The sequence below is a fragment of the Nocardia sp. NPDC051463 genome, from assembly GCF_040681975.1.
Classification (GTDB): domain Bacteria; phylum Actinomycetota; class Actinomycetes; order Mycobacteriales; family Mycobacteriaceae; genus Nocardia.
In genome coordinates, this window is sequence record NZ_JBFBAB010000025.1 from 57,354 (window position 1) to 112,995 (window position 55,642).

Consider the following 55,642-nt stretch of genomic DNA (forward strand, 5'->3'; position numbering starts at 1 on the left):
ATCTATGTTTCCGATGACGATCTAGCGCTGTTCCAGCGAGCGCAGGAGTTGGTCGGCGGCAATCTTTCGGGGGCGGTGACCACGGCGCTGCGCCGGTTCATCGAGCTGGAAGAGGGCAGGCTGGAGGGCTACGACGAAGTGGTTCTGCGGGTCGGCCACAACGGTGTACGCCAGGTCCGATTCGCCGGCGCGCTGCTGGGCGAATGGCGCGATGTCAACGAGCAGCGCATCGAGCACGTCCAGGTCTTTCGCAGCAGGAAGGGCAAGTTCGTCATGCATGCCCAGTATTCGAACTGGGATGAGTATCCGGAGGCTCACAAGAACTGGCTCAAGGATCTGACGAACTGGCGTCGCATGCTCGGCGTCGGCGATCAGGATTGGGGTGATTTCATCTTGGAGATCGTCGACACTCTCGGCGAGTTGAAGGGGAAGATCCCGGACAAGCTGTATGAGCGGGTGGCGGATATCGCAGACCGTCCACCGGTCGAGGAGCTCGATATCTAGCCGAATCCCGCGCGAGAACAACACAATACAACGCACTCGACCGGCATTTCGCCGCCCCGGATCCCCGGGAGCGGTGGCGAGGAAACATGCTCGCATTCGCATTGATTCATGAATTATTGGGAAAGGAAGGCCATGACGAATGGTCACCGCCCCCCCGCCATTTCGGCGCTGGGTCTGCGTAAATCGTTCGGCGAGCACGTGGTGCTCGACGGTATCGACATCACGGTCCCGCAGGGGACGGTGTACTCCATGCTCGGTCCCAACGGAGCGGGCAAGACCACCACGGTGCAAATCCTGACCACGCTCATCCGCGCCGACGCAGGCGAGATCCGAGTCGACGGCCACGATCTGACGGCCGACATCGCCGCGGTGCGCGGCGTGATCGGTGTGACCGGGCAGTTCTCCGCGGTCGACGAGCTACTGACCGGCCGCGAGAACCTGATCCTGATGGGCGATCTGCATCACCTGCCTCGACGGGAGAGCAAGCGCCTGGCCGCGGACCTGCTCGAACGCTTCGACCTCGTCGAGGCTGCGGACAAGACCGCGGCCACCTATTCCGGCGGGATGACCCGGCGACTGGATTTGGCGATGACCCTGGTCGGCGATCCACGCATCATCTTCCTGGACGAGCCGACCACCGGCCTCGATCCGCGCAGCAGGCGGGGGATGTGGGACATCATTCGCAGCCTGGTCGACGACTTCAGCGTCACCGTCTTCCTCACCACCCAGTACCTGGAGGAGGCCGATCAGCTCGCCGACCGGATCGCGGTCCTCGACCACGGCAAAATCGTGGCCGAAGGCACTGCGGCGGAACTGAAGCGGCTGGTCCCAGGCGGTCACATCCGGCTGGAATTCGCCGACCGGTTCGGACTCGACACCGCCGCTCGCGTACTCGGGCCCACCGCGCGTGTTGTCGAGGATGCCGGGGATGACGACCACACGCTGTTGGTGCCCAGTGACGGCGGCGTCAAGTCGCTGCGCGCGGTGCTCGACCGCCTCGACCTCGAACAGATCGTCGTCGACGGGCTTTCGGTGCACACCCCGAACCTCGATGACGTTTTCCTCACCCTCACCGGCCAACCCGCTCCGGAAAAGGAGACCGCGCGATGACCACCATGTCCCTTGCACTGACAGACTCGGCAACGATGTTGCGGCGCAACCTGCTGCATGCCAGGCGCTACCCGAGCCTGACCTTCAGCGTCATCATCATGCCGATCGTCCTGTTGTCGGTCTTCAATTTCGTATTCGGTGGCGCACTGGAGAAGTCCTCGGGCGGTAAGTACATCGACTACCTTGCCCCGGGCATGCTGTTGATGATTCCGGCCTACATCACGGCATCGGTGGCGGTGTCCATCGCCACCGACACCACCAAGGGCATCGTCAACAGATTTCGCGTCATGGCGATCGCACCGTCTTCGATGCTGACCGGGCATGTGATCGGCGCATTGATCCAGGCCATGCTCGGCATCGTGGCCATGGTCGGGTTCGCGGTGCTCATCGGGTTCCGGCCGTCGGCGAATGCCGTCGAATGGATCGTCGCGTTCGCGCTGCTCGCCATGTTGACCTTCGCGCTGATCTGGCTCGCGGTGGGGATGGGCCTGGTCGCGTCGAGTCCGGAGAGTGCGAGCAATATGCCCTTTCCGCTGATCATGCTGCCATTCCTCGGCAGCGGCCTGGTCGGCACCGACACCATGCCGGTCGGTATGCGCCAGTTCGCCGAGTATCAGCCGTTCACACCGATCACCGAGACCGTGCGCGGACTGCTCATGGGCACCGAGATCGGCAACAACGGCATTGTCTCGGTCGCCTGGTGCTTCGGTCTCGCGCTGGTCGGCTACCTCTGGTCGACCTCGGTCTTCCGCAAGCAGACCCGCTGAGTTCTGCCGCTGAATTCGACTCGGTCACTACCGATCCCCCGCCGCTGCCGGTGGGGGATCGGTGCGTTGTCAGACCGTGCCGACGAGCAGTCGCTCACCGGTGGCGACGGATCTGATCTCCACACTGCCGACCTGGTCCGGGGCCGCGTCGAGGGTGCGGTCGATGGTCAGTTCGGTGCCGGGTCCGGCGGGCCACTGGCCGAGTTCGGTCTGCTTGCCGTCGCTGCCGAGGACGAACAGGGCATACTTCCAGGTGTATCTCTGGTCGCTCGCACCGTAGCTGCACGTCATGATGATGCGGGTCCTGCCTTCGGCGGCAACGAGTTTGAAGCTGGCCGAGATCGGCGTCGGCTGCAACGGCTGCATGCTGCGCTCCGCCACAACCTGTTCGGTGGTGGTCGTCGGGTTGTCCGAAGAGGCGACGGTGTAGACCACCGGGACCGCGATGGCCACCGCCGCGGCGGCCGCGGCCACCGCGGCGCCGACGGAGGCCCACCGGCCGCGCCTGCGACGCCGACGCTCCGCGTCCGCGAGCCTGGGCAGCAACTCGGGCACCGGTGGGTTCGACTCCGGCGCAGCGGCCTCCGGTGCCGCGATCATCGTGAGCGCGATCTCGGTATCGACGAGGGCGAGCATTCCCGGCACACCGGCAAGATCGGCAACAGAGGCCTGGCAGGCCGGGCAGCCGGCGAGATGGTCCTCGTATTCCCTGCGCTCGGTCCTGGTCAGGGAGCCGAGCACATAAGGCGCATCCCACGTGGTGTAGTCGTGCGCGGTATCCGTCATTGGTTCGTCACCCCCATCTCCTGTAGTGCCAGCCGTAGTGCCCGCATCCCGTAATGCATCCGGGATTTCACCGTTCCCGCGGGAATGTCGAGTTCCGCAGCGATCTGGTGGGTGGAAAGCCCTCGGTAGTAGGCACGCACGATCACTTCACGATGATCGGCGCTGAGCCTGGCCAATGCGTCCGCGACCAGCCACCCGTCCAAGGCGCGATCGGCCTGGTCCGGCGCGGCCTGCTCAGGCGGGTTGTCGGTGCGGAACTCACGGCGATTGCGTGCGCTGCGGTGTTCATCCACGGCGAGATTCCTGGCAACGGTGAACAACCACGCGCGCGCCGACATTGTCGACTGATCCAGCACGTTCGGTCGTTGCCATGCCCGCAACAACGTTTCCTGCACGATGTCCTCGGCCCGGCCTGGGTCTCGAACCAGACCGAGCGTGTATCTCCACAGTGCCGACGCGTGCTCCTGATACAGCACTCGCAGCAGTTCGGCCTGGTCGTCGGGCATTTGTCACCTCCGCTCAACCCACGACACAGGCCGGGTTCTTGGTTCAACGCGAGGGCGCATATCAATTGCGCTCTAGTTCGATCGGGTGCGTGGCCAGCAGTGAAAGGGGCAGTGGCTGGCGGCGCAGCACGTGGGCCCACAGGTCCGGGCGGCCGGTACTGATCGGGTCCGAGGGCAGTGCCGAAAGCACGATCCAGTCGTCGTTGTCCAGTTCGCCCTCCAGCTGTCCGAAGGTCCAGCCCGCGTAGCCGGCGAAAATTCGCAGGCCCTCGATCAGCGGGCCGATCTGCTCGGGGTCCGCGTCGAGATCGACCAGTACCACCCGACCGTCGACCCGGCGCAGTCCACGCACCCCCTCGATCGAGGCGCCTACTCGGACCGTGCCTAGACACAGCGCCGCGTCCCGCTTGACCGGGCCGCCGATGAACAGGGTGCGTGGCGTCGCCGCGGCATCGGTCCATTTGGGAAGCACGTCGTGCACCGCGGTATCGCTCGGGCGATTGAGCACGACGCCCAAGCTGCCCGCCTCGTTGTGTTCGATGATGTAGACGACGGTGCGCCGGAAGGTCGGCTCGACGAGTTCGGTCGCCGAGACCAGCAGAGTGCCCGCACGAACGACCTGCTCGCCGTGCCCGGTGTCGCGCCGCTTTCGGTCGCCGTGCCCGCCGCGAGTCTGCCTCTCATCCGGGTCATCTGCGCGTGCCACTCCGCCATCATCGCACTGGCGCGGACCATTCGTCGGTCAAGAGGGGTGCCCGATTCCGGGAACACAGGCGGTTGCCGCCGGGTAGGAGGCAACGGGGAGTGCAACGAGCACGCGTCAGGCGGCTATCTTGCCTTCGTTGGGTCCGGTGGGCTGGCGAGGGACTGCGTCCGGCAGTGGGGTCAGGCGGCTATCTTGCCATCGTTGAGCCCGGTGGGACTGGCGAGGGACTCCGATCCGGCAGTGGCACTAGAGTCGGCCACATGGAACGACCCGAGGTTCTCCTCGACAATGCGGATGCTGTGTACGACTTCTATCGCGATCACCGCCAGAACCGCTTCAAAGCTTGGGGCGCTTACGCACTACTCGGGCGTCGATACCATCCTCGGGTCGCCTACGCCGATGGTGCGCGTGAGCTGCTGCACGACCTGATCGCCCAGGGCCGGCCGTTGCTCGTGGCGATCAACCATCTCTCGGAATCCGATCCCTACACCGTCGCTGCCGCGGCATGGCGCAGCGAACTGCGCCGGGTGATCGGCCGGGTGCGAGTGTTGGCCAAAGACGAGCTCTTCCTCGATTCCGACCAGCGCCGCAAGATCGACATGATGGGCGGGATCCCGGTGTTCCGCGGCAAGGATCACGGCCTGCGGGCGGTGAATGCGGCCGGTCAGCGCATGATAGATATCTGCGCCGAACGGATGGCGGCCGGCGACGGTATCGCCGTCTTTCCCGAAGGCACCTGCAATGACGTCGACCAGACCCAAGTGCAGGCGGTCGGCAGCGGGATCGGGCACATCGCATTCCGCGCGATGAAGCTCGGGGCCGTGCCCGCGCTGGTCAGCATGGGTCTGAGCTACGGAACGCGACCGGATCCCAGCATTGCGGTCACCAAAGAGGAGGCCAAGTCGGCCAGTTTCTACTTCGGGTTGCCGATCACCGAGCTGCCCGCCCGTCCCGCGGAGATCGCCCGGCTGGTGCACACAGATCTCCAGCGGGCGCTCGATGGCGCCGTTGCCGCCTACTGAGGCAATCCGAGTCGTTCACGCGCCCAGTGCGGCACCATCACCAGAAACTCGGGTCGGGTTTCGATGAAGTGATGCACCATCGGGCACATCGGCAAGGCACCGAAGCCCTCTTCATGGGTGTTACGCAACGCGGCCTCGATCAGCGCGCGGCCGTAGCCCTGGCCCTCATGCCGAGGATAGATCTCGGTGTGCACGAACGCACGTTCGGAAGCGGTGTCCTGGTATTCGGCGTAACCGGCGATGGCGCCGTCGATATAGATCTCGTAGCGTTCCAGTGCCGTGTTGTTACGGACCTCAGTGGACATGGCTCGACGCTACTCTGATGCGCCCGAATCACCATGTTTCGCACCACTCGCCTGGTGAAATCTCGCCCTCGACTTGTCTGCCGGGCCCGGACTGGCAGAATGCTCTTGGTCGCGCAGGACGCTCCGCCAGGAGCGGCGGCTCGGCGGAGGTACGAAAAATGATGAGGACACTGCGTATTTCGCGAGTGGTGGCCGCTCTGATCGCGGCGAGCCTGCTCGGCGGATCGATCGCGACGGGGCTCGCCGACGCCGCGCCCGCCGCAGCCTTCGGGGCGTGCCCGGATGGATCGGTCATGCCGGAGCGCGGTGTGCACTGTGCCGTCGTCTCGGTGCCGATGAACTACACGGACCCGGACGGGCCGCGGATCGAACTGACCGTCAGCCGGATCGCGGCGACGCAGGAGCGCCGCGGCGTCATCATGGCCAACCCCGGTGGGCCCGGCGCGGACACGCTGGATTATTGGGCGCGGCGGCTCGATACACTGCCCGCCGAGCTCAACGCCCACTACGACCGCGTCGCCGTGCAGCCGCGCGGCCTGCGCTGGGCCACGCCCCTTCGCTGCCCCGCCGACTCGAATGCTGCTGAGGGTGAGCAGGTTTCGCTCGGCGGTGGAAGTCGTGACGCCATCAAGAAGGCCTGCGACGCCGCACTGCCCGGTTACCTGGACACCATCACCACCGAGAGCACAGCACGCGACCTGGACGAGGTGCGCGCGGCGCTCGGAGTGGAACGAATCAGCTACCTCGGCGTCTCCTACGGCACCTACCTCGGCGCGGTCTACGCTTCGCTGTTTCCCGCGCACGTCGATCGGATGGTGTTGGACTCCAACGTCAATCCCGACTGGGTGTGGACCGAGGAATTCGCCCAGCAACAGGTGGCGGGCAAGCAGCGCCTCGACGATTTGTTCACCTGGATCGCCGAGCACAACGGCCAGTACCGCCTCGGCGACACCGCCTTCCAGGTCTATCAGAACTGGGTGCGGCAGGTCGCAGACCAGGGCGGCGGCTGGTACGCCAACCTGACCCCGCCGCCCGCGAGCGTCTCCGATCTGCCGGGCAGGCTGCCGGAGCCGCTCGCCGAGATCGCTCGGGACGGCTTCAACGGCAGCATGGAGCAGGCGGGCAAGGTGCAGAATCTGTTGCGCACCTTGATTTCCGGCGGTGCTTCCGCGCAGGTGCCACTGGTCGGCGCGACCGCGGTCGCCACCTACACCCGCACCTTCTGGCCGGTCTTCGCCAAGGCGATGGCCGATGCGAAGGCCGATCCGGCCAACGTGGCGCAGTTGCGCGCGATCGAAGGTGCGACCAGCACCGATCCCACCGGCCGCTTCGTCTTCGCCGCCATTACCTGCAACGAGAACGCCGTGCGGGGCAGGCCCGAGTTGCTCGGCGCCGCGGTCGGCACCATCGCCTCCGGCGGCAATGCCATGGACGCCCGCGCCGATATGGTCCGTTCCGGAATGACCTGCGGATCCTGGCGGCCGGTGACCAAGCTGGTGCCGATCGCGGGCCGGGACCTGCGCACCCCGCCGCTGCTGCTGCAGAGCAAGCACGACGCCTTGACGAAATACGAGGGCGGACCGGCAATGGCCCGTGCGCTCAACGGGTCGTTGATCACCGTCGAAGGCGGCGATCACGGCACCTTCGGGCGCGGCAACTCCGTTCTCGACGAGGCCGTCATGGCCTACCTGCGTACCGGCCAGGCCACCATCAGCAACGCCGATCAGGCCCCGCTGCCGACCAGTTGACGTGCGAAGGCTCGGTGCGCGCGGCGACAATAGGGAGATGCCCCCCGCGCCCCGAGTGCTGATCGCCCCGGACAAGTTCAAGGGATCGTTGACCGCACCCGAGGTGGCGGCGGCGTTGGCCGCGGGCATCACCCGCGCCGCGCCGGAGGCGCAGATCCAACAGGTCCCGGTCGCCGACGGTGGCGACGGCACCGTCGATGCCTTCGTAGCAGCCGGTTGGGAACGCATCGAGGTGGCCGCACCGGGCCCGACCGGTGCATCATCGACCGCGCCCTACGCGGTGCGCGGCGCGACCGCGGTCATCGAACTCGCCGCCGCCGTCGGATTGGTGAAACTGCCTGGCGGACAGCTCGATCCGCTTGGCGCGAGTACCGAAGGGCTCGGTGTTGTCCTCGCACACGCCCTGGACCGAGGCGTCACGAATATCGTGCTCGGTCTCGGCGGCAGCGCGTCGACCGACGGCGGAGCGGGCATGCTGCGATCGCTCGGGGCCAAGGTACTCGACCGTGACGGATACGAATTACCGACCGGCGGAGCAGCTTTGGCCCACGCGGCACGGCTGGACCGATCCGGATTGCATCCCCGCATCGCCGCCACCGAATTCACCTTGGCCTGTGATGTCGACAATCCGCTACTCGGCCCGACCGGCGCAGTCGCGGTGTATGCGCCACAAAAGGGTGCGACCGTCACCGATCTTTCGATTCTCGAAGCGGCACTGAACAATTGGGCGACCATCGTCGGCGCGGAGTGCGCCGACCATCCTGGCGCTGGCGCTGCGGGCGGAACCGGATTCGGCGCCCTGGCCGTGCTCGGCGCTCAGGTCCGCAGCGGCATCGAGGTCATACTGGAGCTGCTCGATTTCCCGGCCCGCCTCGACGGCGCGACCCTCGTCGTCACCGGTGAGGGCTGCCTCGATCCCCAGAGTTTGCATGGCAAGGCCCCGATCGGTGTCTGCGAAGCCGCGCGCAAAGCCGGCGTCCCCACGGTCGCCGCGGTGGGTCGCACGCTGCTGACTCCGACCGAGATCCGCGCGGGCGGCTTCACGGCCTGCTATTGCCTTGTCGACCTGGAACCCGACAGCGCTCGGTCGATGGCTGAGGCGGCACCGCTGCTGGAGCGAATCGGTGCACAGATCGCCGTCGACCATCTCCAGAACTGATCACAGCACGCTACGTCTTCGCTTCCGGCAGTGCCGCACCGTTTCCAGTAGGTCTCGAGGCTGGGCAGAATGCTCGGCCAGCGGGCGTGCCGGCGGACCGGACTCGGATTGAACGTCACTCACGTCGTTTCACTCAACCGACGTAGGAACCCGCGGAGCCCGCTGGTCAGGAGAGAGGATCAGCCAGCGCTCCGCAGGGATTCGATCGATGTACGCCGCTGCGGCGTCCCTGCAATCAGCAAACGACAGCACCGGCCGACCCGCTGCTCGCAAGCGCGCTGTCGGACCTGCCCTGCCCGCGTTGGACCCTTCCGAAAAGTTTCGAGATCGATGGAACCGTTTCCGGCCTGGCAGCGTCAAACCTTATAGAACACAACACATCCCGGTGTTCGATCAGCGCAGAGCCTGGTTGACCACCGCATTACGTGAACGTCGGCAACCGGCGTGCGCAAAGGCCGGGTGTCGGGGAGCTGCAACTCCCCGACACCCGGAGCTGCACACATGCAGCTAGCACCAGAACCCACAGATAGGAACTCGAAATGAACCATTTCGCAAGGCTTTCGCCGCAAGCATGATTGTACTCGCCGGCGTCGCCGTCGGTTCGACAGCGACGGCAGCAACTGATCAGCCAACTCCGCGGGGTTGCGCCGCAGGGTATTTGGCGCTGGGAGCAGACGCTGCGAGCGCACCTGCCGCCACCACGGGCGTCGGTGCAGCCGCCATTGTGCTGGGTGCAAGCTCTGCAACCGCAGTGATATTCGATCAATGCGCGATGCTGAAAAACGGTCAAATTATCGACATCCCAGCAGGGCGTCATGCTATTCAATCAATGATCGCAGTAAGAGCGTCCCCTGTCCGTCGCAGGCCAGGGTGTATAAGGTCGAGGTGGCGTGAGATACACTAGCCGGACCTGAGTGGCCTGGGCGGCACAAGGCCCGAGCGTGGAGCTGGAGTGGGCACGATGAAGCGAATCTCATTATTTCTCAGTGTAATTACTCTCGCGGCCTTGATCGTTGCGGGTATCGAGATAGCTCGAAGTACGAAGACCCCGTTTGTGCTTGTCCTTGTCATTGTTGCCTCCATCGCAGTTGCCGTGGACTTGGTTCGTAAAGTACGCAATGAAGTGCGGATTCGTCCCTAGCGTTAGTCCAGTTCCTGAATGTTTGTGATGGGGTTTCTATTCCAACGTTCACGAACTGATACTGCGACTGTAAGTTCGGCTTTCATCCTTGTCGGTCCTGGTTTCGGGAGTGGCTGGACTCGTGCGGCGGCCTGGTGGGCGCGCCGCCATCTGGACTGGCCGAGGTGTGGGCTACCGGCGCGAGCAGGGCAGAGCAATTGTCGTAATTCGTTGGTGGCCACAGGAATCAGCCTATCCGGTGCTCGGTCGGATTATCGGTCGAGATGGGTGGTCGCGACCAGGAATGCGTGGGCGAGCAGCGCCTGTCCGGGAAACGGTGTAACTGTTCGATTCAGAGGCTCCGGTTTGCTGAGCGCGGGTGAACAATGCGCTTGCCGTTTGTAGTGGTGCTATCCAATATCTTTCACCATCCGAACGGGAGCTACGGCATAAGCTCACGGCAATCGAGCGGTGACTTTTTGCGGATCACAACCGATCGGCGCGTGCCTACTGAAGTCATCTACCACCGGATCGCCATGTTGCGCGCCGAGCGCGGCATTTCCCGCAGGAAACTTGCCGAGGCGCTCGGTGTGCGCCACAGGCGATCGGCTATCTCGAGCGCGGCGAATACCGCCCGAGCCTGCACCTGGCACTGCGCATCGCCGCGTATTTCGAAGTGGCGGTGGAGATCGTCTTCTCCACCGCCCCTTCCCGCGCCTCGGCTCCGTGACCTCCGCCTGAGCCGCGCGGGCTCGGCCACTACCCCTCGGCCACTACGCCTCGGCCACTACGCCTCGGCCGCTTGCGGGCCGCGGAGGAGCTCGTAGGTGGAGACTGCCTTGCCCGCCTGCTCGCTGGCGGCAACGGCCTTGCGCCAGTAGGCCTGTGCGGTATGCGAGAACGTCGCGTCGACGCCGACTTCCTCGCTGGCGTCGATGATGTGCTGCGCGCCGGCATCCATCATCTTCAGGCTCGCCAGATCGGCCCAGCCGCCCGCCTTGTTGGCGGCGGAGAATTCGGTCATGAAGTAGGGGAACGCCTCGCTGGACCGGATCGCGAACGGCACGAACTGGTCGATATCGTGGCCGGAGCGCTCGATCATGGCCGTTGCCTGGTCGAAGGCGAGCAGCCAGGGATGGAAGATGGTCAGCAGCGCCTGGTAGAAGACTTGGGCCAGGCCGTCGTCTTCGCCGAGGTACTCCTGCGGACTCAGCGGACGCAAGAGTTCGGCGTGCGTCTGGAAGACCTCATGTGGGCCGCTGTAGAAAATGTACGAGGCGGGGTGCGCGATGTTGTCGCCCGCCGACATCACGCCACCCGAAATGAACTGTGCGCCATGCGAACGCACCCAGGTAGCGCCTGCTCGTGCCTTCTGCGGTGAGTCCGACGACAGATTGGCGATGACCTTGCCCGCCAGCTGGTCGGTGGCCGGACCGAGCACGTCGTACATGGCGGCGTAGTGGGTGAGGCTGAGCACGGTCACCTCGTTGGCCTGCAGCGCCTCGGCAACGGTGGCGGCGCGCTTGGCGCCGAGCTCGACCATGGCCTCGACCTTCGCGGTGCTCCGATTCCATACCGTCACCTCGACGCCTGCCGCCAGGAAGGCCCGCACCATCGCCTGCCCCATCGGCCCGAGACCGACGACGGACACGGAACGAATGCTTGTCTGCTCGGACATTATGTGCCTCTTCTGTTCTCGATCGGTTGCTGTCGGCGCCGTGATCAATAGTCGTTGCCGCAGGTAGAGTCGGGAAGACCGAACGTTCAGGTGGGGTTGCTTACCTAAAGGTTCGAAATAAGGTCAGAAGGAGCACGTGGACATGAGCAGTGATACAGATCACGAAGACGTGTGTGGCATGTCCGTCGCGATCGACGTGGTCGGCGGCAAGTGGAAACTGCATTTGATGTGGGTCCTCGGCGCGGGGCCGCAGCGTTTCGGCCAGATCCGCCGCCTGCTGGAGGGCGTCAGTGAAAAGGTTCTCGCTGAGAACCTTCGGCAGCTCGAGTCCAGCGGCGTCGTCCATCGCGAGGTCTTCCCCGAAATACCTCCACGCGTGGAGTACTCGCTTACTCCGCTCGGCGAGGAACTCAACGTCGCGCTGCGCCCGCTGGAGGCGTGGGGCGACAAGAACCGTCACGAGCTGCGCGGAAATCTCTTGGCCTCGGTCAGCTGACGCGCGTCACATCGGGACAAAGGTTCGATGTGCGCTGCAGCTGACGGCGGTGCGATTCAGGCGACCCGGCTGGGGCCGTCGACCAATTCCGGCTCAGCGTCCGCAATCGAAAGGCGACGGCGTCTACTCGAACTCACGCAGTAACCCCGCTTACCCTCGGCACTGTGCAAGCGATCTGCCGGAAGCGACGGCCTGGTCTCAGCGGTACTCGCACAGGTAGGCGGTCTCGACCTCGACCCTGACCTGGAACTTGCTATCGGCCGGCACGGTGAATTGTGTTCCCGCCGTGAAGGTTTCCCACGCATCGCTGCCGGGCAGCTGGGCGGTGAGCGCGCCGGAGACCACCTGCATGATCTCGAGCTGGGAGGTGCCGAACTCGTACTCGCCGACGGCCATGACACCGACGGTCGCCGGTCCCTGCGGCGTCGTGAAGGCGATCGAGGTGACGTTGCCGTCGAAGTACTCGTTGACCTTGAACAATGCGGCTCCTCGAACTCGGGTGAGCGGTCAGGATACCTGGGGCGACTTTCGGATCCGACGCATCAGGGGGCCGAGGGGTCGTGGCGCTGCGAGGGTCCGGGGCAGGCGGGCGAGCAGGATGATCGCGCCGCCGAGTACGGCGAAGTAGGCGATGACGTAGGCATTCATCAGGATTTGTGCGACCGGCCATGACGGGGGAAGCATGAACACCCCGATCGTCACGAAGTCCGAGCTCCAGTGGTAGGCCCAGGCGCCGGTCGAAAGAATCAGGGCTGCCGCGGCGATCCACCACCGCGGTTGCGACAGCGCCTTGTGGAGCAGGTAGACGAGCAAGGGCACCAACCACACCCAGTGGTGGCCCCAGGAGAACGGTGATATCGCGCAGGCGGTGAGCCCGCCGAGCGTGACCGCGAGCAAGCGTTCGCCGTGCTCGTGCAGGCCCGCGGTGACGGCAAGGCTCACGCCCGCGACGATGCCCGCGATGAGTAGCCACAGCCACACCGGCGCGGGTTGGCCGGTGAGGTGCGCGATGGCACCGCGAATGGATTGGTTGGCCGGGTTGTTGTCCACGGCGATCCGATTGGACTGGAAGAACGTCGAGGTCCAGTACTGCTCGGAATCGGCGGGCAGGACGATCCAGGTGAGCCCGATGGATGCCGCGAAAACCACCGATGCGGTGGCCGCGCAGCGCCATTGTCGGAGCGCGATGCACTGCGCGACGAAGTAGAGCGGTACGAGCTTGATTCCCGCGGCAAGTCCGACACCGAGGCCGCGCAACCTGGCGCGATCGCCGCGGGAGAAATCCCAGAGCACCAACAGCATCAGCACCAGGTTGATCTGCCCGTAGTACAGGGTGGTGCGAACGGGCTCGATGAAGACACAGGTGAGGGCAAGGAACGCGCTGAGGCCTGCCAGTCGGGCATCGAGCCGATAGCCGAGTATCCGCCACGCCATCAGGACATTCGCGAACAGCACGCCGAGGTTGACCACCAGCCACGTGTTCGTGACGTACGCCCACGGCACCAGGTACACGGGTATGAACGCGATGGTGGAGAACGGCGTGTAGGTGTACAGGAGCCCGAACATGGTCGGCTCGTCATAGAGCGGCAGCCGGTGCAGGATTCGAAAGGCACCGTCGCGGTAGACGTGCACGTCGAGTCCGCCTGCCAGAATTCCTGCCCGCTCGAGCCATGGATCGACAGTGGCGAAAACCAGGATCACCGCCAACAGCGCGCTGCCGGCGAGGACGAAAAGCGCTGGGCCCTTGCGCGGAAACTCCAGCGGCCGCGAGTTCAGCACCGGCGCACTACGAAATAGCCGGCACCGTCCAGGGATTCGGAGTCGGTTCGATGGTGGTCCACCGGGAGCGGTAACGCCTCGTCATCGACTGATCCAACCCTTCGACACCGCATTCATAGCTGCACAACATTCTCGACGCTCAGCGTACTGAAGGACCGCGCCGGCCTCATGGCGCGATCACCGCGGTTGTGAGTCATGCCACTTTTTGTTTTAGAGAGCGATGCTCTTGATTTTCCGTCGGCCCGGTGGCACCATTTTTCTTGATAGAGAGCAGTGCTCACAATTGGGAGTCGTCATGAACACCAGCACCCGCTATATCGGCCCGACGGGCATCGATCCGATCATGAACAAGATCTTCAACTGGCTGCCTCGGCTCGGGATCAGCGTGCTGGGATCACGGCTGCTCGCGGTGCGTGGGCGCAAGAGTGGCGAATGGCGAACCACGATGGTGAACCTGTTGACCGATGTGGATGGCACGCGTTATCTGGTCGCGCCGCGTGGACACACCCAGTGGGTGCGCAACCTGCGCGTCGCGGGCGACGGGGAACTGCGGCTGGGCCGGAAGGTCGAGAAGTTCACCGCCATCGAGGTAGCGGACGAGAACAAGGTCCCGCTGCTGCGGCTCTACCTGCAGCGCTGGGGCTGGGAGGTCGGCAAGTTCTTCGAGGGTGTCACCAGGGACGCCACCGATGCCGAACTCGCCGCCATCGCCCCCGGCTTCCCGGTCTTCCGTCTCTGCTGAGGTGCAGTCGTCCTCAGCGTGTGGATGACTGTGGACACTAACCGCTGATCAGAAATTCGATGGCCGCGGCGTACCCGTGGATGCCCATCCCGGCCACGACCGCGGTGGCGATCGGTGAGATATAGGAGTGATGCCGGAACTCCTCGCGGGCGTGCACATTGCTGATGTGTACCTCGACGATGGGGACCTCCGGAATCACCAGCGCGTCCCGCAGCGCCACCGAGGTGTGCGTCAGGCCGCCGGGATTGATGACGATGGCCGATTCGGCGCCGCGCGCCCGGTGTATCCGATCAATCAGCGCGCCTTCGGAATTCGACTGGAACGCGGTGATCTCACGGCTGTACCGGGCGGCGGTCCGCCTGCACAGTGCGACGACATCGTCGAGTGTCGCCGACCCGTAGACCTCCGGCTGGCGGGTGCCGAGCATATTCAGGTTCGGGCCGTTGAGGACCAGGATCGGACCCTGGTCCGTGGAGGCGGTGGCTGCCATGCAGGCAACCTTAGTCCGAACCGCTCAGAGCCCCTTCGGGCCTTCCGAACGCAGGTCGTCGACCTTGCGCATTGCGCCACGCAACTCTTCGAGCCAGGCTTCCGCGTGTTTGCCTGCCAGTTTCACGGTCCAGGCCAGTGCGTCGGCGCGCGAGCGCGCCACGCCCGAGTCGACCAGTGTGTCGAGTACCTTGCGCTCGGGCTGGCGCAGTCGGGTCATGACCGGAACGGCCAGGTGGGTGAAGAGGTATCGCTGTCCATCGACCGAGACACCCCATGCGACGCTACGGCCGTACCGCTGCTGTGCCTCATTGGCGATCTGCATCCGAGCCGATCGGGTGGATTCGCGGAAGCGGGCGATGGCGCCCTCTTTGGTCGCGTTCGGAACCTTGTCGGCGGCGTCCGCCTCGGACTCGGAGTCTGTGGACTTCTCGGGCTGGGGGATCGGGAGCTCGCCGATCACGACGATCTCGTCGCGGTCGATTTCGATCACGGGAGATCCGGTGAACCAGTCGCTTGGCAACCTTCCGGCGAACCAGTCCGGGACGTCCGCTGGATCGGGCAGATCGGCCTGCTGCCAGCCGCCCGGTCGTCCGAAACCCCGTCCCCGATGTTCGTTTCTCATTGGGAATCACCTACTTACTGCGCCGCTGTGTTTACGTGATTACAAGATTACGACGCAAACGGAGAATGTGGTTCCGCTCTGTGCGAACGGGTTTCCCGTCGTGTCCATCGGGTGCTTGTGGGGGCGGGCTGGTGGGTCGACAGGGCTGGTCGAGTCCTGAAACGCCGACGTGAGCCGTTATCGCCCGAGTTTTCGTTCCGACCGGTACGGTAGCGGCGCCGGTTTGTCGTCTTGTGACAGAACACCGTCTCTGATTGGCCTCCCGAGCGCACGACTTCGGGCACAATTGGGATGCTGAGCATGGGTAACGTCCTCGGATGCGGTGACACCGCAGTCAGTTACTTTCAGGTACGGTGGTCTTGTTACCGGAGTGACAAGAGTGAAGAGTGGGCGACATGGATGTGAGGGGATCCCGCCGCTTTCGCGTCCGGGGCGCTATCGCACTCGCGGGGGCGGCGGTGCTGGCTTTCTCGATGGGATCGTGTGGATCCCAGCAGACTCCGAATGAACCCGAAGCGGTTGTCGAGCGCTTCACCGACCTCCTGGACAATCAGGACTACGTCAAGGCATCGGAGCTGACGTCGTACCCGAACGCGGCCTCCGCAACGTTGAAGCAAATATTCGAGGGCCTGCGACCGGGCAAGGTCGACTACAAAAAGACCCAATTCATCAGCCTGGACGCCGATGAGGCCCTTTTCAGCATGGATGTCGACTGGAACTTCGGCGAGAAGAAGAACTGGAAATACAGCCTGCAGGGCAGTGTGCGGAAACTGGCGATCGGTTGGCGGATCTCCTGGGATCCCGCGATCGTCATGCCGCAACTGGATCACAACCGAACGGTCCGGTTGGTGCGCACCACCCCTGTGCCTGCACCGCGCGTCACCGACATTGTCGGTGAACCGTTGATGACCGAGCAGATCATCAACGTGATCAAACTCGATCCTGCCAAGATGTCCAACGCGATCGCCTCCTCCGACGCTCTGGCCAAGGCCATCGAGCCGGTCGCGCCGCTGATCACCGGGCCGACGCTGATGCAGCAGCTGTCGGGCTCACAGGGCAAGCCGATCGTCGCGGTAAACCTGCGCGAACCCGACTTCGCCATTCTGGAACCGTTGATGGCCCCGATACCTGGCGTGGTGATGGAGAAGCAGCCCCGGCTCATCTCCGCCGATCGCCGGGTCTGGTCGCCACTGCTGGATGCGCTGCGCAAGGTGCAGCAGGACAGCCAGGAGGCGCACTCCGGCTGGGGCGTGCAGATTTTCGAGCAGGACGGCCGCATGGTCGGCCAGATCGCGGGTGAGCAAGGCCCGCCGGGACCGGATATCGCGGCCACGCTGGATCAGCGTCTGCAGCGCGCCGCCGAGGACGCGGTGGTCAGCGCGGCGACGCAGGCCTCCATCGTGGCGATCCAGCCGTCCACCGGCGCGGTTGTCGCCGCCGCGCAGAACAGTCAGGCCAGTGAGCACGGCCCGGTCGCGTTCACCGGCCTGTATCCGGTCGGCGGGAACATCGAACTGTTCCGCAATATCGCCGCGGTGGCCAAGGGCAAGGCGCCGCAGGACATCTCGGTGCAGGATGCGGCGGAGTCCGCGGCAATGCTCGGCATCGGCGTCGATTTCAAGGTTGCCGGACTCGACGAGGTCACCGGACGGCTGGCGATCGCGGGCCGCAGCGCCGAACAGGTGAGTCAGGGCGGCGGCAACGACGCGGTGCTCGCCAGCCCGTTCGGGATGGCAATCGCCGCCGCCGCGATCGCGCGCGGCGCGGTGCCGCCGCCGATGATCGAGGTCGCGCGGCCCGGCGCGACCGACGCGCACATCGCGCCATTGACCCCGGAGATCACCGATCGACTGCGCGGTTTCCTGCGCGAGGCCGCGGGTCGGCCGGAGGTCGCGAGCCTGCGCGGCTACCGCGACGTCACCGGCTTCGCCGCGACTGCCGGACCGGACGGCTGGCTGATCGCGAACATGGGTGATCTGGCCTTCGCGATTCATATCAACGACGTCGACAGCGGCGACGCCACGGCGCGCATGGCTGCTCGATTGCTCCAGGCACTGGTCAGTCCCGAAACGTAGGCATCGCCGAGGTGACCGGACAGATCGTGCGTTCGTAGCCGTCGAGTCCCGCGCTCGGGTCACCGGATCTGCGGGATTGCGACGATGCCAAATAGCTCCGCTCGGGCGTCCGGCGTCCGGTCGGACTCCCGTGCGCGCCGAGCGGAGGACGCGCTGCGCGTTGGGTGCGGGCCGTTGGAGTGCCGCGCGCGTCGCCTCTCCGATCCGCGATGCGGCCCCGCCAGATACTTTGCTGCGCTACCCACTCCGGCTGCTTGCCGAGCGTAGTCATATGGCGGTCGAATACGGCTTGGGCGACCGCCATTCGACTCCGTTCGGCGGACTCCCAGAACCAGGGTGCGATACAAGAGGAGCTATCTGGACGCGGGACTAGTTCAGGGCCTTGATCGCGGCTCGCCAACCCAGCAGGAACAAGGCGAGCACGGTTGCCGCGACCAGGACGAAACTGACTGCGGTGCCCTGACCGCTGACTACCCGCAGCAGCATGCCGCCACCGAGGGTGCCGAGCCAGACCAGAATCCCGGTGGGCCACAAGGCGGTTCCGTCGAAGGGGGCCGCAGGCTTCGCCTCGCTGAACCGGCGACTGGAAACAACGACCGCAAGGACCCAGCCGATCACGAGGCCGATGGCGAAAGGCCACAACGTCTTCAGCAATCCGGTGAGCACCGCCTCGTCGTGACTGCGTCGTCCGATCGCGCAGAACAAGATGACCAGCAGTGCATCGACCGCCATCGGCACCAGTTTCTTCACCCGCGCCAGCGTAATCGGGCGTCGGTGCCACATCGCGCCGCGACACCTACCCCGCGTATTGCCGCCGAGAGTTACCGAGGACGGCGATGGCAGGCTCATGGACGGCAGGGGTGCAGGGCCCCGGTGGCCCCCCGTAACCCGGTCAGCCCAAAGAATCGGCCGTTGCGCTTTCTGCGGTGGCATGTGGGTCGATGCCATCCTGCGGCCAGGCCAATCGAGTCTTTCGGCGTCGTCCGCGCAGCTGTACCTCGTCGCCGGTTTCCCAGAAGTCCTGCTCACTCTCCTCGGCGAAGTATAGTGCGCTCCCGGAGGCGAGTACCCGCCCCGGTTGATCTTTGGCCAGTTCGGTCAGGCGCGACGCTTCGTTGACCGGGTCGCCGATCACCGTGTACTCGAAACGGTTTGCGGCACCGATATTTCCGGCGACGGCCAGCCCCGCCGAAACACCGATGCCGATATCGAGTCCTGGAACCTCACGCAGGGCTTCGCGCAATTCGCGGGCGGCGGCGAGCGCGGCGGTCGGCGCGTCGGGGCGGTCCAGCGGGGCGCCGAAGATGGCCAGGGCAGCATCGCCGACGAACTTGTTGACGAAGCCGTGATGGCGGTCGATGACATCGACGACGACCCGGAAGAACTCGTTGAGCAGGCTCACCACCTCCGTCGGTGGCCGCTCGGCCGCGGTCGCGGTCGAACCGACCATGTCGACGAACAGCACAGCGACGAATCGCGTCTCGCCGCCTAGTTCGGTGCCGTAGTCGAGGGCGCGCTGCGCGACTTCCTCGCCGACGTGCTGGCCGAACAGCTCCTGCAATTGGCGGCGCTTGGCGGCCTCTTCCATCATTCGGTTGAACCCGACCTGCAGCAGACCGATCTCGCTGCCGTCGAAGACTTCGACCTGGACGTCGCGGGCGCCCTCCTGCACTCGGTCGATGGCCTGGCTGAGCTGGCGCACCGGGTCGGAGATGCTGGAACCGGTGAGCATCGACAGCGCGAGCGCCTGCATGATCACCACGCCGCACAGCAGCAGAATCGAGATGGCCAGTGACTGCGCCGAGAACTTCACCTCCGAGGAAATCTGGGTGACGCACAGCAGCACGATGGCGATGGTGGGGGCGAAGGTGCCCATGCCCCAGGTCATGCCCATTCGGGTGCCGACGCCGGGAGTCAGCGTGTGATCGAAGGTGCCCTCGGTCAGCGCTTCGGCGGCGACCGGGCGCAGGATGCGTTCGCCGAGCATGTAGGTGAAGCCGAACACGATGGTCGCGGCCATGCATTCGGTGACGATGACGGCCCCGGCCAGTTCGGGCGTGTCTACGATGATGGTCGCGGCCAGGATGGCGCCGCCGACCAGCCACAACGTGAGGTGCACGATGGCCTGCCGCAGTGGTGCGTGCAGCGCGGCCATTTGCTCTTGTCTGCTCGGCGGACCACCGCGCACCTGCCAGCGCATCACCGGGCGCAGCATCAGCGCCGACGCGCCGAGGCTGAGCAGGCCGCCGGTCACGAAGACCAGAGCCGGGATCAGCAGGCCGGTGCTGCGCGCACCGGCAGACTCGCCCTCGGGGACGGGGAGTCCGTACTGGATGAACGCCCAGACCAAGACCGCGCCGAAGGCATTCGCCAGCAGCATCGATGCCAGGTACAGCGGCCAGCGCGTTCGCATGGTCTGTTTGACCGCTTCCAAAGGGTCACGTCCAACAGTCATGTTGTGCCCAGGGGTCGCGCGTCCAGCCAGGAAGGTACTGTGGCTGGACTTGCTTCCAGTGGCGCTGACACGATCACCAATCTAGCGTTTCGATCATGTGAGCATGTTCGCGGCGTTGCTCGGCCATTCGGTGGCGGCCTCGCCTCCGGTCGGCCCCGCGTTCGCCCGGCCGGTGCACGGTCGAGAGACGAACATCGGCCGCCGTCGCGCACTACGCTCGTGATCGTGACCGACCCGAACCCGACGCCGCGGACAGGCGCTGCCAGTCGCTCTCCCGCCGAGGCGGTGCACCCGTTGGTCCGTATGACCGCGGAATGGTCGTGGCGGCTGTTGGTCATTTTCGCGGTGGTGCTCGCGCTGTCGGCGATTGTGCAGAGACTCGCGACGGTGGCTATCCCGCTCGCCATCGCGCTGCTGGCGGCCGGATTGCTCGCGCCGCTGGTCGACTGGATGCAGCGGCTCGGGGTGCCGCGTGCGGTGGGGGTATTCGTCGCGCTCGCCGGGTCGCTCGGTTTGGTCGCCGGGGTGCTGACCTTTGTCGTCGAACAGTTCGTCGATGGTGTGCCGCAGCTGTCGGACGAGATCACCCACAGCATCCACCAGGTGCAGGACTGGCTGATCAACGGTCCGCCGCATCTGAGCGACGAACAGATCCGCAATGCCGGTGACACGATCGTCAAGGCGATCCGGTCCAATCAGGACAGTCTCACCAGCGGGGCGCTGACCACCGCGACGGTGATCGGGCACATTCTCACTGGTACTTTCCTGACCCTGTTCATCCTTATCTTCTTTCTGTACAGCGGCGACCAGATCTGGGAGTTCGTCACCAGGATCGTGCCGACGGCGCACCGGGAGAAGGTCCGCACGGCCGGGCAGCTCGGATTCGGGACGCTGGTCGGATTCGTGCGCGCCACCGTCGCCGTGGCGGCGGTGGACGCCATCGGCATCGGTGCGGGGCTGGCGATCCTGGGGGTGCCGCTCGCGCTGCCGTTGGCGTCGCTGGTGTTCATCAGCGCGTTCATCCCGATCATCGGTGCGTTCCTCGCGGGCACCGTCGCGGTGTTCATTGCCCTGGTCACCAAGGGTCTCGTCACCGCGCTCATCGTGCTCGGCATCATCATCGCGGTGATGCAGCTGGAGAGCCACGTGCTCCAGCCGCTGCTGCTCGGCCGTGCGGTCAGCATTCATCCGCTCGCGGTGGTGTTGGCGATCACCGCCGGTGTCGTGCTCGGTGGCATCGCCGGTGGTCTGCTCGCCGTGCCGTTCGTCGCGGTGATGAACACCGCGATCAGGTCGTTGCTCGCCGACAGTCCAGAGGAAGTCTTCGAGGAACTGCGGACCGGGGAACCCGGCCGGATGTACGCCGCCGAGCCGGACAAACCGGAGCCGGGTCGCTTCGATGTCGCCAGCCTGCTCGAGGCGGCCGAACATGAGCAGACCGAAACGTTGCCGGACCGCCTCGACTCGGGGCGACGCGGTGGCAGCCGTTTGGACAAAGCCGATGATGCGGCCGTCGACGACTGACCTCGCCCCGACCGATGCGGCGACCGCACCGCTGTGGCGGGCGGCGCAGGCGCTGCGGCTGGTGACACTGCTCTACGCGGTGGGGCAGCAGATAGCGTCGGTGCCCTACTACCAGAATCAGCGGTTGAGCTGGGTGCTGATCGCCCTCATGGCGGTCTGGTCCGGCGCCTCGGCGCTGATGCTCTCGGCGTGGCATTTTCCGGATGTGGCGCGGCTGCGTCGGTGGGTGGTCGCCGGCGACCACGTCGTGGTGATCGCGCTGATCGCCTCGACCCGGCTGGTCGCCGATTACGGCTGGTACCACGGACATCAAACGCTGCCCACCACATTGTGGGCCGCCAACGCGGTGATCTCGGCCGCCATCCTGCGCGGTCCGATCGGCGGCGTGGTTTCGGGGATGCTGATCGCGGCAGTGATCGTGACGGTCCGCGATCAGTGGGGCCAGGACGTGTGGGCCGATGCGACGGCGCCGGTGCTGGTCTCCATCGGCTTGGCACTCGGGCTTGCCGCCAATACCGCCCGCCGCGCCCAGGGTCAGCTCGAACGGGCGGTCCGGCTGACCGCGGCCGCCGAAGAGCGCGAACGACTTTCGCGGGAGGTGCACGACGGCGTGCTACAAGTGCTCAGCTACATCAAGCGACGCGGCGGCGAAATCGGTGGTCCCACCGCGGAGCTGGCGCGGCGCGCCGGGGAGCAGGAGGTGGCGCTGCGGGTGCTGATCTCCGAGCAGGGCGGTCGCCAGGACGCGGGCGGTGCGGATATCGATCTGCGCCCGCTGCTGACGGTGCACGCGACACCCAAGGTGTTCGTCTCGACGCCGGGCCAGCCGGTGCTGGTCGGGCGCTGGACCGCGCAGGAGATCGCGGCGGCCGTGGCGACAGCGCTGTCCAATGTCGCGCTGCATGCCGGCGCGGATGCGAAAGCGTATGTGCTGCTGGAGGACACCGGCGACCAGCTGATCATCAGCGTGCGCGACGATGGTGTCGGGATACCGGCCGGGCGATTGGCTGAGGCCGAAGCCGAAGGGCGGATGGGTGTTTCACGATCCATCGTGGGCCGGATCGCCGCGCTCGGCGGGGCGGCGGACCTGCTGACCGAGGCCGATGGCGGGGTCGGCTTCGGCACCGAATGGGAATTCCGGGTGCCGCGTGCCTGAGCGGACAGTGACGACACAGGAGGTATGGCGTGACCGATGACCAAGCAGCTGAGCCTGTTTCGGTGATGGTTGTCGACGACCACCCGATGTGGCGTGATGGGGTGTCCCGAGATCTCGCGGAGGCTGGATTCGAGGTGGCGGCCACCGCCGATGGTGTCGGATCCGCCACTCGGCGGGCGGCGGCGGTGCGCCCCAGCGTGGTGCTGATGGATATGCAACTGCCCGATGGGAACGGAGCCGAGGCGACCGCCGAGGTGCTGCGGGTATCACCGCAGAGTCGGGTGCTTGTGCTGTCCGCGTCCGCCGAACGCGACGACGTCCTGGATGCCATCAAAGCGGGCGCCTCGGGCTATCTGGTGAAGAGCGCCTCGGTTGCCGAGCTGATCGACGCGGTCCGTGCGACCGCTGCCGGTCAGCCCGTGTTCACACCCGGGCTCGCCGGCCTGGTCCTCGGCGAATACCGCCGCATGGCCACAACTCCCGCGCAGCCCGACGAACCACACCGGCCCGCGCTCACCGATCGGGAAACCGAAGTGCTGCGCATGGTGGCAAAGGGCCTGTCCGCCAAACAAATCGCCGCACGGCTCAGCCTCAGCCACCGCACGGTGGAGAACCACGTCCAGGCGACTCTGCGCAAACTCCAACTCGCCAACCGAGTGGAGCTCACCCGCTACGCGATCGAACAAGGCCTCGAATAGCACAAAATCCGGGATCGCCCTGATGTGTGGGCTGTAGAGGATCGGTAACCTCGGATTCATGGGCGGACCCGAATCGGTAGCCGACGGCCGCGGCGATGTGGTGGGCGACAGGGAGCTGCGCGTCTCCGATGCCGAGCGTGAGCATGTCGGCCAGTTGTTGCAGCGCGCGGTCGGGCTCGGGATGCTGTCGCTCGGCGAGTTCACCGAGCGGATGGACACCGCGTTGGCTGCCAAGACCCGGGGCGAACTCAATGCCGTGCTCATCGATCTGCCCGGTATTCGGCTGGTCGGGCCGTCGACCTTCGGCCATGCCGCGCCGCTGATGCATTCCGCGTCGCCGTTCACCGAGCGCGGACCAGTGGCCCCGGTGGCGGGCCGCGCACCCGCGACGCCGAGCCATGTCATCCGCAGCCGCTTGTCCGGCGTCAATCGCCGTGGGCCTTGGCAGGTGGCGCCGTCGCTGCAGACCAACAACTGGCTCTCGGGCGTCACGCTGGATTTCACCGAGGCGATCATGTCCACGCAGGTGGTCGAGCTGCATGTCGACGATTACTGCAGCTCGCTGACCCTGATCGTGCCGGCCGAGGCCACCGTCGATCTCAATGCCCTCGACCTCATCGGCTCCAGCGTCAACAACAAGGTCCGCACCGGTCCGCCGTTCGGTCCGCTGCACCTGGTCGTGCTGGGCCGTCTGCGCTTCGGCTCCGTCACCGCGAAGCACCCGCTCAGCGCGCATTGGCGCAAGCTCATGGGGCGTTGAGGTCCTCAGGCGCCGACCGGTGCGAGCGGCGCGCTGCGCGGCTGGTCAGCGGACAGCGTCGGGTAGTCGGTGTAGCCCTCCGCGCCGCCGACATACATGAGGTGGGCATCGCGGACGGGGTTCAGCGCTGCGCCGGTGCGGAGTCGTTCGACCAGGTCGGGGTTGGCCAGGAAGGGGCGACCGAGGGAGATGAGGTCGGCACCTGCGGCGAGCAACCGCTCGGCCGCCGACTTGCCGCCGTCTGCCGGGAGTGGGATACCCCAGCCGAGGTTCGGATTGGCGATCACGGTGCTCGGCCAGGCCTTCCGGATCTGGTGGAAAAGGGGTTGATCGGGATCGGCCCAGACAATGTGCAGGTAGCCGAGACCCTTGTCGGCGAGCGCGTCGACGAGTGCGGAGTAGATGGCTTCGGTATCGCCCTCGTCGATATCGTTGACGGTGTTTCCCGGCGAGATGCGCAAGCCGACCCTTTCGGGGCCGATCGCGGCGGCGACCGCTTCGACAACCTCTACGGTGAACCGGATACGGTTGGCGAGCGAGCCACCGTAGATATCGGTGCGGTGGTTGGTGTTCGCGGCCAGAAATTGGTGCAGCAGATAACCATTAGCGCTGTGCACCTCCACTCCCGCGAAACCTGCCTCAATGGCGTTGCGAGCCGCGGTGGCGAAATCGGCTATGGTGGAGTGGATTTCATTCATGGTCAGCGCGTGCGGAATAACCGCGTCCTGCGGTCCGGTCGGGGTGTGGATAGCTTCGCCGAGTGGGATGGGCGACGGTGCGACCGGGGTCAGACCGCTGTTGTCGGGATGGCCGACTCGGCCGCCGTGTTGGAGTTGTAGGAACATCCGGCCGCCCGCGGCGTGCACGGCATCGGTCACTCGCCGCCAGCCTGCGATATGTGCGGCGGTGTGGATGGCGGGAATGTTGGCGTATGTCTGGCCGACTTGGTTCGGAGTGGCGGCCTCGGCGATGATCAACCCGGCGTCGGCGCGCTGGGCGTAGTAAGTCGCCATCAGGATGGATGGAGTGCCGTCGGCCTCGGCGCGGTTTCGGGTCATCGGCGCCATCACCAGGCGGTGCGGTAGTTGTAGGGTGCCCACTTCGGCGGGGTCGAAGAGGTTTGGCGCTGCTGCTGTGTTCGTCATGCGAGTACGGTAAAACATGACATCCATGTGAAGTTCAAGTCTTGCGGCGAAATGCGAGGTAGCGGATGCGAATTGGTGAGTTGGCGCAGCACACCGGAGTCAGCGAACGATCGTTGCGCTACTACGAGGAGCAAGGGTTAGTGGTGGCCGAGCGCACGCCCGGCGGTCATCGGGACTATCCCGAATGGGCGGTGGACCGGGTTATTCACATCCAAGAGCTCTACGCGGCGGGCCTGTCCAGCAAGAAGATCGCCCAGCTGCTGCCGTGCATGCGCGATGTGGACGGCGGCGCCAACGAGTTCGCGACACCGGAATTGGTCGACGAGCTGGCCGCGGAGCGGGATCGGATCACTCGGACCATCACCGACCTGATGCGTTCACGCGAGGTCCTCGACGAGGTCCTCGAGCGGGCCTCGGAGCGGTTCCGGGTCGCCGATTAGGTGTCCGACTAGACGGCGCGGGGGGTGGCGCATCGCGTCGGCGGATCGACACTGATCCGCCGACGCGTGCTCCTGCGCACCCGGGCTCATGTGGTAATCCATGCCGAGCGTGGCCTGCTCGCCGCGGACGCTGCCCCGCTGGTGACCGAAATAGCCGTCGAGCTCGCCGACCGGGTGCTGGAATGGCCTACCGGTACGCGTCGGGGGTGACTGCGTCGTCATCGCAGAGGGAACGCTCGCGCTGGTGCGCTACTTCGAGGCGTATGCGGCTTGATCAGCGCCGTTCGGCGCTCAGGTATTGACCCCGAGGCGACGAGCGAAGGCGCGCAACGGGACTCGACGATCATGATCGAGGAGTTCGGAGACGATGTGCCGGGGTAGGGACTGGTATTTGATCCAATCCGCGCCGCCGACCCGCTCCGCGTTGAGCAGTGCGTCGAGGGCGCGTTCGGGCCTCCCGGTACGGGTCAAGGCCACCGCGGTGTCGGTGAGATGGCGGGCGCGGGAGGCTTGCGGGAGGCCACAGGTGGCCGGCATGTCCTTAGCAGCGGCGAGAGCTTCCGGATAGCGCTCCGACGACACGTTGACATCGACGGTCTGCATGACCACCTGGGAAGGGCCGAAATAGGTTTCGTAGTCGCGGCGATCGCCGCCCATGCGCAACGCGACCTCGCCCGCCGCTTGGATCAGCGTGAGTGCCTCGGGCACATTCTGCGCTCGTCCCGCCGCGGTCGCGCCCTGTAGCACCAGGGAACCGTAGGCCGACAGGTGCGCCGGGGTTTCCGCACCCTCGGGCTCGAGGTTCGCGGCCGCGCGCAGCGCGACCCGGCGTGATTCGTCGTACCTGCCCTGCACCAGTAGCTGCCAGGCCACCGAGCCGCGAATAGTCGCGAGCAGCAACGGATCGTTGCCCTGCTCGGCCGCCACGAGTGCATGCCGGATCGCCACGAAGGCCGGGTCCGTCTGGCCCAAGTGCGCCAGCGTGCAGCCGGTGACCCAGTACATCCTGGCGAGTAGTTCGTTCGCCGGCGCGACCATGCCGTTGCGCGCGGCGTGCACGGTCGCGCGGAGCTGAACCAGGCCCGAGGGCAGAATCGAGCTGAGCAGTTCGTAGCGGCCCGCCCAGTAGGCGCCCCATGCGTAATCGACTGCGCGACTGCCCTCGTTGTGGGTGACCGGGCGCTCCTCGGGGATCTCACCGAGCAGATCGTCGACGGGGGTAAGTGCCCTGCGGATCGCGACGATGCCCGCGTCCGGATTTCCAGAGGGAATACCGTGGCGTTTTCCGACCAGGTCGGCGATATCGACATCCAGCGCGCGCGCCAACTTCTGCAGGCTGGCAATCGACGCGGTCTGGCGTCCACCCTGTTCGAGCTTGCGCACCAAATCCACGCTCACACCGGCCTGATCGGCGAGTTGACGCTGGGTGAGCGCCTTTCCGCGGAACAGCCGGATCCGCACGCCGATCGACGAATCATCCATGAACCCGAATCCTTTGTTACGTCCACGTTTCAGGGTACGACGCTAAAGGATTGCACTCATCGAAAGTGGGACAATGCGTACGACTCGTTCGCTCCCGGTTGGAATACCGTTGCCTTTCTGCAACTTTCACAACATAGGGCGGCGGCAATGACAATCGTGCCGAATACAGCCGTGCGGGATCGAAGCGCCGATCGCGCACCGGAGCGGGGGATTTCTTTCATCGGGTGCGCACGACACACCCAGCGTGTGCACGACCAGCACGGCCCACTGCGCCGAGGACCGCGCGCGGTGCCGCTACCCCGCGCAGTCTCCCCGGAATGCACTGGATTCGGCGAGGAGTAGAGCCCATGTTCGAACGCTGTCATTCCCCCCACGAGGTTGCGCACCTGCTGCGACATCGCTACGGGCTACCGGTCCAGTTGCTTGCGGGCCGCCCCATGATCACCACCGGCTCCGTCCTGGGAGCCCTGGTGATGCCCCCTGAACTGGGACGCAAAGTCCTCGCCACGCTCGACCGGACCTACGCCACTCCGGTGGTGGCCGATCCCGGCGAGCACACCTGGACTTTCCTTGTCACCCAGCCCAGCCCGGCCAACTCGGTGGACCTCTCCATCCGTCGCTGCCTCACCGGCCACCAGGTCACCGTCATTCCCGCAGGCCGCTACGTCCTACTTCCCAGCACCGACTCCCAACTCGGCTGGCATTGGGCGGGCGAACCGGCCCCCGGCGTGCTCCGCATGCCACCCCGTTCGGCGGTGATCAACGCCGTTCACCGGGTGACCGCCATGCGAGCACCGGCCGCCTGAATCCATCCGATCACGGGGCTCCCACCCGAGATTCGGGTCGGAGCACAGCGGATCAGCTGGAACACCAGGCGTGATCCCGCGAGCGCCGGCATGACACCGGACAGACCCACCTAGGCGGTTACCGTCATCAAGGAGGGGTCCGGCAATGAGCTCGGTCGCTCCTCGGTCACCCAGCAGTATTCGATCGCAGACAGGAAGCCATCGGTTGCCCACAGGGTGACTTCTCCGATAAACGAACCTCGCTCGTCTCGGGCCTCGCCACGCACGGGCAGTTCGCCGCCGATGAGACCCGCTTGCTCCGAACCGGACGCCACCTCCAGATCGACGCTCGGTGCGTCTTCACCCCATGTCGCGACAACCTGCGCGAAGGGAATCTGCGTCCTGAATTGTGCAGCGCCCTCGACATCGACAGCGAGCAGCTTCGCCACGACTCCGGCCTCGAGTCGCGACAAGGGTCGGGGTTCAACTGGTACGACGCTCATTTCATTGTTGTCCCTCGAGTTCGGTGCATCTCGTGTCGGCGGAGAACATCATCCATCTCGACCCTTACCACGGTCTATGACCGGCAGGTTCGCGGATAGCAGGTGAGAGAGGATCCTGCGTGCCGTCCGGACCGACGCTGACGCCGTATTCCTGGCCGCTCAGACGTCGTCGGTGGCCTCTCTGACGGTCGGCTCAGTTATCCATCGGCCGAGTCGATCGGAAATCGGTGATCGACTCCGGGGTGAACCGACCGTTCGACTGGTGCGGGGACGTCCAGCCGCTCGAAGTGTCTCGGCAGGCCGGGTAGATATCGGGGCGTCAGCGGGGGTTTCTACTCATGCTCGAGTGGGGTGGGTGGACCGAGCATTGGGTTATGACTACATCTATCGATCCGGCGCTTATTTCGCGATTGTCGGGGGAGTTCGCCGCGCTCGGGACACAGATGGGTGTGCTCGGGCGCGACCTCGAGTTGCTGCGGACCCAGATAGCCGCGGGTTCGGTTGCGGCATCAGGTGTTTCGGCACCGGCAAGTGCCGTGGTTGTGGATGAGTCCGCGCAGTTGCCGCAGCCCGGAACAGTGCCTATGGCTCCACAGGCGCCCTTGCCATGGCCACCGGCGCCACAGCCGATGCAGGCAGGTCGTGCCGGCGCGCCAACGACCGGTCAGGTGCCGGGTGGTGGAACGCCCGGGTATTTTCCGCAGTTTGCCCCCGGGTCGATGGCGGGTCAGCCGAATTGGGCTGGCGCTGCTGCGGGAATGCCTCCGGCGGGCCGTCCCCATTGGTCTGCGGGCAGGTTTGCGCCAGGAGTCTGGCCGACCGGAACTTCGAGTGGGCCGATGCCGCCGATGGGTGCGGTACCGCCCGGGATGCGTCCACCGGTCGGGCGGGGACCTGCTGTGCCGCATACCCCGTGGTGGCAGCAGGAAGGAATGATCAGCCGGATGCTGGCGGTGGCGGGGGTGGGCGTGACGCTGATCGGTGTGGTGATGCTGCTGGTGCTCGCCGCACAGGCGGGGTTGTTCGGGCCGGTGCCAAGGGTTCTCGCCGGTGCGATGTTCTCGGCGGCGCTGGTGGGCACCGGGATGCGGGTGTTCGGGCGCGCGGGTGGTCGCGTGGGTGGAATTGCTCTGGCGGCCACCGGTATTGCCGGTGCATACCTGGATGTTGTTGCGGTGAGCTCGATTTACGACTGGCTGTATCCGCCGCTCGGCCTCGCGGTGGCGCTCGCGGTCGCCGCGGGTGGTGTCGCGTTGGCGATGCACTGGAAGTCGCAACCGCTGGCGGTGCTCGTCGTCGCGGGTGCGGCCGTGTTGTCGCCGGTGGTGACGACGGATGTGGTGCTGCTTGCCTTCCTGATCGTGTTGCAGCTGGCCTGCGTGCCGGTGCAGTGGGACCGGGACTGGCCTTTCCTGCATGTGGTGCGGACACTGCCCGCCGTGCTGGCGACCTTGCTGGCCATCGGCGTGGCTGTCTTCGACGCTGCGACCCACGATCGGGTGTATCGGCTGCTCGCCGCAGCCGTGGCAATCGCCGTTGTCGGCCTCGCCGGCACCATTCTGGTAGTGCGCCGGCGGCCGGGAGACTTCACCGCCACCATCACTTTCGGGCTGGCGACGTTGCCGCTGCTGGTCGCGCCCGCGTTGTTCGCGCGGCACACCGGCGCCATTGTCGTTGCGGTGTTCGCCGTGGTGCTGTTGCTTGTCGCTGCCCTGTCGACGGCGTCGAAACTGCGTGAGCTGGTAAGGATTCCGGGACATCTCGGGCTGGTTGCCGCGGTCGCGGGTTCGTTCGCGCTGTTGGAGGCGGGCATCGGCGTGACCGAAGTTCAGACGCTGCCGATAGCACTGTTCTTGGTGGCCTTGGGCTTCCTCGGCGTGGCCGGGCACCAGCGGTCGCGGGTGGCCGCCGGTATCGCGGTGGCGTTCGCGGCGGTCGGCGCACTGGTCTACCTCGATACGGTGAATCCGGAAACGCTTGCGGCACAGCATTTCGCGCAAGAGCGACTGGGCATCTCGACCGCGCTGGCCGCCGTCCTCGCCCTGGCGCTGGTCGCGGTAGGCGCGTGGTGCGTCCGGAAGTTCCCGACCCGGACCGGTGATGGAACCACCGAATCGATCCTATGGATACCCGCGAGTGTCGCCGCCCTCTACGCGGTAACGGCCGCAACGGTATCGGTCGGCGTCGCCACCGGCCTGTCCGACGGCTTCGTAGTCGGACACAGTGCCGCCACCATCCTCTGGATGGCAGCGGCGACCGGCGCGCTGCTGTTCGGCCTGCGCAACCTGGCCCGCTCGGCCCCGGTCGCCAAACTGGCCCTCGGCTCCGGCCTCCTCGTCACCGCCGCCGCCCTGGTCAAACTCTTCCTCTTCGACCTCGCCACCCTCGACGGCCTGGTCCGAGTCGCCGCCTTCCTGGTAGTCGGCGTCCTGCTCCTGACAGTGGGCACTCGCTACGCTCGAGCGTTCGCCGAAGCTGGTGGGGCAAACCGAGATTCGGGCGACAAAGTAGCCCACTGACGGGCCGATCGCGGCCGCACCCCAGGTGCGGCCGCACGATGGCATCTATTGTGCGGCAGGAATATTGCTTGCCGGGCCGTACATCCGCACGTCTGTCCGGGTGACCAGCGGCATCACCTCGGCCAGTCCGATCTCACGGAAATGATCGGCGGCCCGATGTGCGGCGAATGCCGCTGAGTCGACGTATTTTTCGATGCTCACATAGCGCTCGGGCTGTTCGACGGAACGGAATACGTCGTAGGACGTGCAGCCGGGTTCGGTGCGGCTGGCTTGCGCGAGTTCACGCAGGGCGCGACCGAATTCCTCCGCGTTCTCCGGACTCGAGGAAACGTCGGCGATGACAAGCACTGGTGAACTCACACGCCAACCTTAAATGCGGGGCCCGGTCACTCCTGATCGCGGCGGCGCAGCAGTTCGTTGACGCTCACGGTGCGGCCGTCTCCACCGTGATGGCGGCCTTCGTCGGGCTTGCCGGTGCGGCGCGAGGAGCGCAGTTCGGCCATCCAGTTCTCGATGGTGCTGCGCGTGGTCGGCGGCCCGTTGTCCGGTTCGTCGGGCGTCGCCGCGGGGTTCTCCGGTGCCGCGTGGTGGGTCCGATGGTCCGGCGGGGTGCTCGCAGTCGGGGCAGGCACCGGCGTGGCAGGCATCGGCGGCTGCGCGGCAGGAGACGGAACGTGTGCCGGTGCGGACGGTGCCAACCGCACCGTCGGTGTGGTTGGCGTCGAGGAAGTGGGTGCCTGGGTGGTCGGTACCGAGGACGCGGGTGCCTGGGTGGTCGGTACCGAGGACGCGGGTGCCTGGGTGGTCGGCATCGAGGGCGCAGGTGCTTGCGTCGGCGACGTGGCAGCAGTGGGCCGTGGCCTGGTCGGGTCATGCGGCACCTGGACCGAGGGCAGCGGCCGAAGTGCGGGCACCTCGGGCGATGCGGGCGCAGGCTGGGCGGCTCTCGGCCTGCTCGGGTCGTGCACCGGAGTGGCCCGAGGTCCGGTGTGTTCGGGGTTGGTCGGCGCGGATCGCGGCGGCACCTGCCCGAGGCTACGGAAATGCTGTGTCGGCGCCTCGGCTTCGATCTCCTCCACCGTGCGCGGGCGACGCGGCGACTTCGGCAGGCGAGTGCCTTCCGCGAGCGCGGGCATCAGCATCGTGACCGGGTCGGTGATCGGCGTGGTCTTGACCAGGTCGACGACCTCGCCGCCGCCGGGGCGCTCGTCGTCGAGGATGGGCTCCCCGAGGCCGATCTTCTGCTGCACCTTCTTCATCCAGGCAGGGGCCCACCAGCAGTCGTCGCCGAGCAGTTTCATCGTCGCGGGCACCAGCAGCATGCGCAGGATGGTGGCGTCGATGAACAACGCGGCGATCATGCCGTAGGCGAGGTACTGCATCATCACCAGATCGGAGAACGCGAACGCGCCGGTGACCACGAGCAGGATGAGTGCGGCGGCGGTGATGATGCGGCCGGTCTGTGCGGTGCCGATGCGCACCGCCTCGGTGGTCGATGCACCCTGTGTTCGCGCTTCGACCATGCGCGACAACAGGAACACCTCGTAGTCGGTCGACAGGCCGTAAATGACGGCGATGATCAACACCAGTACCGGCGACATGATCGGCTGCGGCGTGAAGTTCAGTAGGCCCGCGCCGTGCCCGTCGACGAAAATCCACGTCAAAATGCCCAGCGTGGAACCCAATCCGAGCGCGCTCATCAACGCGGCCTTGATCGGAAGTACCAGCGAACCGAAGGTCAGGAACATCAGCAGCGTGGTGACGAAGAGGACCAGTGCGATCATCCACGGCATCCGGTCCAGCAGCGCGTCGATGCTGTCCTTCTGGATCGTCGGCTGCCCGCCCACATACATCTGCACGTTGTCGGGTATTTCGAGCGAGCGCAGATAGTCGATGGTCGGATCCGCGTTCTCGGAGTCCGCCAGCGTCGCGGTGGTGCGATAGACATCGGGGTCGTTATTCGACCGTGTCGGTACGTCGAAGGTGCCCGTCAGCCCCGGCGCCTGCTTGGCTTCGGCCCACACCTTGCCGATGTCGGTGCTGCTGTCGGAGACGAACACCAGCTGGATCGGATCGGACTTCCGTAGCGGGAAGATCGAATCGAACTTCGCCTGCGCGAGCCGAGTGGTGTTGTCCGGCGGCAGATACCGCTCGTTGATGCCGCCGAACGCGAGGTTCTTGACCGGAATGATCAACAGCAGCAAGCCGATGCAGATCGGGATCGCGATCTTGAGCGGATGTTGCATCACCCAGCGAGTGGACTTGCCCCAGAAGCCGTTCTCGATTTCTTCGGCGGTCTTGGTCTTGCGGAACCGCTTGAGTCCGAGGAAGTCGACCTTCGGTCCGAGAACGCCGAGCATCGCGGGCAGGATCGTGATAGCGGTCAGTGCCGCGAGCGCCACGGTGGCAATACAGCCGTAGGCGATCGATTTCAGGAAGCCCTGCGGGAACAGCAGCATGCCGCCGAGGCTGGCGATGATCATCGTCGCGGAGAACACGACGGTCCGGCCCGCGGTCATCACCGAGCGCCGCACCGCGGCTCTGGTGTCGTAGCCCTCGGCGAGTTCCTCGCGGTATCTACTCACGATGAACAGGCCGTAGTCGATCGCCAGACCGAGGCCGATCATCGAAACAACGCTGGAGACGAAGGAATTCACCTCGGTGAACCGCGTCAGGAACATCACGATGCCATTAGCGCCGATCACCGTGAGACCGCCGACGATCAACGGCAGCGCGGCCGCGACGACGCCACCGAAGATGAAGAACAGCAACACCGCGACGGCGGGGATGGCGAGCATCTCCATCCGCTTGGAGTCGCTCTTGATGGTGTCGTTGAGTGTGCCCGCCACCGCTTGCAGACCGGCGACCTGCACGTCGATACCAGGGATGGCGAAGACGTCCTTCACATTCCGGAAGTTCCGGACCATGTCGGTGTCGTTGTCGCCCTGGATGGCGATCGAAGCGAAGGTGTACTTCTTGTCCTTCGAGCCGAAGACTATCGGTGACGGTGTGCCTGTCTCGGTCGGCCAGTAGGCGCCGTTGATCTTGGCGATCTCGTTCGGGTGCTCGCGCGGCAGGCTGTTGAGACTGTCGACGATCTTCTGCCTGAACTCGGGATCGTCGATCGTCGTATCGCCCGGCGCGGTGTACAGCACGATCACGTCGCTGTTGTGATCACGGCCGAACGCTTGGTCGGACAACCGCGCGGCCTGCGCGGATTCCGACGTGGGATCGTCCCACCCGCTGGAGCTGAGATGGTCTTCGAGGCCAAGGCCGTAGCCGCCCAATGCCAAGAGAGCGGCCGTCACCACGCCGATTACGGCGAAGCGCCACCGATAGACCAGATCGCCCCAGCGTGTGAACACTAAGCGACTCCTTGCGAGGGGCGAGAGGTGAGCAGTGCCGACAGCGGCCGGAACGGCTGCAGCCAGGCACCCTCATCGGGCAGCGAGTCGAGGCTGACCCTGGGCAGCGGTTCACGGAACACACCCGGGATGTCCTCGAGGTCGATGAACTCGAGGGTATCGGATGTGACGGCCCAACTCGCATGCTCGCGGAAGCCGAGTACCTGAACAGGGACTCCGTGTGCGGCGAGCTCCTCGAGCGGCTCACGGAATGCCTGGCCGTCGGCGGAGGCGACCATGATCCCGGCCAGCCCGGCACCGCGGCTGCGTAATTCGATGTGCGCGAGCATGTCCGCGTCGACATCGGAGTCCTCATCGATCTTCGGCTTCGCGAACACGGCGTAGCCGACATTGCGCAGCGCTTCGACCCACGGGCGGACCACGTCCGCGGTGCCGTTGGCGATATTGGTGAAGACCGTCGCTTCCGGCTCGACCCGGTAGCTGCTGCCCACCGACAGTTCTGCCGTGCGCGCGAGCAGCCAGCGGCCGAGCGCATCGAAACGGGGGCGGTAGGCAGCGGTCGGGCGGCCACCGAGGATCGCGCCGAGCCCCATGTCGAGGTTGGGGGCGTCCCACACCAGCAGGACCCGGCGCAGATCGGGAGTCACACCGCCGAGGACCTCCGGTCCGGTGCCGTGCACCTCCCCGACAACATCCATGACCTCGGGGGTCAGCTCACTGACGTTCATCACTCCGCCTCGCTAGAGCTCGGCTCCGTCATGACTGTCATGACGGCTGAGCTAATTGTTCGCTCGTTGCGCTCGCTCATCATTCGATCTTCCCCCATATGAACTCGGTGATGGCACTGCCAGCCCGATGCGCCTTGCCTTCGAATTTGGTGACCGGCCGCTCGAAACCGATCGGGGCGCTGTCCCGATGCTCGGCACTGACCCCACCTGTGGTCTCGTTCAGGCCGATGAGCTGGGATTCCGCGGCGCCGACCGCGGCGATGTGCTCAGCGTAGTCGGCGTGATCGGTGGCGACATGCAACACGCCGCCGGGGCGGAGCCTGCTCGCGATGAGGGCGAAGGTGGCGGGCTGCAGCAGCCGCCGCTTGTGATGGCGCGCCTTGGGCCACGGGTCGGGGAAGAAGACCCGGACACCCGTCAGCGACTGTTCGGCAATCATGTTTTCCAGCACATCGACGGCATCGCCGCGCAGTAGCCGGATGTTCTCGATGTGCTCGCGCTCGATCCGCTGCACGAGTTGGGCGAGGCCCGGCTTGTAGACCTCGATGCCGATCAGGTTCAGGTGCGGTTCGGCCTGTGCCATCGCGGCGGTGGCGGTGCCTGTGCCACAACCGATCTCGATGACGAGGGGGGCTTCACGGCCGAACCAGGCGGCCGCGTCGAGGCGTTCGTCGGAGACCTCGCCGCCGATGCGCGGCCAGGTGCGTGCCCAGGATTGTTGCTGGGTCGCGGTCAACGCGCCTCGGCGCGAGCGGAAACTCGTGACACGGGGGTACAGGCGGGATGCGGTGCCCCGTCGGGGTTCGTTGTCAGCCGGTACCGATGATGTGGACGGTGGTTCCGGAACTGACTCGGCAGTGTGGTTCGCGGCGTCGTTCACGGCATCCATTGTCCAGCATCGGGTGATCGGGGCGGCAATCGGCCGCTCGCGGTTGCTTGTGGGCCGGTCGAAACTGTGCCGCTAGCGGCTGGTTTGCAGGTCGCTCGAACCATCCCGCCCGCAGATCGCTCGACGCGACAGTGTGGCGTGGGTTACCGGCTGGTCAGGCGGCGCGTTCGCGGGGGATTCTGGATGTGGGCTCGGCCTCCTGCGTCAGCGGCCTGCCGAGCGCGACCTTGGCCGCGGTCACGGCCATTTCCAGCAAGCCGCGCAGTCCTGCGGGTGAGGCCGCGACCGACCACACCGTCGAGTCGCCGGTGTCGTGCACCGGTTTCCCTTCGAGCCGGTCGGCCAGCCAATTGAGGCTGATCGGGGTGGCGAGCGGCAGCAGCGAGAAGTGTTCGCTGAGACGATCGCGCACGTAGGTGACCGTGGCACCACCGCGGCGATACCGATCGACCTGCGCATCGATTCCATCCACATGGATGATCTGGTCGTGGACCGGTTGCACGACCAGCAGCGGACATGTCGGGGTGGCGTGGCCGAGCCTGAGGTCGTCGAGCATGGCCTGCAGATCGGGGGCGGCGAGCACCTCCTCGAGCGGGCGGCTCAGGTAGGCGCCGACGTCCTGTTTGGTGAGGCCGGCGATGGCCGAGAACGGCGTTGCTCGTTCCGCACGTGCGATGAGCCGGTGACCTTCGGGAGCGAGGTCGTTGTCGAACACCGTGCCGAGGGCGGGGTACAGCCTGCGCAGCACCGCGATGACGACGGCGGGCAGCCCGGCATAGGGGCCGCCGTTGAGCCGGGCGAAGACCTGGCCGGGGTCACCGACCGGTGCGCCGAGCACCGCGCCGACGATATCGATCTCCGGCGCGTAGGTCGGCGCCATCTCGACCAGCCAGGAGCTGGCCATGCCGCCACCGGAATAGCCCCACACCGCGACCCTGGTGTCGGGACGCAGGCCGAGCGGCCCGAAATTCAGTGCCGCGCGAATGCCATCGAGCCCGCGGTAGCCGGGTTCGCGCGGGGCGCCGAAGTTTCCGTGTGGTCCCTCATGATCAGCGATGGTCACCGCCCAGCCGCGCCGCAGCGCGTTCGCGACCAGCAGCCATTCGAGCTGGGTGACCGATCCGAGCGCGCGCGATCCGCGTCGCAGCGCGTAGGAGGGCGAACATCGCTCCGCGACGGCGTCCATGGCGGTCTGGAAAGCGAGCAGCGGCCGATCTTCGCTCGGGTCGGCGCCCAGCGGTAGCAGCACCGTGGTGATCGCCACCTCGGGTGTGCCGTGCATGTCACAGCTGCGGTAGAGCAGTTGCCACGCCGCAACCTGTTGCGAGACAAGGCCGAGCAGGGCCAGATCGACCCTGCGGCTGCGCAGGACGGTGCCCGCTGCTTTGGCGGCGAAGCCCTTCGGTGGCCGGAGGAACGGATCGTTGCTCGGCAACAACGGCTTGCGGTCGAATCCGTGATTCGGCTCCGGGTCGACAACGCCGATGACGTCGACGGTCATCGCACCTCCTCATCGAGCAGCGCCGACGAGCGGCGCTCGTCTACGCCGGCCGGCTTGCCGCGATCGAAAGGCGTAGCTGCGCACCGACTATGGTGCCGACCATCACAGCAGCGTAAGCGAGCGACGTTATCTCTGTGAAGCACGGGGGAGGGGGCTCGGCACGGCACTAGACTCCCCGACATGAGCGGACCGACGGTGTTCATCACGGGTGCGGCGGCCGGAATCGGCCGCGCGACGGCGCTGCTTTTCGCTGCGCACGGGTATCACGTCGGCGCCTACGACATCGACGAGGTGGGGCTGACCAGGCTCGCAGGTGACATCACGGGATCGGGCGGCACCGTGCGCACCGGGGTGCTCGATGTGACCAACAACACGCACTGGACCGAGCGGCTCGCGGAGTTCGCCGCCGATGCGGGCCGGCTCGACATCCTGATCAACAATGCGGGCATCCTGCGCTCCGGCCCCTTCGAGTCCATCGATCTGGCCACCCATCAGGCGATCGTCGAGGTCAATCTGGGCGGCGTCATCAACGGCACGCACGCGGCATTCTCGTTGCTGCGAGCCACCCCCGGCGCGCAGGTGGTGAATTTGTGCTCGGCGTCGGCGATCTACGGCCAGCCCCAACTCGCCAGCTACGGTGCGACGAAGTCCGCGGTCAAAAGCCTGACCGAGGCATTGGATCTCGAATGGGAGCAGCACGATATCCGGGTGATCGCGGTGTGGCCGTTGTTCGTGGCGACCGCGATGGTGGACGGTATGGAGACCGCGTCGACCAAGTCGTTCGGTGTGCGGCTCACCGCAGCGGATGTCGCGTCCGGTATCTGGGAGGTCACCCGCAAACGGGGACGGCTGCCGAGGGTGCACTACGAAATCGGCACCCAGGCAAAGGTGCTCGCCGTCGCCGCCAAATACGCGCCGAACTGGGCGGTGCGCACCGCGAACAAATACTTCAGCGGGAGCTGAGCGGTCCGCACCGTCTTCCGGGCCGGCGTCTGACAGAATTGCGCACCGTAAAGGGGGTGTGCAGCTATGTCGACAGCCACCGAAACCAACGGGCCCGCAGCCCGACCGGGCGGACCAGCGCGTGAACTCGACCAACTCGACCATGTGATCGCCATGCTGCGTTCGGGTGGCGGCAACGATCCGCAGCTGTCTAATCAGGTCGGCGTAGTCAGTGCCCAGTGGCGCAGGCCGCCGCGGATCCAGGTGACCGGTCGTGCGCACGCAGGCCGCAGCACCGTGTTGCACGCGCTGGCGCTCATGTCCGCAGTGGAGACCGGTCCGGTGGACGAACCGGGAGCGCCCGACCCGCAGCTGGATGCCGACATCATCGTCTATGTGCTTTCCGGCGCACCGCTGCCCGCCGACCGGCGCATCCTGGCCACCCTGCCGCCCGAGCACACCGTCGTGGTGCTGAACAAGGCCGACGCGGTCGGTTCGCGCTGGGGCGATGCGGTAGCCGCCGCCGAGCAATACAGCAGGGAACTGGGCATTGTCACGCTGCCCGTGGTCGCTTCGCTGGCGATGCGTACCAGGGCGGGCGCGTTGAACGATGCCGACATGGCCACGCTGCAACGACTGGCAGGCACCGCCGATCCCGCGCTGACGCTGTCTCCCGATCTGTTCGTCTCGCCATCGGCCGGGCCCGATGTCGCGGAGCGCGAGCAGTTACTGCACCGCTGGGATCTCTACGGCGTGAGCTCCGCACTCATCGCGCTGCGCCTGGACCCCGAACTCACCCCGCACGCGCTGCTGCAAATCCTGCACGCGGTGAGCGGCATCGACGCGCTGCACCGGCTCCTGCACCGCCGCTACGAGCAGGTTTCGGCGCTGCGCGGTGGCGTGTTGCTCGACGAGCTGGCCCGGCTCGCGGCCGCCGCGGTGCCCGGCGACGGTGGCCATGCCCGCGACATCCTCGAGGACTATCTCTTCAGCGACGACGCATTATGGATGGGGCTGTGCGCCGGAGTCGCCTGCCCCGATGTCGCGCACCTCGCGGCGGGGTACCGTGCGCCGTCGCCCGCCGATGCCGACGACGCGCTGGCCAGGGCCGCGCGCTGGCGGGCGGTTGTCTCCAGCGATATGTCGCCCGCTGCCCGTCGTGCCGCTCTGCGCGTGCACAACGGCTACATCCGACTATGGGAGCGGATGAGCAGTGCCGGACTCTGAGCAACCGGAGCAGGCACTTTCACCGGCCGATCGGCAGCAGGCATCGCGCGCACCCGAGGCGCCACCGCTGCCGCCCGATGCCGAGGCTGTGGTTGCGCGGTGGAATCCGCAGGGCATGGCACTCATGCGGGCCGTTGTCGGTACCGGTGGCGCATCGGCGGTCACGCTGATCGGGCCCAACGATGCCAACACCACGCTGTTGCGTACCGAATTGGCGCGGTTCGAGCCTCGGATCCTGCTGTCGGATCCGGTGGCCGACGCGAGCGCGGCCGTCGAAACAACCTCCCCGTCGGGGGCGGCGCCGTCGGCGGTCGCGTTGATCCTGCTCGACGCAGGCAGCTCGCTCGGTGCCGACACGCTGCGGCTGGTGCAACGGCTACGGACCGACGGCGCTCGAATCCTGCTCGCGATGAACGGGATCCACGCCTATCAGGACTGGCGCTCGGTCCGGGCACATAATCTCGAACTGCTCGCCGCGCAGGGCGCCGCCGACGTGGCTGTCGTGCCGGTCTCGGCCCGGCTCGCGGTGGCGGCCCGCGCGGGCGGCGACGCCGGCCTGTTGGATCGCTCGGGACTGACCGCACTGCATGCCGAACTGGCCGCGGCATCCGCGGGCGCTGAAGCCCAAGGCGACGGCAGGCTCGCGGCCGTCACCGCCCGAGTGCTGGCCGATACCCGCCAACGGGTGGTGGATCAGGTCGCGGCGCTGCGTTCCGGCGCCGAACCCGCACAGTGGCGGGAAGAACGAACCACGCTGCTCGCGGGCCGCGACGGCGGCCGGGCGACGGCGCTGTCGACGATGCGCAGCCAACTGCACCTGGCCAGGGTCGACCTGATGACCGATGTCGGTTCCCGAGTGCGGGCGCTGCACACCGCCGCTCGCGGCGAACTCGATCGCATGCGCCCGTCTCAGCTCGGTGACTATCCGGACCGGTTGCAGCAGGCGGTGACCGAGCTGACCGGTGCTTTCGACCTGGAGATCGAGCGCAGGCTGGCCGAGCTGACGCTGCGGGTCGACGGTTCGACAGTCGAGGCTGCCGTCCGGCGGCGTGATCCCGCCCCCCGAGTAGGCCCTGACCCGGAACCGCGGCACCGAGGTGTCGAAGATCACCTCATGATCGCGCTCGGCGGGTCGGCGGGTGTCGGCCTCGGCCGACTGTTGGTTTCGCCACTCGCGTTGGTGCCGACGCTGGACGTCGCGAGCGTGCCGGTGACGCTGTTGCTCGGGGCGGGTGCGGCGGGCTGGGTGGTGCGTGCGCGCCGACAGGTTGCCGATCGCGCGCACGTCAGACAGTGGGTGTCGGACGCGCTGGTCAATGTGAAAGCCCAGCTCGAGCAGCGGGCGGCGACCGCGCTCGTGGAAATGGAGACCGCGCTCGCCGATCGCGTGGTGCGTTCGAGCACCGCGCGAATGGTCGAGACAGATCGCCGTGTTGCCGAATTGGAGGCGCGGCTGCGACGTGCCGCGGCCGAACAACCCGGACAGCTCGCCGCGTGCGAACGCGATATCGAGATCATCGATCGGCGGATTTCGCCAGAGTAAATCGGTATCTATTGGGTACTCGAGGGACAACCCGATCTGTACCCGATTCCGTACTGGTCGTCACATCGCGTTAACCTCTAATCAGGAACCTGGGCGTCCGCTTCGTCCATGTACGCCGTCCAGCCGGGACGTGCATTCGACTGGTCGTAGCGGGTGCCTTCCCGCCAATGGTGGCGCTCGGTGTGTTCGCGCTGGTCATGGGCCTAGAGGCCAGACGGAAGCATCGTAGAACCGCCCATCTCAGGAGAGTTTTTCATGACCTCAGCGACCATTCCTGGTCTTCGTGGATCCGACGGCAAAACGCCGACCGAGCACAGCGAACTACTCGCCTGGGTACAGGAAGTCGCAGAACTCACTCAGCCGGAGCGAGTGGTCTGGGCGGACGGTTCCGATGACGAATGGGATCGGCTGACCAACCAACTCGTCGCGGCGGGCACGTTCAAGCGACTCGACGAGAAGAAGAAGCCGAACTCCTTCCTCGCACTTTCCGACCCCTCCGACGTGGCTCGAGTCGAGTCGCGCACCTATATCTGTTCGAAGACCGAGGCCGATGCGGGCCCGACCAACAACTGGGTCGACCCCGCCGAGATGCGCGCGACCATGACCGAGCTGTACCGCGGCTCGATGAAGGGCCGCACCATGTACGTGGTGCCGTTCTGCATGGGCCCGCTCGGCGCCGAGGACCCCAAGCTGGGCGTGGAGATCACCGACTCCGAGTACGTGGTCGTGTCGATGCGTGTGATGACCCGGATGGGTGCCGCCGCGCTGGAGAAGCTCGGCACCGACAAGCCGTTCGTGAAGGCGCTGCACTCCGTCGGCGCGCCGCTGGCCGAGGGCCAGGCCGACGTGCCGTGGCCGTGCAACGACACCAAGTACATCACCCACTACCCCGAGGACCGCGAGATCTGGAGCTACGGCTCCGGCTACGGCGGCAACGCGCTACTCGGCAAGAAGTGCTATTCGCTACGCATCGCCTCGGCCATGGCCCATGACGAGGGCTGGCTGGCCGAGCACATGCTGATCCTCAAGCTGATCTCCCCGGAGAACAAGGCCTACTACATCGCCGCCGCGTTCCCGAGCGCCTGCGGCAAGACCAACCTCGCGATGATCCAGCCGACGGTTCCCGGCTGGCGCGCGGAAACCCTCGGCGACGACATCGCCTGGATGCGCTTCGGCAAGGACGGCCGCCTGTATGCGGTGAACCCGGAGTTCGGCTTCTTCGGCGTCGCGCCGGGCACCAACTACAGCTCCAACCCCAACGCCATGGCCACCATGAACGCGGGCAACACCGTCTACACCAACGTCGCGCTGACCGACCACAACGACGTGTGGTGGGAGGGCCTGGAGGGCGAGCCCGATCACCTGATCGACTGGAAGGGCAACGACTGGTACCTGCGGGAGACCGAAACCCTTGCCGCCCACCCGAACTCGCGCTACTGCACGCCGATGGCGCAGTGCCCGATCCTGGCACCCGAGTGGGACGACCCGCAGGGCGTGCCGATCTCGGCGATCCTGTTCGGCGGCCGCCGCAAGACCACCGTCCCGCTGGTGACCGAGTCCTTCGACTGGCAGCACGGCGTTTTCATGGGAGCGACGCTCTCCTCGGAGCAGACCGCCGCGGCCGAGGGCAAGGTCGGCACCGTGCGCCGCGACCCGATGGCCATGATCCCGTTCATGGGCTACCACGTCGGTGACTACTTGAACCACTGGATCAACGTCGGCAAGAACGCGGATGCGAACAAGCTGCCGAAGATCTTCTACGTCAACTGGTTCCGGCGCGGCGCCGACGGCCGCTTCCTGTGGCCCGGATTCGGTGAGAACTCCCGCGTGCTGGAGTGGATCGTCGGCCGCATCGAGGGTTCGGCCGAGGCCGAGGCGACCGCGATCGGCAACGTCCCCATCGCGGCGCAGATGGACCTGGAGGGTCTGGATGTCGACGCCGCCGACGTCGACGAGGCGCTCGCCGTCGACGCCGACGAGTGGCGCAAGGAGATTCCGCTGATCGAGGAGTGGTTCGAGTTCGTCGGCGACAAACTGCCTTCGGGAGTGCGCGACGAGTTCGAGGCGCTGAAGGAGCGCCTGGGCTGATAGCGCCCTGACGCTGATTCGCCCGCACCGTTTTCGCCAGACGGTGCGGGCGAATTCGTTTATCCGACAGGTTATTCGGAGTAGGGGGCCATCCGGACGAGTTGCAGAAAGCCGACACTGTTCAGCAAGGCGGTGCGGCCCTTCGGTACGGCCGCGGCCTCGGCCTTGAACGCGGCGATCAGATGCCGCTTCGCCTCGTGACGCGGATGCCGTTGCAACAGTTGCGCGACCCAGTCCGGGTCCAGTTCCGGGAAGCGCGCCCCGATCACATCCACCGAGGCACCCGCGGATACGAACCCGCCGGGATCGCTCAGATCGTTGGCGACACCAGGGGTGATGTGTGCGGCAATCGCGGCCCCGATTTCCTGTGCGCGTTCCGGATCCGCGCCCTCGCGCGCCGCGAACTCTGCGGCGCGTTCGCCGCCTGCTACCGCGAAACATCTACCCGAAGTAGGGCTTTCGAGCTGGAGATCATGTAGCAGGCAGGCGACATAAACCAATTCGTCGTCGTAGTGAACACTGTCGAGCTCGGCGAGCACCCGCCCGTAGAAATAGGTGCGATACGAATGCTCGAGCATGTGAATCGAAAGCGATTCGCGGGCTTCGGTTTCCGCCGCCTTGGCGAGTTTCGAATCGGGCACCCGCAACCCGGCGAACGCCAGCCGCCCGGTGCCGTGTCTTCCGAGCGCGCGTTTGAGCTGCGCACCGCCCAGTTTCGGCAGCGTCCGCGCCAGCGCAACTGCCAACTGCCGGTGCTGTGCTCCGGAGAGCGTCCCTCCGGTCCGGGTCGCCCATTCCCAGTCGATCCCAGCACGTGCACCCACGTTGCCTCCTTTTCTCGTCGAACGCTTCTCGCTGTTCAGTGAAGCCCCCATGCCGACTATCGACGAGTGGCAGAAATGCCAGTAATGCTCGGTTTCCCGCCAAGTCGAGTATCGAAGAGCCCGGACGACAGGGTTCGAGTCGTACCGGGCTTCGGCGGTGCGGGGATGCTCGAACTCGCCGTCCGCGACTCCCGCAGTCAATGCATATCCCGCGCCTGCGGTGCTAATCCGCGTCGAGGATCTTCTTCGCCTTCTGGTAGTACTCCTCGCGTTGCGTACTGCCATTGGTGCCGCCGTTGATCTCTCGCGTGATCGCGTCGAACTGCGACTTGTCGGCCTCGTCGTTCAAGTCGTGCGTCTTCCAGTACCACCCGGCGACGTCGAAGGCGTGTTCCGGATCGGCGGCCAGTTCCGGATGACTGACGAGGTCGACGCCGATTTCTTTGCCCGCCGCTCGATAGTTGTCACGACCGGTCACCTGCAGCGCGCCGCGCCCACGGAAACGGGCGCCGTCACCGGACTTGTCGTTTCCGAGCGACTGGCCGACCGCTGTTTGCGGTCCATAGTTGCTATTGAAATATTCGGTGTCGCCGTATTCGGTGAGCGTCCGGAGCTGGTCGGTTTCATGGATGACCTGTGCGAGAAATGCGGCTTCGCGTTTCGGATTGGTTATCCCGGCCTTGCGCATGGCCTCGTTGAGGTACGGCAGATATTTCTCGAGCTTGTGCGCATCGGTTTCCGGGAGCAGTGCTTTGAGCTGCGCCAAGGTCAACGGGCCCATATTCGCGGCGCTCGAATTGTTGTACCCGGTCACCGCCTCGAACTTCTTCCAGACCCGCTGTAGCGCCGATACGACCTGCTCCAGCAGCGAGTTTTCCACACTGGCGGGGAGTTCGTCGGATCCGGCTGCCGTCAGCGCCGCCCTGAGGTCGACGACTTCGTTCCAGATGTAGGTGTTGAGCTCGGTGCCTTGTTCGGCGGCTGCGGCCACCTCGTCGGCGATCTTCGTATGGTCGTCGATCAGACCCTGCTTGATCTCCGCGATTTTGCCGACCTTGTCGTTGTGATCTGTGGTGGCAATGGACTTGTCGTTCTTGTCGGTGAGGCCCGCATTGCGGAGAAGTTCGTTCACATCGGGCATCTCGTTCGGTTTGCCGACGCCGAGCTGATCGACCATCGATTGCATTACGCCGCGGGCCAACTCGACGGACTGCGCCAATAGTGCCTTGGCTTTCGGCGGCGGGGACAGCTGTACCGTCCAGCCGAACCACCCATTCGTGGGGCAGATCGCGGCATTGTCCGGCCCTGCGGCACCGGGGGAGGTAGCCGGTGGATCCGATGCCTCGGCTTCGGCGACGATCCTTGAACGGATCGGGTTCTGCGCTGGCCCCATCGCTCCTATTTTTGCAGGAGTCGTGGTTTTCCTGACTCAGGCAATGGGCTCGGCGGTTGAGTTGTCGAAAACCCGCTGTGGCAATGAGCCATTGGGTGCGACCGCCCGGCACCGCCGCCGCTTCGTTCGTCATCGCCGTGGTCAGGTGCTGTTCGAAGCCATGCCTGGGGTGACGCCCATTCCCAATCCACACCCGTCGGCGCAGCCCCGCGGGTCTCCTCGGTCTTCGATAACGCTTCGCGTTCAGTGAATCGCGTGTGCGGAAGTCCGACGGGTGGCGCAAATGTGAGTAGTGCTCGGATTCATGCCAAACTGGGTGAGTGAGGCAGGTTGTCGCGCTGGTCCTGGATGGGGTCATGACCTATGACCTGGGCTGCATCGTGCAGGCGTTCCGGCACGGGCCGGGAAAATTCGGCGTGGCGGTCGGATTCGAACTGGAGACGTGTGCGGTGCGGCCGGGACCGGTGTGGACGCCGAGCGGATTCGATCTGCATGTCGCACACGGGCTGGAAGTGATGGCGGACGCGGACATCGTCGTGGTGCCCGGCATCGGTTTGCCGACATTGCCGCCGCCGGACGCGGCGTTGGAGGCGCTGCGGGCCGCCGCGGCGCGCGGTGCGACCATGGTCAGCGTGTGCGTCGGCGCGTTCGTGCTGGGCTGGGCCGGATTGCTGGACGGCAGGCCGGCGACAACGCACTGGGCCTACTGTGATGACTTCGCCGAGCTGTTTCCCGCGGTGAAGCTCGACCCCGCCGCGCTGTACATCGACGACGGTGACGTTCTCACCTCCGCCGGGTTGTCCGCGAGTCTCGACCTGTGCCTGCACATCGTGCGCCGCGAGCTGGGCGCGGCAGCCGCGGCGGAGCTGGCCCGATGGAACGTGACACCACCGCACCGTGAAGGTGGGCAGGCTCAGTACATCCCGGATGCCATGAGCGCCAACGGTTTCGGTGGTGGACTCGCCGCGACCATGGCGTGGGCCGCGGCGAACCCGGCGGCCGCGCCCGATGTTCCGGCGCTGGCCGCGCACGCCTTGATGAGCGAGCGCACCTTTATTCGTCGATTCAAGGCGGCGGTGGGCACCACGCCACGACGATGGCTGGAGGCGCAGCGCACGGCGCGTGCTAGAAAGTTGCTGGAGACCACTGAAATGCCGGTCGAGGTCGTCGCGGCACAATCCGGATTCGGCAGCGTCACCGCAATGCGGGTCCACCTGCGCGCCGCGACGGGCGCCACGCCTGCGGGGTATCGCAGGTCGTTGCGCCGATGACTCGAGGCGGTCGGAGCTGCGGGCAGGCCGGTTTACGTGCGCCAGCGCAATGCGCGCGGACGACACGCGCGGATACGCTAATCTCCGACGAGACGGTCACGATGGTGGGTCCTGCTCGCCGAGATGATCGCGGACCGTTAGCTGGGTAGGGCTTGCTGGATCGCGCTTCGGGTGGTTGCCTGGAGTGTGAGGTTTGCCCAATAGGTGGCTTACGATTGATTGCCAACAGTTAACTGATCGACTTTCCTTGATCGGCTCGTGACTGCGCGATGCGCGTGGTCACGAGCCGGTCGAAGCGCGAGAGGTGGTTGGGAGCATGACGAATCTGGAGACCAGTGGGCGGGCGCCCCGGTTTGCCGGACTCGAGCCGGCGACCGCGAGCACGCCGTTGCGGCGGGCCGCCGGCCGACTACAGGCGGTATTACCCCCTGGCTGGCGCGTCGAGATCGTCGACACGCCGATTGTCAGGGGGCGTGATCACCAGCCGGTGCTGCGGGTGGTCATGGCGGGGACTTGATCATCCCGTCCAGCCGAGCGGCATGAGCACCGACTTCTGCTCGCAGAAGGAATCGAGACCTTCGGGGCCGTTCTCGCGGCCGAGGCCCGAGTTCTTGTACCCGCCGAAGGGCGAGCTGGGATCGAAGGCGTACCAATTGATCGCGTAGGTGCCGGTGCGCACCCGCGCCGCGATCTCGGCACCGTGCTCGACATCGGTCGTCCACACGGAGCCTGCCAGGCCGTATGCCGAGTCGTTGGCGATGGCCACCGCCTCGTCCTCGGTGTCGTAGGGGATCACCGACAGTACGGGGCCGAAGATTTCCTCCTGGGCGATGGTCGAGGAGTTGTCCACATCGGCGAAGATCGTCGGCTCGACGAACCAACCGCGATCCAGGTCGGCGGGACGGCCGCCACCGAGTACCAGCCGCGCGCCCTCTTCCTTACCCTTGGCGATGTAGCCCTCGACGCGCTCGCGCTGCTGCTGCGAGATCAGCGGGCCGAGTATCACCGTCGGGTCGGTAGGATCGCCGACCTTCATCGTGCGCACGTGCTCGACCAGCGCCTCGAGGATCTCGTCGTACCGGCTGCGCGGCGCGAGGATCCGGGTCTGCGCGACGCAGCCCTGGCCGCTGTTCATCAGGCCCGAGAAGGCGAGAACGGGGATATTGGCGGCGACATCCATATCGGGCAACAGGATTGCGGCAGATTTGCCGCCGAGCTCCAGGGATACGCTCTTGAGCTGGCCGGTCGCTATCGCACCGATCTTGCGGCCGACCGCGGTGCTCCCGGTGAAGGTGACCTTGTCGACGCCGGGGTGCGAGACGAGGTACTCGGCGGTCTCCGCCTCCGCGGGCAGCACCGAGAGCACGCCGGCGGGCAGGCCGGCTTCGGTGAAGATGTCGGCGATCTTGTTGGCGGTCAATGGGGTCAGCGGTGCGGGCTTGAGCACCACAGTGCAGCCGGCCAGCAACGCGGGGGCGAGCTTGTTGGCCGCGAGGAAAAGTGGAACGTTCCACGCGGTCACGGCCGCGACGACGCCGCGCGGCTCGCGCGAGACTCGGGAGGTACCGAACACTCCGGTGCGAGTTTCGTTCCAGGGGAAGGACTTTGCCAGACCGGCGTAGGCGTCGAGCGCGGCGACCGCGGGGATCTGGTTGAGCGTCATGGCGATCATCGCCGGTGCGCCCATTTCCGCGGTGAGCGTGGCGAGCAGGTCGGCGGAGCGCTCCTCGATCAGGCGCGCTGCGCGGCTGAGGACCTGGGCGCGCTCCTCCGGCGGGGTGGACGGCCATGGGCCGTGGTCGAAGGCGTGCCGTGCGGCGGCCACCGCGGCGTCGACGTCGTCGCGAACGACCACCGGGACGCTGCCCACCGTCTCGACCGTGGCGGGCGAGATGACCTGGAGCCGCTCGGTGCCGGCTGGCGCGGTCCATTGGCCGCCGATGAACAAGCTGTCGTAGTGCATGAGAACACGTTACAGTTTTGCGGCGCACTTGTCTGTAACCTGTTTCAGTTTTCTCTCCGGCCGCGGCGCTGAGCTGCGTGAATTCCAACCTGTCGGTTCGCTTTTCAGAGAACGCACTATTGCGTTCTGTTGCTGGAAAGGGGATGCTGTAGCTACTGATCAGCTCGCTCGATTCATGAACCGATATCGCAGTTGGGGAGTCAGAGCCATGGCGGTGCAAGTGATCGGGCGGTCGCTGATGACGAGCGATCAAACCGAGCATCAAGCTAAAAGCGTAGGCGCGGGTGGCTGGGTTGTTTCGTTCCTACCGGGTCGCACGCTGACCATCGAGCAGGCCACCGCGGCCATGCAGGCGGCGGAGGCTGTGGCAACTGTGGAGATGCTAGCCGACCTACTCGCGCTCACCACGCTGGAGACCGTCGGCCTCGCCATTCAGGAATCGCCCTGGGTCGAGTCGTCGTATGGAACCTGTGGCAGGCGCAGCTGGCGGCGCGGCTGGCTGGAGCGGCAGCCTTAGCGGCTCTTGGTGGCGACGACCACCAGGTTGCTCACCAGCAGCTCGCGCAGCAGCGGTATGCGGACCAGCCACCAGGCCCAGCGCGGGTGATAGCGCGGGAAGATCGTGCGGACGTCGGCGGGAGTGGTTGTCGCCCAATGTAATCCGTCTACCGCGGTGACGGCGAACATCGACTTGCCGAAGCGATTCTTCGGTTCCTTCCCATGCTTGCGCTGGTACCGGCGTGCCGCATACTCCCCGCCCAGGTAATGCCACGGTCCGGTCTCGTGCCCGCCGAAGGGGCCGAGCCACACCGTGTAGGAGAGCACGATCAGCCCGCCGGGCCGGGTCACCCGCACCATCTCGTCGGCCATCAGCCACGGGTGCGGGACATGCTCGGCCACATTCGAGGAAAAGCAGATATCCACCGCGTCATCGCGAAACGGCAGTGCCATCCCCGACCCGCGGACCGCACCCGACACCGACAACCCGGCGGCGTGCATCTCCGACGGATCCGGCTCCACCGGGAGGTATCGCGCGCCGGTCTTGATGAACTCGTCGGCGAAATAGCCGGGACCGCCGCCTACATCGAGAATGGTCGCGTCCCGCAGTCCGCGTCCGGTGACATCGGCATAGAAGTCGCCGATCATCGCCGCACTGTCGGCGGCCAGCTCGCCGTAGAACAGCGCGGGATCGCTCTGCTCGAACCGGAAGCTGCCGAGTAATCGCATCGACCGCCGCAATGTTGCCCGCCGCGCAAACCGGGATGCGGCGCGTCCGGCCCGCCGCGGCGAGCCTGCCGCCGCGGCGTCCGCTGGCGTACTTTCAGCTCTCGGCACGGCGGAGAGTCTCGCATAACGCCCGCAATTCGCTCCAACCACTGCCACCGGAGGGGGCAATACGCGATATCTGGGCCGGTGGGCAGGATGTGGACGCATGCACAGGTTAGGGTGTTGGGCGATATCCGACGTCCCCGATCGGGACCTGCCGACCGAGAGAAGCTCTATCGTGCGCGAAGTCCTCCTGCTGTGCTGGCGTGACACCGGGCACCCGCAGGGCGGCGGCAGTGAACGGTACCTGGAGCAGGTCGGCGCGCAGCTCGCCGCGCGCGGCGTCAAGGTCACATTGCGCACCGCGCAGTATCCCGGCGCGCCGAAGCGGGAACGCATCGACGGCATCGACATCAGTCGGGCCGGTGGGCGCTACTCGGTGTATCCGCGGGCCTTGGCCGCCATCGTGCTCGGCAGGCTCGGTCTCGGGCCGCTGCGCGGGCTGCGACCCGACGCGGTCATCGACACTCAGAACGGCATCCCGTTCTTCGCGGCCGCCGCGACCAGCGCGCCATCGGTTGTGCTCGTCCATCACGGGCATCGCGAGCAATGGCCGGTCGCCGGTCGCCTGGTCGGCCGGATCGGCTGGTTCATCGAGTCGCGGCTGTCCCCGCGGGTGCATCGTCGCAACCAATACCTGACCGTCTCGCTGCCTTCGGCTGAGGAACTTGCCACGCTCGGGGTCGACCGGTCGCGTATCGCGGTGGTCCGCAACGGCGCCGAGCCCGTCCCCGCGGGCGCACCGACCGGTGCCGCGGTGACGCGCACCCCGGACCCCCGCATCGTGGTGCTCTCCCGTCTGGTGCCGCACAAGCAGATCGAAGACGCGTTGGCCGTCGTCGCCCGGCTGCGCACCCGCATTCCCGGCCTGCACCTGGACGTGATCGGTGACGGCTGGTGGGCCGACAACCTGAAGACCGACGCCGCTGACCTCGGCATCGCCGACGCGGTCACCTTCCACGGCCATGTGGACGAACGCCGCAAGCACGAGTTGCTCGCCCACGCCTGGGTGCACGTCCTGCCCTCCCGCAAAGAGGGTTGGGGCCTGGCCGTCATCGAAGCCGCCCAACACGGCGTCCCCACCATCGGCTACCGCAGCTCCCGCGGCCTGACCGACTCCATCGTCGACGGCGTGACCGGTCTGCTCGTCGACGACGTCGCCCAACTCGCCGACTCGGTCGGTGACCTCATCGACGACACCGAGGCCCGCACCGTCATGGGCGAAAAAGCCCGCGCACGCGCCAACGAATTCTCTTGGGAACAAACAGGAAAAGGCGTCTACCAAGTCCTCGCCGCGGCCGCCAGGGGCCAACACACCGCTGGTCTCCTCCCGCCCGGTCCCTGATACCTTCCCGCTGGTCGGTGGCTATGGCTGTGACGGTCTTGCTCGGTCCGTGACCATCCCGCCGGGCCTGGATGCGCCGTGGCACGAGCATCGCTCGGATCCTGACGTCAGCGCTTCGGCGGAATGGTTTCCGCTCCGGCGCCGACGTCGCGCGCCGGTCTGGGAGGTTGCATGTGATCGGATGACGGGTGTATCGGGGCGGTCGGCTACTGGTGTTGTGGTGTTCGACGTGACCGGGATGCCAGGAGAAGGCCGCCGATGAGTAAGGCGGCCCACAAGAGGTGGGCGACCGCGGAGACGGCACGGCGTGTGGATTCGGTGTCGCGGTGGGCGGCGTCGGGCACTCGGTACAGCGCGAGATGGGTGTCGCTGAAGACCGGATTCAGTTGGGCGAGAGTATTTTTCGATTCGCCGAGCGGGCCGGGGGTGGTGCGCTCCAGCAAGACCCAGCCGACGCCCAGTTCGGCCAGGTCTGTTGCCGGCCCGCCGCGCAGCAGCAGACTTTCGACTTCCCGCGCGCGGGCGCCCTCGCCCGCGACGGTGCGGCCGTGCACCGGAAGCTCGCCGGTCTGCAGGACATCGCGGGGAAGCATCCGTGGCGCCGGGTCCAAAACTGGTGTGCGACCGCTATACGGGAACCGGCGGAACATGCCGCCGGGCAGCACCGCGACATCACCGGGCCCGTCCATTCGCTCCGCCACCCGCTGCCACCCGATCGGATAGTGCACGGGCCGGATCGCGCCACTCACGCCCCATCCGAGATCGAACAGCGGCAGGGTCAGTAGCGCGATGAATATCGTTGCGGTCAGCGATATTACGGCCGTCGTCGCGCGCCCCATCGGCGCGACTGCGCAGGCCGCTGCCGTCGTCGCAGCCCTTGGCATCTCATCCATGGACTGGCAAAGCGGTTGTGACTGTGCGGTATCCGCCGCCGCGCGGTCTTTCGATGCGAACAACTGGGCGAGGGCATTGCATCCGGCCGCCGCGCACAGCGCATATGCGGGCATCGCGAGCGCTACGTATTTCTGTGTGTCGCGAAGCAGACCCGCGCCAGGAACCGAGGTAACGAGCCACTCGAGCACGTCCATGCCCCATGCCGTCGCGCCCAACGCGGGCAGCACGATGGCGACGGCGGCCGAGACCAACAGTCGCCGCCGTGTCTGTACGCCTGCGCGTTGGCTGTCTGCGATGAATGGAGTTTCCGCAGAGGCATTTCCGTCGACAACGGCGCGGACGCCCGTCGCGACAATCGCGACCAGGAAAAAGGTGCCGACGAGGGCGAGCAGGGTGGTGCGGGAGTTCACAACGGCATCCGAATTCCAGATTCCGCCGAGCCCGGCCAAGCTACCGAATGTGCCGAGGCCGGGTTCGGCGCGAGCGGCGAAGGCGGCAATGCCTGCCGGGTCGGAGGGCTCGGAACCCGCTGTGGACAGTGCTGTCGCGGTCAACCACGGCGCGGACGTGGCCAGTAGCAGCACCACCGTCCCCGCCATGTTCCGGCGGCCGACCAGCACCAGTGCCAGGCACCCTGCCAACAGCGCGCCTGTCGGCGTGAGCCCCGCAGCGGCGAGGCACGCGGCCAACGCCCCCCATGGACCGACCGCGGCGAGCCTTCCGCCCCTTCCCCCAGGAGAATCGTTCTCTGGACGATCGGTGGGGAGTTCGAGGTCGGCGGGTCGGCGTGCGCCGCGCGATCGGCGCAGTGGGGTGGATGATCGAATTCGGTAGGCGGCCAACGCTGTCCAGGGGAGTGCGGCGTATCCGGCCAGCAGGCTCCAATGGCCTTGCAGCAGGCGTTCGGCCACGTAGGGGTTCCACAGTGCGACAGTGGTGGCCACCAGTTGTGGGGCTGTGGTCACCTGAAGCAGTTCACGGGCCAGTATCGCAGCGCCGTATCCGGCGGCCCACAGCGCGACGAGCAGTATCGCCTTGACGATCAGGCCGCCGTCGACCATCGGCGACAGCACCGCGATCAGCGCGTCCTGCGGGACGGCCCGCGGAGCGGCGTCGCCGAGACCGAGTGCGGAGTCCGTCGGATAGGAACGCGGCGTGCTCACCGCATCGCGCAACAGCAGATAGCCGGAGCCGAGCAGCGGACCGGTGATGAGCAACGCCAGTATCGCGCTGTAGCCGGCGGGAACCAACCTCGCCCACCGGTCGCGCCGAGCCTGCCCGTCACTCACGGTTGTCGACCCTACGTCCCGGTCGCGACCCCCGGCGTTGCCGGGGCAAATCCAGGTGCGGGGAGCGATGTAGGCGATGTGGTGCATTGCCTCCTCGCCCTGGCCCCGGCCCTGCCTGGCCGTGGCTGGGTGCCGGGTGCCGACGGCCGGGGCGGGGCGGAGGTGATGGCCGATGAAGTGGGACGATGGCTACGTGCCTGATGTCCGTCGCCTACCCGTTGTGGCGGATCTGACGTTGGTGACAGCGGGAGCCATGACCGCCAATGTGGCGGGGTATCTGCTGCAGTTGCTGGCCGGGCGGTGGCTGGGAGTTACGGGGTACAGCGAGTTCGCCAGCCTGCTCGCGGTGCAGTTGTTGTGTGCGGTGCCCGCGCTGGCTTTACAGAATGTAGTGGCACGGGAGTTGGTGCGTGGCGCGAGCGTCGCGGCGCTGCGCGGATTGCAGTGGCGATGCGCGGTGATCGTCGCGGTGGTCGCGGCGGTGCTGGCGCCGTTGGTGACCGCGGCACTGAGTGTCACAGCCGCGGCGTCGGCCGCCGCGCTCGGTGCGGCGCCGGCGTTGGTGGTGCTGTCCGGTGAGCAAGGGATGCTGCAGGGCGGCAGGCGGTTTCGGGCATTGGCTGTCGTCCTCGGCACGGCCGGGGTGGCGCGGGTGGCGCCCGCGCTCGCGGTGCTCGGGCTGGGTGGTGGTGCGGCTGGTGCCCTGTGCGCGGCGGCGCTCGGGATCGCCGCGGCGGCGGTTTTCGCGCGGTGTGTGGTCGGGTCACCTCCGCCGCGGTCGGGTACCGACCGCGAGGCACTCGACGCCCTCGACCGCGATCCGAGCTTCGTCGGCGTACTCCCGGTGCTGCGGGCCGCGCAGGCCCAGGCGGCATTGATGGCACTGTCGTCGGCCGACCTGATCGTTGCGCGGATCGTCTTGGGTGAGGTGGACGCCAGCCGGTACGCCCTGGGCGCCATTGCCGCGAAGATCGCCTTCTGGTTGCCGCAGGCGGTCGGTGTGGTGCTGTACCCACGGATGGCGCAGCCGACGCATTCGGCCCGTGCGATCCGGGACGCGCTCGCGGTGCTGTCCGGCATCGGGGTGGTCGCGGTGCTCGGCGCGGCCGTTGCGGCACCGCTGGCACCGTTGTTCGCGGGACGGGACTATGCGCCGATCGAGGGCCTGCTGTGGGTCTTCGCGCTGCAGGGCGCCATCCTCGCGGTGCTGCAAGGAGCGCTGTTGTCGGCGATCGCGGTGGACCGGACCTCGCTCGCCGCAGTGACCTGGGTCGGACTCGTGGTCGAGGTGACGCTCATGCTGTCGCTGGCACGCTCGGTGCCCTCGCTGATCACCACCGCCGTATGCATCGCGGCCGCGACCACACTTGTTGTCGGTCTGGTCGTCTTGCGCACCGCCGACCATCGGGGACCGGCCGAGCCACAGCACCTCGCTGGTTGAGCCACGGACACGGGCCGCGCTCACCTACGATCAGCCCCATGATCACCGCTGTGCACACCCTGGTCTACGCGGAAGATCCCCACGCGGCACGCGCGTTTTTCCGCGATGTGCTGCGCTGGCCGAATGTCGATGCCAATGACGGCTGGCTCATTTTCGGAACCGGGCCCAGTGAGCTGGGGGTGCATCCGGCCGATGGTCCACCGACGCACGAGATTTCGCTCATGTGCGACGACCTGGACCACACCATTGCCGATTTGGCGCAGCGCGGAGCGCACTTCGAGGGCGATATCGCGGAGCGGGCCTTCGGCCGCTGCATCGGCATGCGCATTCCAGGCGCCGGGACGATGCTGCTCTATCAACCCCGGCATCCGGTCGCCTATCCCTTGGGTGCGCCGCTGCCCTGAACGGGAAACGAACTCGGCCCCCGGCGGGAACTTGGGTTCATGCGGTCGTCGCAACACTCTCGATTGAGAGGTTGCGGCGACCGTGTCGTTTTCCGGGGATGTTGCGGAGTTCGGTGACCAGCTGG

51 protein-coding genes and 1 pseudogene (1 of these 52 running past the window's edge) are annotated in these 55,642 nt (G+C 66.4%); 28 read left to right on the forward strand and 24 right to left on the reverse strand.

The features are described from left to right. The 3 genes from AB0M74_RS26885 to AB0M74_RS26895 form a co-directional block, all read left to right on the forward strand. On the forward strand, positions 1 to 504 hold the 3' portion of the coding sequence (locus tag AB0M74_RS26885; RefSeq protein ID WP_366529074.1) for an EXLDI protein. It extends 15 nt beyond the left edge of the window; 504 of the gene's 519 nt are visible here — the last part of the coding sequence; its start codon lies off the left edge, out of view; the stop codon is at positions 502 to 504. 132 nt (positions 505 to 636) lie between these two features. Beyond that, the gene (locus AB0M74_RS26890; RefSeq protein ID WP_366529075.1) at positions 637 to 1,614 is read left to right on the forward strand and encodes an ATP-binding cassette domain-containing protein; all 978 of its coding nucleotides are present in this window, start codon (positions 637 to 639) and stop codon (positions 1,612 to 1,614) included. Beyond that, the gene (locus tag AB0M74_RS26895; protein ID WP_366529076.1) at positions 1,611 to 2,381 is read left to right on the forward strand and encodes an ABC transporter permease; all 771 of its coding nucleotides are present in this window, start codon (positions 1,611 to 1,613) and stop codon (positions 2,379 to 2,381) included. The genes AB0M74_RS26890 and AB0M74_RS26895 overlap by 4 nt, the downstream gene beginning before the upstream one ends. A 69-nt stretch (positions 2,382 to 2,450) precedes the next feature. Here the strand turns inward: AB0M74_RS26895 and AB0M74_RS26900 are convergent, their stop codons facing one another. The 3 genes from AB0M74_RS26900 to AB0M74_RS26910 all read right to left on the reverse strand — a co-directional run bounded on the left by AB0M74_RS26900 (position 2,451) and on the right by AB0M74_RS26910 (position 4,379). Beyond that, positions 2,451 to 3,167 carry a zf-HC2 domain-containing protein gene (locus AB0M74_RS26900; RefSeq protein WP_366529077.1) on the reverse strand — a complete coding sequence of 239 codons (717 nt, stop codon included), beginning with the start codon at positions 3,165 to 3,167 and terminating at the stop codon, positions 2,451 to 2,453. Then, positions 3,164 to 3,673: a sigma-70 family RNA polymerase sigma factor gene (locus AB0M74_RS26905; RefSeq protein ID WP_366529078.1), complete on the reverse strand. Its 510-nt coding sequence runs from the start codon at positions 3,671 to 3,673 to the stop codon at positions 3,164 to 3,166. The genes AB0M74_RS26900 and AB0M74_RS26905 overlap by 4 nt, the downstream gene beginning before the upstream one ends. Positions 3,674 to 3,734: 61 nt before the next feature. After that, complete coding sequence (locus AB0M74_RS26910; protein WP_366529079.1) at positions 3,735 to 4,379, reverse strand: YqgE/AlgH family protein; 645 nt, start codon at positions 4,377 to 4,379, stop codon at positions 3,735 to 3,737. 260 nt (positions 4,380 to 4,639) lie between these two features. Between AB0M74_RS26910 and AB0M74_RS26915 the strand changes: the two genes are divergently transcribed. After that, positions 4,640 to 5,401 carry a 1-acyl-sn-glycerol-3-phosphate acyltransferase gene (locus tag AB0M74_RS26915; RefSeq protein WP_366529080.1) on the forward strand — a complete coding sequence of 254 codons (762 nt, stop codon included), beginning with the start codon at positions 4,640 to 4,642 and terminating at the stop codon, positions 5,399 to 5,401. Here AB0M74_RS26915 and AB0M74_RS26920 read toward each other — a convergent pair. Continuing rightward, positions 5,395 to 5,706 carry a GNAT family N-acetyltransferase gene (locus AB0M74_RS26920; RefSeq protein WP_366529081.1) on the reverse strand — a complete coding sequence of 104 codons (312 nt, stop codon included), beginning with the start codon at positions 5,704 to 5,706 and terminating at the stop codon, positions 5,395 to 5,397. The two genes, AB0M74_RS26915 and AB0M74_RS26920, sit on opposite strands and share 7 nt — an antisense overlap. Positions 5,707 to 5,864: 158 nt before the next feature. On the opposite strand from AB0M74_RS26920, the gene AB0M74_RS26925 reads away from it, so the two are divergent. The 3 genes and pseudogenes from AB0M74_RS26925 to AB0M74_RS26935 all read left to right on the forward strand — a co-directional run bounded on the left by AB0M74_RS26925 (position 5,865) and on the right by AB0M74_RS26935 (position 10,474). Further along, entirely contained in the window at positions 5,865 to 7,454 is a 1,590-nt protein-coding gene (locus AB0M74_RS26925) for an alpha/beta hydrolase (RefSeq protein ID WP_366529082.1), read from the forward strand. Positions 7,455 to 7,491: 37 nt separating this feature from the next. Continuing rightward, a complete protein-coding gene (locus tag AB0M74_RS26930; RefSeq protein WP_366529083.1) occupies positions 7,492 to 8,613 on the forward strand; it encodes a glycerate kinase in 1,122 nt (373 codons plus the stop codon). A 1,623-nt stretch (positions 8,614 to 10,236) separates the two neighbouring features. Next, a pseudogene (locus AB0M74_RS26935) lies at positions 10,237 to 10,474 on the forward strand (helix-turn-helix transcriptional regulator). A 46-nt stretch (positions 10,475 to 10,520) separates the two neighbouring features. On the opposite strand, the gene AB0M74_RS26940 reads toward AB0M74_RS26935, so the two are convergent. Next, a complete protein-coding gene (locus tag AB0M74_RS26940) occupies positions 10,521 to 11,414 on the reverse strand; it encodes an NAD(P)-binding domain-containing protein (RefSeq protein ID WP_366529123.1) in 894 nt (297 codons plus the stop codon). A 133-nt stretch (positions 11,415 to 11,547) separates the two neighbouring features. Between AB0M74_RS26940 and AB0M74_RS26945 the strand changes: the two genes are divergently transcribed. Further along, positions 11,548 to 11,907, forward strand: coding sequence for a helix-turn-helix domain-containing protein (locus tag AB0M74_RS26945; RefSeq protein WP_366529084.1), 360 nt, complete (start codon positions 11,548 to 11,550; stop codon positions 11,905 to 11,907). A 198-nt stretch (positions 11,908 to 12,105) separates the two neighbouring features. Here AB0M74_RS26945 and AB0M74_RS26950 read toward each other — a convergent pair whose 3' ends face one another. Continuing rightward, entirely contained in the window at positions 12,106 to 12,387 is a 282-nt protein-coding gene (locus AB0M74_RS26950; RefSeq protein WP_366529085.1) for a pyrimidine/purine nucleoside phosphorylase, read from the reverse strand. A gap of 27 nt (positions 12,388 to 12,414) precedes the next feature. Then, the gene (locus AB0M74_RS26955; protein WP_366529086.1) at positions 12,415 to 13,686 is read right to left on the reverse strand and encodes a glycosyltransferase 87 family protein; all 1,272 of its coding nucleotides are present in this window, start codon (positions 13,684 to 13,686) and stop codon (positions 12,415 to 12,417) included. Positions 13,687 to 13,981: 295 nt separating this feature from the next. Here AB0M74_RS26955 and AB0M74_RS26960 point away from each other — a divergent pair, with 295 nt between their 5' ends. Further along, positions 13,982 to 14,428 carry a nitroreductase/quinone reductase family protein gene (locus AB0M74_RS26960; protein WP_366529087.1) on the forward strand — a complete coding sequence of 149 codons (447 nt, stop codon included), beginning with the start codon at positions 13,982 to 13,984 and terminating at the stop codon, positions 14,426 to 14,428. 37 nt (positions 14,429 to 14,465) lie between these two features. Here AB0M74_RS26960 and aroQ read toward each other — a convergent pair whose 3' ends face one another. Together aroQ and AB0M74_RS26970 are read right to left on the reverse strand one after the other, a co-directional pair. Then, positions 14,466 to 14,918 carry a type II 3-dehydroquinate dehydratase gene (gene aroQ / locus AB0M74_RS26965; RefSeq protein ID WP_366529088.1) on the reverse strand — a complete coding sequence of 151 codons (453 nt, stop codon included), beginning with the start codon at positions 14,916 to 14,918 and terminating at the stop codon, positions 14,466 to 14,468. A gap of 24 nt (positions 14,919 to 14,942) precedes the next feature. Further along, positions 14,943 to 15,542, reverse strand: coding sequence for a hypothetical protein (locus tag AB0M74_RS26970; protein ID WP_366529089.1), 600 nt, complete (start codon positions 15,540 to 15,542; stop codon positions 14,943 to 14,945). A gap of 395 nt (positions 15,543 to 15,937) precedes the next feature. Between AB0M74_RS26970 and AB0M74_RS26975 the strand changes: the two genes are divergently transcribed. Continuing rightward, positions 15,938 to 17,617, forward strand: a complete 1,680-nt coding sequence (locus AB0M74_RS26975) for an NTF2-like N-terminal transpeptidase domain-containing protein (protein ID WP_366529090.1) — start codon at positions 15,938 to 15,940, stop codon at positions 17,615 to 17,617. A 369-nt stretch (positions 17,618 to 17,986) separates the two neighbouring features. Here the strand turns inward: AB0M74_RS26975 and AB0M74_RS26980 are convergent, their stop codons facing one another. Together AB0M74_RS26980 and AB0M74_RS26985 are read right to left on the reverse strand one after the other, a co-directional pair. After that, positions 17,987 to 18,367: a DUF3054 domain-containing protein gene (locus AB0M74_RS26980; protein ID WP_366529091.1), complete on the reverse strand. Its 381-nt coding sequence runs from the start codon at positions 18,365 to 18,367 to the stop codon at positions 17,987 to 17,989. 142 nt (positions 18,368 to 18,509) lie between these two features. Further along, on the reverse strand, positions 18,510 to 20,030 hold the full coding sequence (locus AB0M74_RS26985) for an adenylate/guanylate cyclase domain-containing protein (protein ID WP_366529092.1): 1,521 nt from the start codon (positions 20,028 to 20,030) through the stop codon (positions 18,510 to 18,512). 345 nt (positions 20,031 to 20,375) lie between these two features. On the opposite strand from AB0M74_RS26985, the gene AB0M74_RS26990 reads away from it, so the two are divergent. The 4 genes from AB0M74_RS26990 to AB0M74_RS27005 all read left to right on the forward strand — a co-directional run bounded on the left by AB0M74_RS26990 (position 20,376) and on the right by AB0M74_RS27005 (position 24,210). Then, a complete protein-coding gene (locus AB0M74_RS26990) occupies positions 20,376 to 21,596 on the forward strand; it encodes an AI-2E family transporter (RefSeq protein ID WP_366529124.1) in 1,221 nt (406 codons plus the stop codon). Further along, positions 21,577 to 22,752 (forward strand): DUF5931 domain-containing protein, encoded by a 1,176-nt coding sequence (locus AB0M74_RS26995; protein WP_366529125.1) that lies wholly within the window; start codon positions 21,577 to 21,579, stop codon positions 22,750 to 22,752. Before AB0M74_RS26990 ends, AB0M74_RS26995 begins: the two co-directional genes overlap by 20 nt. A 65-nt stretch (positions 22,753 to 22,817) precedes the next feature. Then, positions 22,818 to 23,450: a response regulator transcription factor gene (locus AB0M74_RS27000; protein ID WP_366529126.1), complete on the forward strand. Its 633-nt coding sequence runs from the start codon at positions 22,818 to 22,820 to the stop codon at positions 23,448 to 23,450. 100 nt (positions 23,451 to 23,550) lie between these two features. Beyond that, the gene (locus AB0M74_RS27005) at positions 23,551 to 24,210 is read left to right on the forward strand and encodes a DUF1707 domain-containing protein (protein ID WP_366529127.1); all 660 of its coding nucleotides are present in this window, start codon (positions 23,551 to 23,553) and stop codon (positions 24,208 to 24,210) included. Between the two features lie 5 nt (positions 24,211 to 24,215). On the opposite strand, the gene AB0M74_RS27010 is transcribed toward AB0M74_RS27005, so the two are convergent. Further along, positions 24,216 to 25,355, reverse strand: a complete 1,140-nt coding sequence (locus AB0M74_RS27010) for an alkene reductase (RefSeq protein ID WP_366529093.1) — start codon at positions 25,353 to 25,355, stop codon at positions 24,216 to 24,218. A gap of 65 nt (positions 25,356 to 25,420) precedes the next feature. Between AB0M74_RS27010 and AB0M74_RS27015 the strand changes: the two genes are divergently transcribed. Both AB0M74_RS27015 and AB0M74_RS27020 read left to right on the forward strand, forming a co-directional pair. Then, the gene (locus AB0M74_RS27015; protein WP_366529094.1) at positions 25,421 to 25,795 is read left to right on the forward strand and encodes a MerR family transcriptional regulator; all 375 of its coding nucleotides are present in this window, start codon (positions 25,421 to 25,423) and stop codon (positions 25,793 to 25,795) included. 24 nt (positions 25,796 to 25,819) lie between these two features. Further along, positions 25,820 to 26,005, forward strand: a complete 186-nt coding sequence (locus AB0M74_RS27020) for a hypothetical protein (protein WP_366529095.1) — start codon at positions 25,820 to 25,822, stop codon at positions 26,003 to 26,005. Positions 26,006 to 26,086: 81 nt separating this feature from the next. Here the strand turns inward: AB0M74_RS27020 and AB0M74_RS27025 are convergent, their stop codons facing one another. Further along, positions 26,087 to 27,277 carry a helix-turn-helix transcriptional regulator gene (locus AB0M74_RS27025; RefSeq protein ID WP_366529096.1) on the reverse strand — a complete coding sequence of 397 codons (1,191 nt, stop codon included), beginning with the start codon at positions 27,275 to 27,277 and terminating at the stop codon, positions 26,087 to 26,089. A 347-nt stretch (positions 27,278 to 27,624) separates the two neighbouring features. Here AB0M74_RS27025 and AB0M74_RS27030 point away from each other — a divergent pair, with 347 nt between their 5' ends. Beyond that, a complete protein-coding gene (locus AB0M74_RS27030) occupies positions 27,625 to 28,083 on the forward strand; it encodes a hypothetical protein (protein ID WP_366529097.1) in 459 nt (152 codons plus the stop codon). Between the two features lie 110 nt (positions 28,084 to 28,193). Here the strand turns inward: AB0M74_RS27030 and AB0M74_RS27035 are convergent, their stop codons facing one another. Beyond that, complete coding sequence (locus tag AB0M74_RS27035) at positions 28,194 to 28,511, reverse strand: hypothetical protein (RefSeq protein WP_366529098.1); 318 nt, start codon at positions 28,509 to 28,511, stop codon at positions 28,194 to 28,196. 953 nt (positions 28,512 to 29,464) lie between these two features. Between AB0M74_RS27035 and AB0M74_RS27040 the strand changes: the two genes are divergently transcribed. Beyond that, on the forward strand, positions 29,465 to 31,084 hold the full coding sequence (locus AB0M74_RS27040; protein ID WP_366529099.1) for a DUF2339 domain-containing protein: 1,620 nt from the start codon (positions 29,465 to 29,467) through the stop codon (positions 31,082 to 31,084). A 45-nt stretch (positions 31,085 to 31,129) separates the two neighbouring features. Here AB0M74_RS27040 and AB0M74_RS27045 read toward each other — a convergent pair whose 3' ends face one another. From AB0M74_RS27045 to AB0M74_RS27065, 5 genes are all read right to left on the reverse strand, one after another. Next, entirely contained in the window at positions 31,130 to 31,444 is a 315-nt protein-coding gene (locus AB0M74_RS27045) for a putative quinol monooxygenase (protein ID WP_366529100.1), read from the reverse strand. 26 nt (positions 31,445 to 31,470) lie between these two features. After that, positions 31,471 to 34,449, reverse strand: a complete 2,979-nt coding sequence (locus AB0M74_RS27050) for an MMPL family transporter (protein WP_366529101.1) — start codon at positions 34,447 to 34,449, stop codon at positions 31,471 to 31,473. Then, complete coding sequence (locus tag AB0M74_RS27055) at positions 34,449 to 35,177, reverse strand: NYN domain-containing protein (protein ID WP_366529102.1); 729 nt, start codon at positions 35,175 to 35,177, stop codon at positions 34,449 to 34,451. The genes AB0M74_RS27050 and AB0M74_RS27055 overlap by 1 nt, the downstream gene beginning before the upstream one ends. Before the next feature lie 79 nt (positions 35,178 to 35,256). Next, the gene (gene trmB / locus AB0M74_RS27060) at positions 35,257 to 36,066 is read right to left on the reverse strand and encodes a tRNA (guanosine(46)-N7)-methyltransferase TrmB (RefSeq protein ID WP_366529103.1); all 810 of its coding nucleotides are present in this window, start codon (positions 36,064 to 36,066) and stop codon (positions 35,257 to 35,259) included. Between the two features lie 154 nt (positions 36,067 to 36,220). Beyond that, a complete protein-coding gene (locus tag AB0M74_RS27065; RefSeq protein WP_366529104.1) occupies positions 36,221 to 37,567 on the reverse strand; it encodes a lipase family protein in 1,347 nt (448 codons plus the stop codon). Positions 37,568 to 37,747: 180 nt separating this feature from the next. On the opposite strand from AB0M74_RS27065, the gene AB0M74_RS27070 reads away from it, so the two are divergent. The 4 genes from AB0M74_RS27070 to AB0M74_RS27085 all read left to right on the forward strand — a co-directional run bounded on the left by AB0M74_RS27070 (position 37,748) and on the right by AB0M74_RS27085 (position 43,367). After that, positions 37,748 to 38,530 carry an SDR family oxidoreductase gene (locus AB0M74_RS27070; RefSeq protein ID WP_366529105.1) on the forward strand — a complete coding sequence of 261 codons (783 nt, stop codon included), beginning with the start codon at positions 37,748 to 37,750 and terminating at the stop codon, positions 38,528 to 38,530. 66 nt (positions 38,531 to 38,596) lie between these two features. After that, positions 38,597 to 39,736: a hypothetical protein gene (locus AB0M74_RS27075; RefSeq protein WP_366529106.1), complete on the forward strand. Its 1,140-nt coding sequence runs from the start codon at positions 38,597 to 38,599 to the stop codon at positions 39,734 to 39,736. Then, the gene (locus AB0M74_RS27080; RefSeq protein ID WP_366529107.1) at positions 39,723 to 41,279 is read left to right on the forward strand and encodes a hypothetical protein; all 1,557 of its coding nucleotides are present in this window, start codon (positions 39,723 to 39,725) and stop codon (positions 41,277 to 41,279) included. Before AB0M74_RS27075 ends, AB0M74_RS27080 begins: the two co-directional genes overlap by 14 nt. 255 nt (positions 41,280 to 41,534) lie before the next feature. Further along, the gene (locus AB0M74_RS27085) at positions 41,535 to 43,367 is read left to right on the forward strand and encodes a phosphoenolpyruvate carboxykinase (GTP) (protein WP_366529108.1); all 1,833 of its coding nucleotides are present in this window, start codon (positions 41,535 to 41,537) and stop codon (positions 43,365 to 43,367) included. Positions 43,368 to 43,438: 71 nt separating this feature from the next. Here AB0M74_RS27085 and AB0M74_RS27090 read toward each other — a convergent pair whose 3' ends face one another. Together AB0M74_RS27090 and AB0M74_RS27095 are read right to left on the reverse strand one after the other, a co-directional pair. Continuing rightward, positions 43,439 to 44,191: an HD domain-containing protein gene (locus AB0M74_RS27090; RefSeq protein ID WP_366529109.1), complete on the reverse strand. Its 753-nt coding sequence runs from the start codon at positions 44,189 to 44,191 to the stop codon at positions 43,439 to 43,441. 223 nt (positions 44,192 to 44,414) lie between these two features. Next, positions 44,415 to 45,584, reverse strand: a complete 1,170-nt coding sequence (locus tag AB0M74_RS27095; RefSeq protein ID WP_366529110.1) for a glycoside hydrolase family 19 protein — start codon at positions 45,582 to 45,584, stop codon at positions 44,415 to 44,417. Between the two features lie 320 nt (positions 45,585 to 45,904). Between AB0M74_RS27095 and AB0M74_RS27100 the strand changes: the two genes are divergently transcribed. Together AB0M74_RS27100 and AB0M74_RS27105 are read left to right on the forward strand one after the other, a co-directional pair. Continuing rightward, positions 45,905 to 46,855 (forward strand): helix-turn-helix domain-containing protein, encoded by a 951-nt coding sequence (locus AB0M74_RS27100; RefSeq protein WP_366529111.1) that lies wholly within the window; start codon positions 45,905 to 45,907, stop codon positions 46,853 to 46,855. A gap of 316 nt (positions 46,856 to 47,171) precedes the next feature. After that, positions 47,172 to 47,372, forward strand: coding sequence for a hypothetical protein (locus tag AB0M74_RS27105; RefSeq protein WP_366529112.1), 201 nt, complete (start codon positions 47,172 to 47,174; stop codon positions 47,370 to 47,372). Here the strand turns inward: AB0M74_RS27105 and AB0M74_RS27110 are convergent, their stop codons facing one another. Next, positions 47,373 to 48,818: an aldehyde dehydrogenase gene (locus tag AB0M74_RS27110; protein ID WP_366529113.1), complete on the reverse strand. Its 1,446-nt coding sequence runs from the start codon at positions 48,816 to 48,818 to the stop codon at positions 47,373 to 47,375. 208 nt (positions 48,819 to 49,026) lie between these two features. On the opposite strand from AB0M74_RS27110, the gene AB0M74_RS27115 reads away from it, so the two are divergent. Continuing rightward, complete coding sequence (locus AB0M74_RS27115; protein WP_366529114.1) at positions 49,027 to 49,335, forward strand: hypothetical protein; 309 nt, start codon at positions 49,027 to 49,029, stop codon at positions 49,333 to 49,335. On the opposite strand, the gene AB0M74_RS27120 is transcribed toward AB0M74_RS27115, so the two are convergent. Continuing rightward, positions 49,332 to 50,045, reverse strand: coding sequence for a class I SAM-dependent methyltransferase (locus tag AB0M74_RS27120; protein ID WP_366529128.1), 714 nt, complete (start codon positions 50,043 to 50,045; stop codon positions 49,332 to 49,334). The two genes, AB0M74_RS27115 and AB0M74_RS27120, sit on opposite strands and share 4 nt — an antisense overlap. A gap of 277 nt (positions 50,046 to 50,322) precedes the next feature. Here AB0M74_RS27120 and AB0M74_RS27125 point away from each other — a divergent pair, with 277 nt between their 5' ends. Further along, complete coding sequence (locus AB0M74_RS27125; RefSeq protein WP_366529115.1) at positions 50,323 to 51,489, forward strand: glycosyltransferase family 4 protein; 1,167 nt, start codon at positions 50,323 to 50,325, stop codon at positions 51,487 to 51,489. 206 nt (positions 51,490 to 51,695) lie between these two features. Here the strand turns inward: AB0M74_RS27125 and AB0M74_RS27130 are convergent, their stop codons facing one another. Further along, complete coding sequence (locus AB0M74_RS27130; protein ID WP_366529116.1) at positions 51,696 to 53,672, reverse strand: hypothetical protein; 1,977 nt, start codon at positions 53,670 to 53,672, stop codon at positions 51,696 to 51,698. Positions 53,673 to 53,844: 172 nt separating this feature from the next. Between AB0M74_RS27130 and AB0M74_RS27135 the strand changes: the two genes are divergently transcribed. Beyond that, on the forward strand, positions 53,845 to 55,113 hold the full coding sequence (locus AB0M74_RS27135) for a polysaccharide biosynthesis protein (protein WP_366529117.1): 1,269 nt from the start codon (positions 53,845 to 53,847) through the stop codon (positions 55,111 to 55,113). 38 nt (positions 55,114 to 55,151) lie between these two features. Continuing rightward, positions 55,152 to 55,517 (forward strand): VOC family protein, encoded by a 366-nt coding sequence (locus tag AB0M74_RS27140; RefSeq protein WP_366529118.1) that lies wholly within the window; start codon positions 55,152 to 55,154, stop codon positions 55,515 to 55,517. The last annotated feature ends 125 nt before the right edge of the window (positions 55,518 to 55,642 follow it).

Excerpts from the sequence above, each read along its gene's own strand:
- AB0M74_RS26990 (WP_366529124.1), top strand. The coding sequence starts at position 20,376 with ATGACCGCGGAATGGTCGTGGCGGCTGTTGGTCATTTTCGCGGTGGTG.
- AB0M74_RS27010 (WP_366529093.1), bottom strand. The coding sequence starts at position 25,355 with ATGACGAACACAGCAGCAGCGCCAAACCTCTTCGACCCCGCCGAAGTG.
- AB0M74_RS26900 (WP_366529077.1), bottom strand. The coding sequence starts at position 3,167 with ATGACGGATACCGCGCACGACTACACCACGTGGGATGCGCCTTATGTG.
- AB0M74_RS26915 (WP_366529080.1), top strand. The coding sequence starts at position 4,640 with ATGGAACGACCCGAGGTTCTCCTCGACAATGCGGATGCTGTGTACGAC.
- AB0M74_RS27115 (WP_366529114.1), top strand. The coding sequence starts at position 49,027 with ATGGCGGTGCAAGTGATCGGGCGGTCGCTGATGACGAGCGATCAAACC.
- AB0M74_RS26960 (WP_366529087.1), top strand. The coding sequence starts at position 13,982 with ATGAACACCAGCACCCGCTATATCGGCCCGACGGGCATCGATCCGATC.
- AB0M74_RS26895 (WP_366529076.1), top strand. The coding sequence starts at position 1,611 with ATGACCACCATGTCCCTTGCACTGACAGACTCGGCAACGATGTTGCGG.
- AB0M74_RS26890 (WP_366529075.1), top strand. The coding sequence starts at position 637 with ATGACGAATGGTCACCGCCCCCCCGCCATTTCGGCGCTGGGTCTGCGT.
- AB0M74_RS27070 (WP_366529105.1), top strand. The coding sequence starts at position 37,748 with ATGAGCGGACCGACGGTGTTCATCACGGGTGCGGCGGCCGGAATCGGC.
- AB0M74_RS27105 (WP_366529112.1), top strand. The coding sequence starts at position 47,172 with ATGACGAATCTGGAGACCAGTGGGCGGGCGCCCCGGTTTGCCGGACTC.
- AB0M74_RS26970 (WP_366529089.1), bottom strand. The coding sequence starts at position 15,542 with ATGAGAAACGAACATCGGGGACGGGGTTTCGGACGACCGGGCGGCTGG.
- AB0M74_RS27095 (WP_366529110.1), bottom strand. The coding sequence starts at position 45,584 with ATGGGGCCAGCGCAGAACCCGATCCGTTCAAGGATCGTCGCCGAAGCC.
- AB0M74_RS26930 (WP_366529083.1), top strand. The coding sequence starts at position 7,492 with ATGCCCCCCGCGCCCCGAGTGCTGATCGCCCCGGACAAGTTCAAGGGA.
- AB0M74_RS27140 (WP_366529118.1), top strand. The coding sequence starts at position 55,152 with ATGATCACCGCTGTGCACACCCTGGTCTACGCGGAAGATCCCCACGCG.
- AB0M74_RS26985 (WP_366529092.1), bottom strand. The coding sequence starts at position 20,030 with ATGCGAACGCGCTGGCCGCTGTACCTGGCATCGATGCTGCTGGCGAAT.
- AB0M74_RS27135 (WP_366529117.1), top strand. The coding sequence starts at position 53,845 with ATGAAGTGGGACGATGGCTACGTGCCTGATGTCCGTCGCCTACCCGTT.
- AB0M74_RS27055 (WP_366529102.1), bottom strand. The coding sequence starts at position 35,177 with ATGAACGTCAGTGAGCTGACCCCCGAGGTCATGGATGTTGTCGGGGAG.
- AB0M74_RS27075 (WP_366529106.1), top strand. The coding sequence starts at position 38,597 with ATGTCGACAGCCACCGAAACCAACGGGCCCGCAGCCCGACCGGGCGGA.
- AB0M74_RS27065 (WP_366529104.1), bottom strand. The coding sequence starts at position 37,567 with ATGACCGTCGACGTCATCGGCGTTGTCGACCCGGAGCCGAATCACGGA.
- AB0M74_RS27000 (WP_366529126.1), top strand. The coding sequence starts at position 22,818 with ATGGTTGTCGACGACCACCCGATGTGGCGTGATGGGGTGTCCCGAGAT.
- AB0M74_RS26975 (WP_366529090.1), top strand. The coding sequence starts at position 15,938 with ATGGATGTGAGGGGATCCCGCCGCTTTCGCGTCCGGGGCGCTATCGCA.
- AB0M74_RS26995 (WP_366529125.1), top strand. The coding sequence starts at position 21,577 with ATGCGGCCGTCGACGACTGACCTCGCCCCGACCGATGCGGCGACCGCA.
- AB0M74_RS27030 (WP_366529097.1), top strand. The coding sequence starts at position 27,625 with ATGTTCGAACGCTGTCATTCCCCCCACGAGGTTGCGCACCTGCTGCGA.
- AB0M74_RS27015 (WP_366529094.1), top strand. The coding sequence starts at position 25,421 with ATGCGAATTGGTGAGTTGGCGCAGCACACCGGAGTCAGCGAACGATCG.
- AB0M74_RS27110 (WP_366529113.1), bottom strand. The coding sequence starts at position 48,818 with ATGCACTACGACAGCTTGTTCATCGGCGGCCAATGGACCGCGCCAGCC.
- AB0M74_RS27085 (WP_366529108.1), top strand. The coding sequence starts at position 41,535 with ATGACCTCAGCGACCATTCCTGGTCTTCGTGGATCCGACGGCAAAACG.
- AB0M74_RS27025 (WP_366529096.1), bottom strand. The coding sequence starts at position 27,277 with ATGGATGATTCGTCGATCGGCGTGCGGATCCGGCTGTTCCGCGGAAAG.
- AB0M74_RS26925 (WP_366529082.1), top strand. The coding sequence starts at position 5,865 with ATGATGAGGACACTGCGTATTTCGCGAGTGGTGGCCGCTCTGATCGCG.
- trmB (WP_366529103.1), bottom strand. The coding sequence starts at position 36,066 with ATGGATGCCGTGAACGACGCCGCGAACCACACTGCCGAGTCAGTTCCG.
- AB0M74_RS26920 (WP_366529081.1), bottom strand. The coding sequence starts at position 5,706 with ATGTCCACTGAGGTCCGTAACAACACGGCACTGGAACGCTACGAGATC.
- aroQ (WP_366529088.1), bottom strand. The coding sequence starts at position 14,918 with ATGGCAGCCACCGCCTCCACGGACCAGGGTCCGATCCTGGTCCTCAAC.
- AB0M74_RS27120 (WP_366529128.1), bottom strand. The coding sequence starts at position 50,045 with ATGCGATTACTCGGCAGCTTCCGGTTCGAGCAGAGCGATCCCGCGCTG.
- AB0M74_RS26905 (WP_366529078.1), bottom strand. The coding sequence starts at position 3,673 with ATGCCCGACGACCAGGCCGAACTGCTGCGAGTGCTGTATCAGGAGCAC.